A 57,671-nucleotide genomic window follows, 5' to 3' on the forward strand; every position below is an offset into this window, starting at 1 on the left:
CGTATCCAGAATTCTTTGCGGCTCTCCACTACTAAACAATTCTCGCAATCCTGCAACTGCCTCTAAATCATATAGCGGTATTTCCTGATTAACATGCAGCGAATCAACCGTTTTTCTATCATTATTCATAATCACAACACTAGTATTTTCTTCCTTAATCATTGATCCATTTCCCGTTAATAGCCACTCCGAATTTAGGTCTGGATAGTAGTGTAATATTTTACACGCCTTATCTGTTCCCATATTACTACTATTGTCTAAAAATTTATTAGAAAAACCTAAATCATTACAAAACTTATACTTAGTAATCCCTTTATAATCAAGATATTCCCGCACTCTTTCCGTTGATCCCATAAAAAGGTGTATTATTTTACGTTAAAAATTTGTTTTAATGTATTATTTTACATTATATTTGCAAAGTAAAGAAAAATAAAATTGAAAAACAAGGGGTTAACCCAGAAATTATATTAGATATATAAATTCAATAAAAACAAAATAAAAAATAAACAATTGATTTTCAACAAACAAAATAACAAAAACATGAAAAGAAAAAATATTACATCAAAACTCAAAAAGAATGTAAAATACTACGCACACAAAAACAATCCATACTAGGAACCAAAAAACTGTATTAAAAACTTTAAATCAAATTGAATGGGAACAAATCAAATCAAAGAAAAAATTCGGGAACTAGAAAACTGGCTTATTGAAAATCCAAATAGCCCCGAAAGAAGCTTAATCGAATCTGATATCAAAAAATTAAAAAATCAATTAGAGAAAAAATCATGAACAAACTACAAATCGAAGAACGTATTGCAACATTATATCTGGCACTTCAATATTGTTCTGAAAAAAAGAAAACTTTTACTGCCGGAGAAAGAATCTGTATTAATCAAGAACGTTTTCAGTGGATGCATATTCTGGATAACGAAGCTGCTGCTCCTCGTCCTGTTTCTTCCACTATTGAAAACAAACTGAAAGAAGTTTCAAAACTTGCATTTCAGCATAATTTTAAACCCTATTACGGAGATCCTTTTAAAGACGAAATTTTATTAAACGCCTAAAAAACAACTATTATGAACACTTCAACAGCAAACAATTTCAAAACTATGGACTTATCTCAGTTTTCTGCTCAACAATTAAAAGACGCTTTAAATCAAATTGAAAGCAAAAAGTTGGAAGAGAGAGATGCTTACAAAAAATTAGTTGCAGAAACAATTCCGAAAGCACTTTCAAGATTGCACGAAACCTCTGAAATGATGCGAAATGCCAAAACCGAAACTTTCCAATTGTTTGAAACTATTCTGGATTTAAAAAATCAAGTTTATGGTTTTAAAGAGAAACAAATGTCTCATACTTTTTCTAATGATAAAGAAGAAATTACGATTGGCTATCGCATTAACGAAGGCTGGGACGATACTGTAACTATCGGAATTGAGAAAGTACAAAATTACATTTCGTCTCTTTCTACCAGCAAAGAAACAGCTTCATTGGTTAAAATTGTTTTCAATCTTTTAAAAAAAGATGCTAAAGGCAATTTAAAAGGTTCGAGAGTTTTAGAGCTTCAAAAACTAACCAAAGAATTCAATAATGAAGAATTTACAGATGGTGTAGAAATTATCGCTTCTTCTTTTAAACCTGTTCGCTCAAGCTGGTTTATTGAAGCAAGCAGAATTGATGAAAATGGCGTAAGAACCAATATTCCGTTATCGATGTCTTCTGTTGATTTTTTACAAGGATATGCCTTCAATTTCTTTAACCAAAACGAACAAAACCATGCAGCTTAATCACGACATTTATTTATCATTGTTGCTTACGATCTTATTAATTCTAACCAATTTAAAACCCATACTTTTATTTAGAGAATGGTTCTATTTCAAATTAAAAACAACTTTTAAACAATACTTAAATGAGCGTAAAAATAAAGCCAATTACAGATCATGAAAGCTACAAAGTAAATGAACATACGATCTTTAAAGATGCGCTCGGAAACTGGAACTGCAATAATGATTTATCCAGCAAAGAGCGTCGGGCTTTTTATCATTACGAAAGTATTGTGATTAGAAATCCGAGATTTAAAAAACACACTACAGCCACTTTTAAAGGCTAAAAATGACCTTCTCCTTGCAGCCTAAAATTGCAAGTAAAAAAATGGTTCCTGCTTCTTCTTCTTTAGTGAAGAGAACCAGGAACCGGAAAACGGGCGATTTCTGCCCTTAAAACAAACAGCCAAAAACTCATTCTTTCTATTGGAATCCAAACTTAAATTGGTTTGGAAACAGGATTGTCATGCGGGGTTTGCTGACCTAGATTGTTAAATAAAAATCTTTAACAAATACTACCTCAGAACGAGGTTCAATATAAAATGGCATTTGAGGAGTAAAACCATTCATAAAAAATGATCAAATGGTTTTGGCTGTCTTAAATATGATGTCATCGCTTTATTATTCAAGCAATTCACTTTTTTCAAACTTCGTTCTTCTTAAAAACTTTTCTTTTTCTATCATTCAAAATATTATCTCTCATGCCTATATCTTCAAACAGAAGCCTCGGAATTCAAAAAAATAAATTAATGCGTTACAAACTCATTAAAGAACTGTATCAAAAACACAAAACAGAAGATATTCCAACTACTGTGGTGTGGCGCAAATATGTCTATCCAGTTTATCCCATTTCGAGAACTACTTTGTATGAAATTCTTTGTACACCGATCACTTCAGAATTAAAAAAAATCGAAGAACTTATGAGCAATCAGGAAAGGTCTTCTTAATCAACATAAAAGAAAAATTATTCTTTTCTTAATCTTCAAAAACATCCTTTTTGTGATGCAAAGATGAGTCATTTACTTCATCTAAAACGACTTCTGTTCGCTTTCCTTACAACCTTGTAAAGCCCTAGAATACAAATGTTCGCAGACCTTGCATTCATTTTTTTTAGGGCTTTTTTCACCCAATATTTGCAATCTCAAAAGGAGACAACCGCACCCCAAAACCCGAAAAAAAAATCGGATTTCCATTCCATCAAAAGACAACCAAAAGTTGTTGTTTTTCAAAAACATTTTAAAAATCTAACATTCAAAAAAACATTAAATGGAGCAGTTTTTATACCCCACTCTAACCGCATTTTTTGCCGCTTTTATCACCTGGCTTTTCTCAATGCGAAAATCACTGGCAGAAGATCGCGCAGCCGAACTCGACAATGCCGTAAGCGCTGTAAAATATTACCGAGATCTTCTTGACGATATTACGGCACGACTTACAGCCGCTACAGAAACCATCAAAAAAATGGAAATACAACACAAAGAACTAATGTTTATTAATCAGCAATTGGTAGACGAATTGCAAAAATTCAAACAGCTAAACGGAAAAACATCATGACACTTGCTCAAAAAACCTTAGAAATCGCCACCGCTCAAATTGGTGTCGAGGAAATTCCCAGAAACAGCAACTCTGGTCCAGAAGTCGAAATTTATTTAAGAAGCGTTGGACTCGGAAAAGGATACGCTTGGTGCATGGCTTTTATTTATTGGTGTACCCAGAAAGCCGCACTTCAGATTAATGCTAAAAATCCGCTGAAAAAAACCGGAGGAGTTCTAGACCAATACAATTCGAGACCGCTTTTGGTCAAGAAAATACCGCAACCAGGAGATCTGTTTATCATCGATTTTAAAAACGGAACCGGACACGCCGGATTTGTAGAAAAAGTTGCTGGAAACACCATTTATACCATCGAAGGAAACACCAACGATTCTGGTGGTCGAGAAGGTTATAAAGTGGCTCGAAGAAAACGTGACATCAAAAGCATTAAAGGCTTCTTACGCCTTTAAAAACAAACCTTTAAAACGAATACTTATTATGATCAAAAAACTAAAATTCCTGTTTTTTCTATTTGTCACTTTTCTACTTGTGATTTCTTGTCGAAGTCCGAAACCCGTGCAAAACGAAAATAAAATCCAAACCATAACGATTACTGAAACATTACACGATACTGTTTTTAAAATTGCAAAAGACAGCAGTTCTTACAACGCATTACTAGAATGCCTTAACGGAAGAGTAGTACTTAAAAATGTTATCCAAGCCGAACCAGGGCGTACATTAAAAAGCCCAAGGGTTCGACTGGATAACAATACTATTCAGGTGGACTGCAACTTAAAAGAACAGGAACTCTACGCCGCCTGGAAATCGAAACAGGTAAAAGAGGTTCAAGAAAAAACCATCACCATTACCAAGTTTGTCAACTATTTGACTTTCTGGCAAAAAGTACAGATTTGGCTGGGCAGATTGTTGCTTCTTTTATTGCTTTTCTTAATCGGAAGATTTGCCTACAAACTCTACAAGCCTTTATGGTTGAAATAAAAACTTTTAAAATAATACTTAAAATATGTCCGCACAATCTCATTTTTTTATAGAATCGGGAGGATTTACACAAAGTGAACAACAAGCCTTTGGCCCTGTTTCGAACACGGAGTTTAACCTCACTTCCAGATTCTCTGTAAATTCTCCCCAAAAGGCCTATTCCATCTGCAAAGGTGTTGTTTTAATACAACCACAGGAAGATTTGGAGAACGGCAAAGTAAATCTAATTTTACGCCCATACAAACAGCCATTTCCTGGCTTAAACATCAAATATTTTGTTTATAGAGGATTACGAAAGAGTGACTTTTTTACAAAAGACGGCGAATACAAAGTAATTGCCCAAACTACTCAAACTTCAGACTTTATCAAAACAATCAATAGCAATTTTGAGGCTTTTTATCAAGGAAGTACAGCTTTAACCCAACCTGATTTTAAGGCTGCATATATCGGATACGATGAAGAGAATGCTGGCAACAGACTTTTGTCTAGTTTCTTTTTTAAGGAATCTAAATTTGAAACCACAGAAAACACCTTAACAGAAAAAGATCGGTTTGAACTTCCGCTAATTGATAGTGGTAAAACGTTAGGCTATTTTTCAGGAAACGATTGTGGTATTGATGTGGTTCTGAATTACGGAGATTACCAGCATAATTTCGACAACAGCGAGTTTGTTTTTGATTTAAATTATGCCCGTAAAACATTTGCTACTATTGCTGTTACTGGAGATACTCCTTTCAAACAAAAATTACAACGTGAGCAAAGCACCCAATTTATTGATATTGCTGCCTTTTATGGTTTATTTGTTCCCGAATATTCTGTTGATGTCGTTTCTGGTGGTACTAAAACTACTAAAAAAGGAACTGAAATTTTCAGCAACGCTATTGCTAACTTCTATACTAAAAACAAATGGTACGTTTACATTCAAAGTGACCGCACGCGTAGTTATGATTTTTACGAAAATTATAAAATTGGTGAAGGCCCAGAGAACTTAAAAACAGGATTGCTAGAAAATCCCGTTTCTAAAGAAGTTCCTATGACCAATGTCATATATGGCACTTCTGGTTGGCCGGTTTTGGTTAACACACAGCAACAGGCAAATACGATTACTACAAACAATTTGTATCTGCAGTTTCCAACAGACAACAATAACAACACTGCTTTTTACGGGCAGATTGCGAATGTAGCCAATGCTCAAAAAGACACTTTCATAAATGCTGATGGACTAAGATTGCCTCCAGATGAAGAAGGCAATTACACTGATTTTACCTCAACGATTCAACTAACAACTCCCGCTGTAGCAGGAGAAAATATTGCTTCGCTAAGTATTTTACTTTATCAAGGAAAAGTGAATTTGTATACTGCGGGAACTACTCAAGATGAAAACGGAGATCTGGTTATTCTATATAAACAGGCAAACTTTTTTGACAACGTTTTTAATTTAATAAACACCAGCCCTTTATTGAATTTAAGCAGTGATAAAATTTACTCCAGAATGACTTCTGAAAAACTGAATCTTATCAATGAGTTTTATGATAAAAAACAACAAGGAATTTCGATTGTACAGACTCTTACCGTAAATGATATTATTGAAACTGGAGTTGAAGAAACACCAACTGTTAATCGTGTTACTTATATAACAGAAGCTGTAGATGTTATGAATAATGCTGTCTCGGCAACTGGAAGCACAACCTCAACAACTTATACATCTTCTTCAGCAAGCGGTACAGTTGGCAATAGTAAAACGTACCAATTACCCGATCCTTATTATTACAATTTGAAAATGTTTACAGATAGTACTGAGACTATTACAGGACTAGAACTGAAAACATTGGATGGCTCTACTCCTAATAAAATTATTTTGGGATTGACAAAAGATGAAAATGAGGCTATAAAAGCTTTGATTGCGGATGAAACTAAAAATCCCCGTTTGTTTTTAATGGATCTTTTTGAGGATGGAAATGAATTACTTTCTCCTGAAAACATCAAGTACCAGAAATATAAAGTGGCAATTGTAGCTGAAGATTCTGATGGTAATAACAAGTTAGAAGAACCTGTTATTCCTGTTTTTGTTTACTCACTTGATCGTAAGTATCATTTTAGTAAGGGGTATAGTGAGTATATGCCTGATTTAGACATTAGCATTCCATTTTTTAATATTAATACCGTTTTATAAATGACTACTACCGCAATTCTAAAAGATGGAACTCCGGTAAGGATACATCTATTTGAAAAACCAGCTTTTGATGTCGAAGGCTTTTTAGTTGGTTTTACTTTATCCTCATTAAATTCAGAAGAATATAGATATTATCAACAATCAGAATTTAAAAGAGAGGATCGAAAAAAACCAAATCTATCGGGCTATTATGACAAAACAATGTTTTTAAAATACATTCAAAACGTTGAACCTGTTCCCACATTGGATAAATTGGTTAAATATAATTTTGAAAGGGTTCTAGCTACTGAGGGTGAAGAGATAACTGTTACTTCAATTGATTTTGAAGAACCGTATGATTATTTTTATAATGAAAAAAAATACACTTTTAATTTACAGAACACAATTGATAATAGAGGCGTTCGTAACTACTTAAAACCAATAGTCGAAGATTTTAGAACTGTTGACTATAAAATTAATACTGATGGAGCCAATGCTGTCATTGTCCTCAATAATCAATCAGCGTTACCTGGAGGTTATTTCTATAAAAAAAATTTAGGAGATTTTATAAATACATGGTCAATAACTAATACCCAAAAAACTCTGATTAAGAAGACAATGGGCTTGATTATTTTTAAAATTAGAGAAATTAATCGAGATATTATTCCACTTATTGCTTCAAATACTCACTTCTTCGAGAAAGAGCAAGATGTTGCAAATGGAATTATTGATTATAATGATTTTACAGATCTCGAAAAGTTATTATTTAATTTTAAAAGAACTTGGGGATATTACTATGATACACCTCTAAACGGGCTTCCGCGACCATACAAAGATAGTTTTGAGGCTTTATTTTCTAATTCATCTACTTTAGAAGACTATCAATCCTATCTTTCAAGTCTGCAAAATTTTTATCAAATATGTAATAAAACTAAAAATTTGGCATATTATCCTGCTGATGAAAAAGTAGAATATTTATTAAAAATATTATCACCATCTGCTTTAAACGTAATCCCTTATGAGTTGATTATTAAATGTATTAAACAATATTTAAAATTCAATCTATCGCAAGAAGATCAAAGAGTACTTGTAAAACTTGTTATATCTATAAAACTATCTCATGCAAATGACTTTTTAGATTTTTTACTAGAAAAAGAAAATGGTGCTGAGACCAATTTTCAAGTTATCTATGACACTCTTACAGATGCAAGATTAGAAAGATACCCTTTTGTAAACTGGTTTGTTAATGAGCAACCCAACAGAATGTATTTTGCATTTGCTATTTACGAATTATGGAAAATTTCTAAGTATAATTTAGATTACATACGTCCAGGTATTGTTATTCCTCATCCTTGGCCATATTATAAAGGAGTTGATCCCGATAATTATTTTAATGTCAATCCGCAAGAATTTAGTGAAAAAAATTTCTTAACATTTATACTTTCTTCCGACCAACAAATAGTCACATCGCAACAACGTTTTGAATCATCACTTAATGATAAAAAAATTGATATAACAAAAATATCCAAACAAGACACTAATACAGGATATTATAATCAACCTAAAATAGGTCCTGAACATTTTGGATCTTTTCATTTATATCAGCAAATTTCCTTTTGTGGATATGAATCTAATTTAGATTTAAGAATTCCAACATCGGCTACATTACCTGCTTTTCTATTTCATTTTATTGAAGAATATGATCGTTTGGCTGATTTTGATGCCGGAGTTGCATTAGCTGCAAATTTAACAGTTGACGCTTTATTAATTTATTTTACTGGCGGAACAAGTATTCTTAAAGACTTGCAATATTTAAAATATACTACCAAAATAGGAAGAGCATTAGCTGGTGGAATTGAGTCCACTGAAGCGATTGAAATTTGGCAAGGATTCAAAGGGACGGCCGACATTTTCACACTTACAGCTAGTTCTTTAATGCACATTAACCAATATCTCATAACTACTGAAAATAATGAACAAAAAAGAAAAATTTTAGAAGGATGTCAAAAAATATTTCTATCCTTAACTTTTTTAGGAGTTGGTTTATCTGTAGCAGCACAAGCCCATGCTGTGAGTGAGGCAGGAAAAGTTTTAGATTTAATTGAAGCTTTACCCTCGGGTGTTGCTCATGGTCTTGCCCCAGAAATGATTAATTTATTGACAACACTAAAAGGTAATAAAGACGTAACTTTATCTTTATTTGGAAACAAATTAAACACTTTAGATCTTGGGGATGCTACTAATTACATTCTTATAAAATACAATTCTGTTTTTACTGATGCTCAAAGGTTAAAGTTCTTGAAAGATTTTCAAGATATTGATGATCTTGCATTTTGGAGATTACTAAACAATGGTAGAAATGCAAGTGGCATTCGTGATGGCAGTTTTATAGATAATTGGATTAGTTTAAGTGAAAGAGGGTTAGAAGAAGCTAAAATCACTACGTATATTTGTAATCAAAGAAGGACTGATGCGTTAATTCGTTATGTTGACGAGCCAATTACCAAACCGGTAATTAATAATCTTAGCTATGAAAAGAGATTGGCCTTTATCAATAATAATGGGGATGCAGGTTCTTTTGCTGTGTATGCTGAAAATCCTAATTTGATAAAAGAATGGGAAAAATACTCCTTTGTAAGCAAAGGCAATGATTTATCAATATTATCAGCAGAACAGAAATTTAAATTTTTAAAAAGTTATGAGAATAGCACTCAGGCAGTAGTTGATAAAATAAAAAATGGAGGTTTAATCAAGTATTTCAAAATTGTTGATGATAATCCTTTAAATGCTATCGTTCAAAATTCTCATATAAAGAATGTAGATTTCCTTGAGGATGTACGCAATACTTTTACACTAAGAAAACAATACCCTTTTGATCATGTATATCATCCAGGTTTACAGGAAACAATAGCAAATCATATAAAAGGATCTCCTGTAATGCTTAACCATAACGGAAGTGATTACATTATTGGTTTTACAGGTATGCATGCTGATTACGCAGTTACAGAACTTAATCCTATTACTTTAATAGAAGCCACATTACCTGGGGGTAAAAAATACTACCCTAATCCTTTGCCTACTGTAAATGCAAATATACAAACAGCCATAAAAGATGGAACAGAAATTGTGGGTGTAGGAGCAAAAGACTGTGAAGTATGGATGTGGGGTTATGTTACAAAAAAAGTAGATGGCATAGAAAGCCTTTATCTAGATAGTAATGGAAACCCTATAAAAACATGGGTTAAAAAATCTAATTCGAATAAAACAACTATTTTTATGGGGATGAATGAAGATAAGGTTCTTATTGAAATAGCGTATGCAAGACACAATTTAACTGTAGCCGACTGGATACAAATTAGGTCAAACAGAAGTTCTAACACATGGGTAGGAAAAACAAGCGAAGGAGGAAATATACATTTATGCATTGGCACTGAAGTAATGATTAGACCGACAGCAATACCTAGCCGTACATTGCCTTATGGAACTGTGATACCGAAAAGATAAAAAATAGTAAACAATAAAAATATCAAATATGTCATATGAATATCAATTAACAGTAACAAGATATTATACACAAAGATATGTAATGATTGGAGTTGGTGCTTCAGATTTAGATCAAGCATCATCTCTATCTGAAATGTCAATAAACGAGATTACAAAGACACTAGCTGAATTAAATGCGGTTATTTCTGGTGGTCTAGAGTATTTAGATTGGGGTACAGATTTATTTCATGTATTTTCTGAAGCAACAGTATCTCGATATGGAGATTTTGACAAAGTAAAAAGATATGAAGTATCTACGATAGACTTGAGAGATTTTTTAATAGAACTTAAGAAATTCAAAGAACAATGTCTTGCAGGCGATTATTATAAAACCATAGTTGGTGAAGCCTTTGCTGCAATAAAAGCCAATCCATCAAAATACAAAAGATGGTCAACATCAGATATTGATTTTTTAATTACTTTGAATAATATAATTTTTAGTTTAATATTAGAATCTAATGATTTCAATTTAACACAAACTCAATATGTTGCTCAATTAGAAAGAGAATTTTAACCATGAAGATTTTCCTGATCTAATTATTTTAAGAGATAATATTTCTAAAACTCAAATGAATAATTTTATGAAAAACCCGATCGCGCAGATATATCCCCCGCTAGCGCGAGCGTCCCGCTCGTGAACGTAAAGTAAAAAACAACTCAAAGACAAAAATCTTTGAGTTGTTTTAAAAACTAAAAATCTTCTCCAAACAAATCTAAAAATCACATTTTAAAACCCATTCCGGAAACTTAAAATAATAAGTTTCCCTAACATACTATTGGCTTTATTTTAAGCCAGTATACAACCCTTATTTCTTTGTTTTACAACTCTATCTCTGTAAAATAAAACCCTATTGTGACGCCACTAACACAATTTTAAGCATTCAGGTTGCTTGTAAACATCCAAAAATCAAAAACTGTTTGCAAGCACGAATTACCTGAATGATTACGGTAAGCCCCCATAGCCTAATACAAGTCTATAAATATTTTAAACCCGTAAAAATTAATTAAAAATGAGTACAAATCACAACAGAATCAGAGTGGCAGATTTAGAAACAAATGAGCCAAACAAAATTTTAAAAACCAATGAACAAGGTGAACTAGAGTTTACTGACGCTAGCAATCTTCAAGTTGAAACTTACAATGCACTTGACTGTACTGAAGAAGGAAAAGTGCTAGATGCCAGACAAGGAAAGGTTTTAAAGGATATGATGGATAATGAGTATATGAAATTATCTGAAAATCAAACTTTTTCTGGAGTTAAAACTACAACTAATACTTCTTATCCTCAAAATGCAGGATTAGTAATTAGAAATACTTCTACTAATAGTAGTACAAAGAATATAATTTTATCTTCAAGTTCGGGAACTGGATTATTCTGTGACAATTCATCAGGAACAGGTGTTTTCTCCCAAACCTCATCAGGATCTGCAGGACACTTTTATTGTAATGGCAATGGAAAGGCATTAAACATTCAATCTTTAAATTCTTCTGATAAAACGGTAACTATTCTTGCTAATACAAATAATGACAATCTTTACATCACAAATAAGGCAGCTGGAGCTAATATAAAATCAATTTCAACAGGAACAGGTTTGGTATTTGCTGGAAATAATGGATTTGGTAATACCTCTACCATTAGCAAAGATGGAAATATAACAGCAAAATCAATTGAACTTGGTGCAGGTACAATTCAAAATCCAGCGTTAACAATCCCTAGTGGTTCTCTAACTTCTGATCCTAAAGAAGGGGCTATTGAACGCGACGAAAAAGGTCAATTATGGGAAACACATTTTGGAGTAAGATCTAGATTGATTACAACTGCCGATGACCTAATACTAATTGCATATAAGTTTCTTGGTGGTATCGAAGTTTATCATGAAAGCACTATTTCAGACACCAAACAATTTGTGACAGATAGTACTGTAATAGGAAAGATTAGAAACAATTCTGTTCAAAGACTTAATGCTTCCACTTTAACGAATTGTACATCTTGGAATTCAAATTCTAAGAAACCCAATATAGCTAAAATCGAAGTTTTTCTAAGAATTAATAATGGATTATTTGCCACTCATTGGGCTGGTTCTGGTGCAGTCAATCAAGTTAAAATCATGGAATACTCTGGTTTAAACAACTATGGTTATAAAAATTATCAGGAACTTATAATGTTCAACACACAGAATGATGAAGCATCGACATCACAATGGGCCTCAGTTGATTTTCAACAAAAAACTGTAATAGATGGCATTATAACAACCTTAGATAAATCCTACTATCTAAGAGATGCACTAAATACAAGAACATTTGGCCCCTCAGAAGCATCATTTAGTTTTGTTTTTGTTAACACTTTAGGTTTCGAAGATGCAACGAATGTTAATGGTCTTAATTCAAATACTCTTTTAAGAACTAATAACTATGCCCTTTTTTTAGAGACAATTAGAGGATAAATCTAAAAAAATAAAACCATTGGGAGTTTCCCAATCTCCCAATGGTCAATTAAAAACAATTAACTCTAAAAACTAAAATATCAATTAAAATTACCGGCCAAATTTCTTACTCATTAAAAATCCCCCATAGAAACAGATTGAAACCTATTCTACTCAAAATGATTTTCTATCCACTCTCTTTACAACTCTGTAAAGCCTTAGAACATTAATGTTAAACCGCTAAGCAGCTGTTTTTTAAACCCCAATTTTAGGCTCATCTTTACACTATCAAAAGAAAAAAAACATTAAAACCTTATAAAAAAAAAGGCCTTTTGAAGGGATATCGAAGCCTAATCAAATAACAGAAAAGCTTAGACAAACTCCTAAAAAATATGCATTCACAACTCAACGATTGGTTTGATCAAACCTGTATTTAACCATTCAAAACCCGAACAAAAAATTAAAGTCAAAAACAAATTAGAATATGCCAACTAATCCAATTCCTGCGGTTCCAATTCCTACAGCAAGATACTATCCCCGATTATCGGAGATTATTACTGTAGACGATTTACCAGAATTTTTATCGTTTGTCGAAGATGGTATGAATTCCATTTTTGAAAATATTCACTACAAAAACTTACAATATTCAAAAGGATATCGCGGTGATTCTGCCTTTTATAGTCTTGATATCGTATCGAGCAAAAAACTATCGCTGCCACTTCCTTTTGGCTTAGGTCTAGTTCTTAATCCCGACTTAGACAATGACTCTTCTATCTCTTCATTTCCTATTACGCTTGAGTATCAGTGGGAAATTTTAGCTTTCTTAAAAACTTTCCGTTCAAGCAGTTTCTCTTTTTCTATGGAAGATTTTTATAGTGTTGGTCTTCAGGTTTTCCGCATTAGCGAAGAACAGGTTGTGGCTCACATGATGAATATTTTCGTAGAAGCTGAAGAAGGAAAAACAAAATATGAAAAGCTTTTAGAAGATATCAATTTACTGCAAAACGCCGATCTGGAATTTCCAGCTGGCACAGAACAATCTATTAGTGCTATTATTAACCTCATCAATACTAGTACTATAATTACAAAATCGGTTCCGTTGCTTTTATTTGCAGTTTATATTTTTAAAGAAAATAATCTTGCAGAAACAAAAAACAGACTTCAGGAATTCTACAATATTATAGCTCCAGATGGTATCGAGGCTCATATTAAAAGAATTATTACTCCAAAAGCCAAAGCCTCTTTAGCTTTAAGTGCTGGTATTGAGTTTCCTAGAAACATCTTGAAACCAGTGGAATCTGATGGTTCTAATTATGGTAACGGAACCGAAAAATCAATGTTTACATTTGGCCAGGCGCAATTATACGCCGATACCGAAGAAGGCATTGGTTACCAATTAGAATTAGGTGGATCTCTGAAACCTTCTAATTTTGCTATGATCGGTAATACTGGTTTAATTCTTCAATTAGATACATTAAAAGTCGATTTAAGCAAGAAAACCAATATTCCAGAAGCCGATGCAGACGGACGTCCAAATGATTTTGTTGGAGTTTATGCGCGTGCTGTTTCGGTTACTCTACCTTCAAAATGGTTTCATGAAGAAGCCGAAATCCCAGGAAGCATTAACCCAACATTACAAATTGGTGCTTCAGATTTATTAATAGGTTCTGGAGGTCTTTCTGGAGATTTTTATCTGGAAACTGTTCCTAGTAAAAATGGTACATTTAGCTATTTCAATGATAAATTCAATTTTAATTACCCAATTACAATGTTCGAAAAGGACGAAGAAAGTGGGGTATTAAATAAAAAAGAAATCGCTGATTATTCGTCTTTACTTGTCTTTTTACAAGAACAAAACAGCAAAAACATCCCTTATGTTTTTGATTATCCATTATCGTTAACCACTCTTTCGTCATTACAATCATCTACGATCGATGCTTCGACAACTTATATTTTTACTAATGCCAAAGATTATCAAAACTTCTTATTAGAGTTGTATGATAATACACTTTGGAGAACAATTGGCTCAAAAAATAAAGGTTTCAAAGTTGGTTTTAACAAGTTTGATATTTCATTTAAACAGAATAAAGTAATTGGTTCTAATATCAAAGGTGCTTTAGAAATTCCGAAACTTAAAGGAAAAGATAAAAAGCCGTTAAGAGTTGGTATTGAAGGTCATTTAGCAGATGATGGCGATTTCAATCTTACAGCTTCTTTTAATAAAGATAATAAGTTAGAGGCCAATCTTTTTGATTTAGTCAAACTGGATTTTCACAGTTTAGAACTTGGAAAACAAGATGATGACTATTACGTTGGAACATCCTGTTCTGTTTCTTTTCCTGAAGGAACTTTGATCGGAAGCTTACTAAAAGGAAAAGGTTTCGAGGTTGAAAAACTACGTGTTTATAGTGACGGAAACATTGAAGTTGAAGGAGGATCAATTCCAATTCCAATCAGTCTTTCTGTTAATTTGGGGCCAGTTCAAATGGCGGTTACCAATATTAACTTTGGTTCCGTTCAAATCGAGGGACGTAAGTTTAATTTCTGGGGATTTGACGGTGCCATCAGTATCAATCCACTTGGAGTTGATGCCCGTGGTGAAGGGATAAAATACTATTATCCTGTCGATGGTAATTCTTCAGGTTCTTTCATCAGAATTCAAACTATTGAAGTGGATTTAATTATTCCTGGAACTGCAACCGAATCATCTGCAATGGCGGTTATTCATGGTATGATTTCGCTTCCTGAACCAGGAAAATCTAAAGAATTTATTGGTGAGGTTGGCTTAAAACTTCCAAAAGCAAAAATCTCTGGAAGTGTTGGAATGCGTTTTATGCCCAAATATCCAGCCTTTTTAATTGATGCCAGCATCGAACTTCCGGTTCCAATTCCGTTAGGATTTCTCGCCATTAATGCCTTTAGAGGATTATTAGGCTTTAGATATGTTGCCACTAAAGAAGCAGCAGGATTAACTAAAGATGATTCTTGGTATGATTTTTATAAACATCCAAAACCAGGTATTAATATTAGAAAATTCAGCGGGCCACCAGAGTCTATGCAATACAACGCACCGTTTTCTATTGGAGCCGGAGCTACTTTTGGAACAGTTGCAGATGGCGGACATGTACTGTCATTGAGAGCAATGCTATTACTGTCTCTACCTACTCTATTTTATATTGAAGCCGGACTGAATGTTATTGCAGGAAGGTTAGGTCTTATTGAAGATGATCCGAGTAATCCACCATTTTTCGCAATGGTTGCGTTTGGAGATGATTCGTTAGAGTTAGCAGCTGGAGCCGATTTCAGCATTCCAAAAGATAGCGGACAAATTTTCAAACTTCATGCCTTGCTAGAAGCTGGGTTTTTCTTCAAAAATCAGAAACCTTGGTATGTTAATCTTGGTTCCAAAAAAGATCCTATTGAAGCCCGAATCTTAACCTTATTTACAGCTAAGGCATTTATAATGCTTTCTGCTCAAGGAATTGAAGCTGGTGCAAGATTAGATTTCAAATTACAACAGAGTTTTGGTCCAGCCAAGGTAAAATTATGGGCTTATTTGGAAATGGGTGGAAAAATCTCATTCAAACGTCCGCAAATGGGTGGTTACATTTCTGCTGGTGGAGGAATCCAAATTAAGCTCTGGATTATTAATGTCGAAATTGTATTAGATACCATATTCTCAGTAGAATCATTTAAACCATTTTTAATTTATGCCAAATTAGAACTAAGTGTTCGTGTGAAAATTGGTTTTGTAAGAGTCCGTAAAAACTTTAAAGTGGAATTACAATGGGATATCAACAGAGTTATTGATCGTACACCATACAGCCCACTACCAATGGGAACAGTTGGAGATGGTCAGGATGATAGAACATTAGAAAATGTAAAAGGTGTCCATATGCTTACGAATGAAGCATTTGCCCTTGACTTTTTCGGAACTGTTCCAGATGGCAATGATATTAAAGAAATAATTCCTCTAGACACTTATATCGACATTAAAATGGCTAAAGGATTATTGCCTAATCCTGATTTAAAGCAAAAAATTGGAGGGTATACAGCCGAAGCCAAGAACTATACCGATATGATGCCTCCTGTGAGTACTCAGGCGGGAAGAAAATTACGTCAGGTAAAACATGAATACGGAATCAAATCGATTAATATAAAATCATGGAATGGTTCGGGATGGGTAGATTATCATCCTTTTGAAGCTGTTGTTAAAGATCCCGAAAGAACCATTGCATTAAAGGGACTACCTTGGGCACAATGGCAAAAAGCTATTGACCAGTATGATTCTATTCGTGTATTGGCAACAGATCCGTTTTCTTTTTTAAGTGCCGGAGAACCAGGATGGCATGTTCCTGAACAATTAGGAATTACTCCTTCAAAATTATTTTGTGGATCAACTGAAATTGAAAAACACCATACTGATTTCCTTAATAAACAAATTGGATATCGCTATTATGTGCCAATGCAGTATGAAGCAGACAAAATCAATGGATTATTTTTTAAATTAATCGGAGAACTTCCTGAAATCATTGCAAACAATACGATTGTTGGCGGAGACTTTATGAGCATTACCGCAGATAGAAATCCTCATGGTTATAATAAATCGCTATCATTTAGAAACGATAACGAATTAGAAATTATTTTTCCTGAATCGGCAATTGATCCTACGATAACACTTACAACTCAGGCAAAAGAAGTAAAAATTACAGCTTATACTGCTGTGTTTGAATATGGTGATAAATTAGTGTCTTATAAAGCCATTAATTTTAGAAAAGAAAGTGGAACTGATTTCTATACAGAACTGATTTACAATAAATCAGAATTTCTACAACCGATTACTTTAGTAAGCGAAGAAGTTGAAGATCAGAAAATAAAGATTGATAAAATTGTAATTACTCCGATTTCGGCAAAAGCAAAACGTATTAAAGAAATCAGACACGAAATCGCAGTTCTATTTGATGAGACATACAATGATTTAACTGGCGAAACTGAAATTACATTAACCGATCCTGATAAAATTGCAGCGTATAATTCGCTTATGCAAGAATTAGAAAACCTAAAATCGGATGCAGGTAACGAAAATGTAAATTCTGGAGGAAATCCAAATGCGTTGACTTTTACTCATTATTACGGTTATAACGGAAGAACTTTATACGATTTTGATCAAGTAATTAAATTCAATGATTCTTATGTGATCACTTTCCATCCAAAAGAAGATGCGAAAACTACGATTTTGTTACAAGTTGATTCTGATGGAAGTATTCTTAGAGAACGTTTGATTAATGGAATTGTAACTTCTCTACAAGTTGTAAATGGTAATTTGTTAGTTACACAAGCTTTAAAAGCAGAACAATGTAAAGGAATCGGAGAAGCCGTTATCGATCTTGATCTTATCATCGGATGTCAATCTCCTATCTCTGCTTCAGCAATTGTAGAATTGGACGAAGAACTAAATCCGATTTTAGGAACACAATATCCAAACACGTATTCTTTAGGCTTTAACAAAGTACTTCCGCTTGCAAATAATGATTTGCTTTGGGTAAACACATTAAATAACGAAACTGAAATCAGCTGGATTAAAGGAAGCGATCGAACTGTTATTTATCATTCAAAAATAAACGATGAAGTTGTTAAGGTTCTGAAGCAGAGTGATACTGAATTTATTTTGATCACAAAGGATAAAAAGATCATTCTTTTAAATATCAATAACACAACAAAAGTAATCTCTGTCGCTGATACAAAAGTACTTTCTGACACACAAATTGTTGAAATCGTTGATGCTATCAGTGTGAATAACAAAACATGGGTTTCGGTTAAACTTTCAAACAACAAGTTTGGTTTAATTCAAATTAATGGAAACACAGTTAATCTACTGAAAAATGATGCGATTTTTGAATCACCAGTTTATCTATCAAATAACCATTTGAGTACTAATTCTATTATAGCTTACAATACTCAATATTTATTTGTTTTTAATGAGAATCTAGAACTTACACGATTAATTCAAAGAGAAGATGAAGTAAAAGACGCTTCAATCATGAAGGTTCAAAACGAACCATCAGTAAATGAAATTGTGATGCTTTCTAATAAGCCAAATGAAAAAGGGGTTTATTTCTCATTGTTTAGTGATGTCTTCGATAATTGTGCTTTACATCCTGCAGCAACTGTCTCTGTAACATCGTCAACAACTGCTCTAACAAACGGAAGTACAAACCTTATTGTATTAAGCAATAGTACAGGATTAGATTTTACAAGAAACCTTAAAAACTCGAAAATCATCATAACTGATGCTGTTATTTGTTCGAATTTAGAAAATGCTGAAGATCCAGAACTTGATTACACAACTTACATTCAAAGTGTAGATTGGTTGAGTAAAGAAGATTATTACCATAACAAAACGATTTTGGATATTCCGGCTGTAGCCGATCAATTTCAAGCTATGAAAGATGCTGTTCAAACAACAGTACAACCAATCTGGAGACCAAACACAACATATTGTTTAGATTTTACTTTAACTGATACTGTTGATGACAACAAAAAGAACCCAACCGAATTTAAATACTATTACGGATTTAAAACACTTGGACCTATTGGACATTTTCCTGTACCAGATCCTAAAAATCCTGATGACAGACCATCTGTGAAGAATGAAGTAACAGAACTGTCTAAATCGCAATTAACCTCTTTAAGAAGTTATCTGGATTATAATCGTTCTTATCCAAATGCAGATGGAAGTTTACTGCAATCAAAACCATCATTTTATGGTGCTGACCAATGTAAAATTTCTTTATTCTTTGCCAATACCTACACTTCTCATATGTTTAAAAAATGGGATAGCTACGATACTGGAAGACCTGAAATTGATGGTGCATTGAATCTTTACATCAAAGATCCACAGACCGATTTGGTTATTAAATATCCACCAGAAGGAGAACAAGAAATAATTTATCCGAAAGCAGAAGAAATTGACGATGAAAGTGCAAGATGGTCTGATGATAATGATCCAAGGCTTCCAGTAAGTATTAAAATCTTAAACAATTTTATAGAAGATCCTTCTACAATGCGATGCAGTTTATCCTTAGGGGAACCTATAAAACCAAAATCATTAAAATACGAGACAAAATTAGCCAATTTAAAACCTTCTAAACTGTATACCGTTTTAGTCAATAACTATTTTGAAGGTGCACAAATAGGAGTTTCAAGCAAAAGTAAAAACATTTTAGTACACCAATTTGGATTCCAAACTTCCCGTTTCAAAAATTTTGAAGAACAGGTTCAGAGTTATTTTATTAATGAAGAAAAAACAAGCAAAGCCTTGTTTGATGTAAATGTAGATCTGAATCAGGAACGAATTGATGCTTTGTATTATTTGATTGCTCCAAAACAACCAAATGTTACGAATGCTCTAAGCGATTCTATGGCTCCGAAATACCAACATTTATTTGATTGTGCTGTAGAAGGGATTTTAAAATTATCTCCTCTTGATCCAGCTCAAAGTACTGAGGTAAATAGGATTATTGATACGAATACCGGGGCAACGATTGCACTTTTAATTCGTAATCCAGAACCGTTTAATATTCCAAAAATGCCTTTAGGAGAAATTCAGGATACGATTTCAGTTTTAGATGAATCAGAAAATCCAATAGCTGAATACAGCGTATTGCATTCAAAAGATTACTCACAAGCATTGATTATGCACCCGGATAAAACAATTTTAAATCTGGAAGGATTGAAAATCAAGTTTAAATACAAAATGTGGAATACTGAAGGAAGTGGAACTTTAACCAGTACTCTTGACACACAAATATTGCCATTATACAATACAAATCTTTAAAAAATAAGAAAAAAAATGAGTTCTATAAATCTTCAGGAAAACCAACTCTCTGGCTGTGAAACTTATATTGCAATTGTAGTAGACGAATCAGGTTCTATCAATAGTGAAGAAGCACAGCAGATTCGCTCAGGATTGATTTCATTTATCGATTCTCAGGCGAATAGCAAAATCACACTTTCGTTAATCGGAATGTCTAACAGCGATATCGCTGTTAGAACCGATAACGTTATTGAAAAAAGAATTTCCAGTAATGCAAATGATTTTAAACATTGGATTGAGGTATATGGTGATGGAAGGGAAAATATACAATCAGATTATTGGGCTTCTGGTTTAAATGTTGCCAAAAATCTACCTGTTACCCCAGATGTTGTCTTTGTAATTACAGACGGTTTGCAGGTCAATAATTCTGATTTCTTAAAAAGTCTGTTTACTGATTTGAATCTTGTATCAAAAGTTTTTGTTTACGGAGTCACCAGTTCTTTAGATACTATTGAAGAATTGACCACACCTCTTTCTAACTTTTTAGGAAGAGCACCAATTTTAAAAGATAACCAGGCTTCTGTTTTAGATTCAGATTACCTTCGAGCTTCAGATTTCGGTACTTTAGGATTTGAATTAGAGAAACTTGCTTCTGACCTTTCTCGTTTACAAATTGGATGTTTTCCAATTGTAAGTATTATTGCAAATCATTTAAATTATCCTTCCTTAAAAAAAGGCATTAGGGTAAACGCACCATGTGGAACTTTATTACTTAAAAATAAAAGCCGTGTTCCGTTAAATTTAAGTGCTGGAACAAAAATTCATAACGAAAAGAATGTCAACGGACTTGTCTTTAAACTAGATAATTCGGTTACAATTCCTGGAAAATCCGAAATTGAAGTCGTTATTCGAGTTGAAGGAAAACCTTTGGCTTTTGGCCATTCTTCTGCGCTTATTAGTTTAAGTAATGTCGAAAATCCTTCTGGAATCAATATTAATTTTGATATTGGTCGAGGATCATCAATCATCGATATTTCTTCAGAAAAAACAAATTTGCAATCCACTTATTTACAAGTTGCAACAGCCGGTTCACGAGGAATTGACAGTACAAAAGGAATTCATCTTCGTTGGATGCTGGCTGGAAAATTAGGTAAAAACCACCTTCCAAAGGGAGAATTATATAAAGAAGAAAGTTCTAATTTAAGTTTCAACAAACCTGATGACTTTGTTAAAGTCTACAGAGCCCCTTACAACAAAATAAGTCAGGAAATCAGTTTATCACAAAATCCTAATGTTGTTGATAACAAAAAGGCACTTTGGATTTATAAAACAGCAAATCAAAAATCTGTTTATATCAATTTCATCGATACCAAAAAATACAAAGACATTAAACTTGGTATAGATCCGTTAACAAATCCAACTGCTTTTATGCAAGCTTATGGAAATAGTCTGATTGAAATTGAAACCAAAACCGATCTGTTTTTTGCAGCCGAATTAGACTTTTCTTCACCAAGTACTTCAAAAAGTGTAAAACTTGAAACCTTATCTGTTGCCGAAAACAAAATCACGGCAGATAAAAGCGTAAGTAATCGTAAGACATATACTTCAACACAATTAAATAGTCCTATTCGTTTAGTGGCTGAAAATGGAAGAAGCATTCGATTTAAAGCTAGTAATTGTTTTTTTAAATCAATTCATCTCGAATTTTATTCTGATTTTATTACTCAGGCAAATACTAATGGAGATTGGTTTTTAAAAGGCCAATACGGATTAAACACAAATGATTTTAAAGTTTTTGAGCAGCTTGAGCCAAAACTAAATGCAGTTCATGGAAAATGGTTGAAATACAATGATGGCGAATATGTCAACGTTAAAAACTATCAAAATAAATGGAATAGAATCACAGATAAAGACGATATCAGTGATGAAAACATTAAAGATATTGTTACTAAATATATCAGTTTAAGTGAAGTACTTGATAATCCAACAGCAGAAAAAGAGATTTCATTTGGAGATAAAATTCCTGTAAACGAACCAAAAGATGGTGAACCACAAGAGTACGCTGAAAATTTAACCACCATATCTTATCTGGATCTTTTAAATATCGCTGCAAACGATTATCACGTTGCACGTATGCTTGGTTTAGGTTGTTTAGATATTGATGAGGAAGTGTATACTGGTGAATATGTTTATTTAACGGAATATACCACTTTTGGAAGTTTAGAAGATGGTATTGAAGGAACTGAAGTACAGCATCTTTCTATGAGTATTCCAACTTCTGTAAACACAGAACGTAAGCCGCTGCCGATTCAGTTAAGTAAAATTGTTCCTGGATTGAATGTAGATGCAAATGAAAATCCAAACGCAAGAATTACAGATGCAGAAGGATATAGTTTTGATGGGAAGAAAAGATTCGTAAGCTTATTTATGGATGATGTCATGGAATATGATGTTAACGTAGATTTCTTTAAATCTCCTTTAGAATATGATGGAAGTAACTTTACATTCCCAATTTATTTAGGAGTCGATCATAAAATTGCTACAGAAACAATATGGCAAAATCCTGAACTATCGCATGATGTCGAATACAAAAGTGTTGATCAAAATCTAAAGGAATCTAAGTTTGAGACTGTTCCAATTATTATTCCTGAATCTGGTAAATCAATTTTAAATGCCATTCAGGAAAAAACAGGAGAGCATATTTACATCTATCAGGGATACGGAATTAATATTTTCTCTAGAGCAACATCAGGCCGTCAGATTAGTATTAAGTCAGAAATTAAACCTGCAAATAATTTAATCCCGCCAAGCAATATTAATGCTCTTTTGGTTACAGAAGAAAAACCTTTAATGTTTACCTCTCTTTCTGAACAAGAACTATTAGGCAAGATTACTGGAAGCGATAAAACATTAGTTAGAATCTTGTTTGATTATTACTCGGCACAGGAACTAATCAGCTATACTGTACCAAAAGAAATGTCTGCAGAAGACGCAGAAACTGATATAGAATCTATTTTCCCTGATGATAAAGAAATATTTGCCGATCATTTTAAACTGTATTACAAAGATGGACTTCCGGAGGTTGAATATGGTCAAATTGAAAAGATTGAGAATAATTCGACAGATAATCTTACTTCGATTGTTAAGATAAGAGAGTATAAAATTATCAGTAGTGGCCAGGAAGTTAAAATTGGTTTGAACAATACTAATAAAACCCGATTTAATGGGGGAATTTTAACAATTGGAGAGGAGAACTTTTTAATTCAAAACATTGAGGTTGAATCAAAAAGGGATACAAATGGCAATGATGTCTTTGATTATGCTTTAGTAGAAGTATTGAAAAAAGAAGTAACAGACAAACTTCATGCTGATGGAGATGCAACAATAGATTCTGAACAACTTCAGCCTATTAAAATTCCAGAAAACAGTTTATGTACACTAGTGCAAAATATGCAGACTCCCGAAAACTGGCATCAACCTGAAATTGATTTTAAAATTGAATATCCTGAAAGTTTAAAAGCTGTTAACAGAGAAGTTATTGAACATACAACTGAAAATGGAAAAGATTTACAACTAGAAAAAACAAGAGGTGTCTGGGAAAATGCTGTAATCGAAAGAGTTTTGGAAGTTTCTTATGAAATGAATACAGATGGAACTTACAAATTGGATGAAAATGATAATCCGATTAAATTGGAAGTTTATCAAATGAATGAGGACGGTACATATAAATTGGATAAAGATGGTAATCCGATGAAAGTAAATGATGAAAAACATTTAGGATTATACAAAATCACTTTACGAAATTTTAATTTACCTCAGCATCCTCAGTTTCAATCTGAAAATGGAAATTCTGTTGAATGGTCTAATGGTATTGTGCGATTGTTTACAAAAAATGCGATTCCTGTAGAAAATACTGTTCCTGTAAAATCAAGAAAAGAATTTAAAGTTTTTAAAACCGAGAATAATAGTGAAACCGGAGATTTAGTTTTATATATCGACGATCCTGATTTTAAACTTGGTGATTTCGAAACACAAAGCATGGATAAAAACTATGATGAAATTTTAGGTGCAATAAATCCTATTTCAGAAAAAAATGCATCAGATTATTCCAATTTTGTATCTCAGCGTGTCAATTATTATCCAAGTTATAAAGTTTATTTGTACGCAGACCCAGTTTCTGGAATTACGGAACAAAATATTCAACCAAGAGAAAATGAAAGTACACACTACTCTATTTTCGGAATCAGTACACATGCAGTAAAAGAAGAACTTGATTTACATTATAAATCGAAAATTAGTATTCCTACTCCAATGTATGCTGTTAAAGTTGAAAAGTCTGAAAGACCAGAACAAATTACAGGTGGCAGTTTGTATGCAACACGACCAGATTTTTACAATCGTTCGACATTTACTTTCACAACAAAATATAAACAGAATCATACACCTTATGGATTATTGCATTATAGAGCCAATGATGAAGATTTTCTAAATATTTTATACAAACCTGAGACGGTAGTTGTAATTCGTGAAGAGTTAAACAAATTAGGGGGAAATGACGAAATTAGTTTCAAAGAAAGATGGGAAGACTTTTTAGATTTTAACGGTCTTGCTGATAGAGGTCAGTATAAAACTTTACCAGAAAACGAATTAGAAGAAAGCTACCAATTTCCATTACCTGATAATGAAGAATTTATTCAACTCATTAATGATTTTATTGAATGGCATAATGCTGCACAAGGAACACACGAACCGACAATTACAGCAATTACATCATTAAATCAGGTTCTAATTTCACAGCAAGTTCAAAACCCAATGTTGGCGGTTTACTTTATTGAACAAGCTATTCATTCTGCTTTTGTTCCATTAACCGAAGTACCTGTTGTTTATGAATATATTAAAGGAAGTAATTATGTGCCAATTAATAAAAAACAAACCATTAAAGATAAAAACGGAAATTCTTTAAAACCAACAGATAGTGATTTTGATATTGCTCCGATGATGAAACTCATCAGCGAAAGCGAAACTCAGTTTACCGATTTTAACCTTGACGGAAATTCTCAAAATACTTATTTCTATGCTGTTCGCGAAATGGACATCAAAATGAATTTTGGAGCATTTAGTGATCTTTTAGGTCCTGTAAAACTGGTAGCTTCTACTCCACCAAAAACACCCGAAATTAAAAGGATTATGCCAATTCTTGAAAATCAGGTTCTCGGAATTAAGCCTGCAGTTCAGATCGAATTAAATGCTTATCCACAGCAATACAAAATCAAAAAAATCAATATTTATCGTGCTGAAACCATGCTTGATGCACAATCTATCAGAACGATGAAACTGGTTAAGGAAATTTTTATTGATGAAGAAACGTGGTCTGCAGATTTTGAAAATGTCTGGACAGTTTATGATGATTTTGAAGATTTAGAATCTGTTCCTTTTGCAGATGGTCTATTTTATAGAATTACAGTTTCCAAACAAATTGAGTATGCTGATTCAGAATCAACTACTGGCAATCCGGTTATAAATATTGATTATGCTCCATCTCAGCCTTCAAAAATTACAGCAACAACAATTGTCGATACTGTTTCGCCTGAGTCTCCAACTTTAGAAGCTTCAGGAACCCCTACAGGAATAAATGAAGCGATTTTAAAACCTGTCGTTTTCAATTGGGAAAAAACAGTTTATAATGGTAAATATCATTTATACAAAATGAACAATCAAGGTAACTGGGAAAAAATTCAGGAGATTGCTACAAATCTGGACGAGATTACATTGCCTTTACAAGAAACTAATTTAAACACTGATGAACTGCTTATTAAAGATGAAGATGGTCAAAGAATCTATCACCATTTCAAAGTAATCTCTGAAAACTCATCTGGAATGTTAAGCAGTGATGAAAAAATCCTAACTCTTTAAAAAACTGACAGTACCAATGATTTATTTCATTGGTATTGCCTTCAGGTCTTATACAAACATTTAAAAGCAAGAAATAAAACTAAATAAAATGGCAACAAGTAGAAATGACTTTCATAACAAATTCAATAATGGGGATATTCCATCGCACTTTGACTTTGTTGAAATTTTTGACAATTTCGTTCACAGAGACGACGACAAGGCCAATTTTCAAATGGTCGAAACAGGAACAGATAACGCACATTATATAACTCCCGCACTTTTAAAAGCAGCTTTCCAAAATGCTGGAATTATTGCCGGAAATTGTTATGTTCCAATCAAAATTTTTCAGGATAATTTTCTTGAATCAGATATCCAGCTAGATCCAGCTCCTATTATGGATAGCGTTAAAGTTTACAAAAACGGACAATTATTAAAGGAAATTAATGATTATGAAATAAACTATGATAGTGGTGCACTTCACTTTTTAGATCCAATAAACAATCGAAACATTGAAATAAATTACTGGGCAAAAAATCTTGATGCAGAACCAAATGATCCTAATGTTGATCCAATTCTTGGAAGTTTATCTATACCATTTAAAGAAAACTTTGAGGAAGATGTCTTTAATGATGATAAAATTACTTTAAAAGAAATTCCAGTTAAAGATAGTGTTCGAATCTATAAAAATGGTCAGCTCCTTAGAGAAGGAACTGGCAAAGATTACACAGTAAACTATGACAACGGAATTATTACATTTTCTGCCGTAATAAGCAATCGCAATCTTGAAGTTGATTATTGGTATAAAAGTACTGTTTCTTTATCAGATTTGGAATTAAACAACAAATACGTCGATTTAACAACAGCGCAAACTATTGGAGGCAATAAAACTTTTACAGAAACAATTGAAGCTAAAAGTTTTATTAAAACTGGAGGTACCTCCAATCAGTTTTTAATGGCAGATGGTTCTGTATCTACTTCTCCTGGCTCTGATTATGATGCAGGGCATTCTATTGGCGTAATTCCTTTTTCGGGAGGATACCAAAAATTCAGTAATGGATTGATATTACAGTGGGCTTTTTTAAGGAGTAATACAGCAACTTACAGCTTCCCTTTAACGTGGCCTACAGGTGCTCTAAGCGTCATGGTATCTACTGTAAGAACAAGTTCGGGAAGCAGAGGATTTAATCATGTTGCAAACGTCACAGCAAACAGTTATTACGCCGTAATTGATGGGAATAGCGGGTACATGTTTGCAATTGGGTATTAATCATAAACTAAAAATTTAAAAATTATGTATAAAGGAACATATAACGAAAAAGGAGAATACACTGGTTTTTATGTGGAAGGAATTCATGAAAATATTCCTCAACCGTATATCGAATTAACCGAAGAACAATGGCAACAAGCATTATCAAAAAACTATAAAATAATTGACGGTCAACATACTTACTCTCTCTTTGTGCAAGATAAAGAAGAGCTTCTAGAAAACGTAAGAGCTACCAGAAACGCACTTTTAACAGATAGCGACTGGACACAAGTAGAAGATTCTCCTCTTTCTGAAGAAAAAAAAACAGCCTGGAAAAATTATAGACAAGAGCTAAGAGATTTAACAGATACGGTAGATACGGCATCAATTGTTTGGCCTGTAAAGCCCATCTAAAATGATGATTTATAACTCTCAAATGATTATACAATCCAATAACTATTCTTTATTAAAATAAATATGGAAGAAAATATAACATACAAACCTTTTGCTTATACAGATCAATATAATCCAGTAGAAGGAACATCAGTTTATTATAATACTGAAAAGACTTTAGCCGTAAAAAAGAACGATTGTACGTATGGAACAGCTGGGAATCTAGTTACTTTAATTGCTCCTGCTAATAAATTTATTTCTACAGAAAGCGTTGCAGACGCAAATGAACAAGCTGAATCTTGGCTAAATGCAAATGCTCAAGCTTATGCCAATAATACTGGTATTTGCAGTATTAGACCTACTGCATGGCGAGGATCTAATCCATCTTGTGTATTAGAGCCTTCAAGAACATTATTACCATTTGATTATATGATTATTAAATACAAATGGGCATTAGGCGCAGGTCAAGACTTAGATACTTTTACTGGTATTATTAATACTGGTATTAGCACTTTAGACAATAAATGGGTCGGATTCGGACTTAATAGCGAAGTTCCACCAAGTAATTCTGCACAAAACACTTACGTTATGTGGGGTGGAGACGTAATGGATGTGACTGGTACTGAAACTTGTCTTGTAAATTTCAAAAAATTAAAAGAAGATTATTCTAGTTTAAATGATATTCAGGTAAGAATGGCCGGAGTATGGTGGAGCTCAAAAAATACAGGAAATATTGATGTAGAAATAACAACATATCTGGGTGGCACTATGACGAAAGTAGACAAAGACATTGTAAACAGTAATGGACAACAGGTTCAGCAACTAAATTTTTCAAAAAATGTTTCAGTACAAGGAACTCGCTTAACTATAGACCAAGTTACCAATATTGGTTACATTAATTATTCAAACAACCTCTCGACTGCAAATGTTGTAATAAATTATTAAAAATATGGGAAATACAGGATATAAATTTTTTGATTCACTAGAACAATATTACACCGACGATGATACTTCAACAGGAGAAACAAAGTCAAATGTAAAGACAGATGCAGATTACATTGCACCTTTCAAAGATGAAGTTGATTGTCCGCCAGCGATACGTTTCTACAATACATTGCAAACTAAAACTGTTACTAAAAACAATTGCGGACCTGGCCATTTAGGAAGTGCCGTAACATTAACCGCTTATGTAAACCAATTTGTTTCAAATGAAAGTGTAGCAGATGCAAATAATCAAGCCATTGCTTGGCTGGATGCTAATGCTCAGATATATGCTAATAATATGGGAACTTGTACACCTAATAGTGTAAATCCAACAGTACCAACATTACAATATGCCTATTATGGGGGTGAAAACATGACACTACAATGGCCTAATAATATTGATTCGGGGCCTATAAATTATGAGCTGTACCGCAGTATTAATGGTGGTGGCCCTACGCTTATACAATCATCAACAGATACCTTTTTTTATGACATTTTATCAAACGGAATAGAATATTCATACCAAATTAGAATTAATTCCAATGGATATACGTCTCCTTACAGCAACACTGTCAAAGTAACAGGTAACTTGTTCATCTAAAAAAACATAATTTATAATCTTTTGGAGCAAAAAAACTCCAAAAGATTACTTGTTTATTCAAAAAAACTTTAAAATACCACACAAAATGAGTACAAACCATAACAGAATAAAAGTCTCTGATTTAGAGACAAATGAACCTGATAAAATTTTAAAAACTAATAAATATGGAGAATTAGAATTTAGTGAAGCTTCTGCAAACGCCGATTCTCTTTTTGAAACGGGACCAGGTCTAAATTCGATACAATCTAAAAACAATGGAAATACGGCTTCAGGAATTTTTTCGATAGCCACTGGAAACAATACACAAGCTAATGGAAATTTCTCATCGGCAGAAAATTTTGGGACTATAGCAAATGGTACTTTTTCACATGCAAAAGGATACGGAACCTTAGCAGACAATGACTTTGCGTATGCAGAAGGAGATCATACTTCTGCAAAAGGAAATACCTCACATGCGGAAGGAAAAGAGACTATAGCTATTGCCGATTATAGTCATGCGCAAGGTTACAAATGCCAATCTGCTGGGTACTTTTCACATGCAGGAGGCAATAATACTAAAGCTAATGGAGAAAGTTCTTTTGTACATGGAACCAACAGTATTGCTAATGGAGCCAATTCTGTTGTTTTCGGAAACTCAAGTAAGTCAGATGCAAATAATGTTGTCGTTCTTGGAAGGGATATATATGGTAATCAAGCTGATACTACCTACGTAAGCAAACTTAACATAAAATATCTTAATAGTGGAACAACTACAGTCGGTTTAGGATTAGATTCTAATGGCAATGTAATCGGTAATCCTCCACAAAATCTGCAATCTGTTTTAGATACTGGCAGTGGAGCCAATACAAACAATGAAATGACAATTGTCTCTCCTCATTTTAGATTTTTGAGCTCTAAAAGTAAAGGTGCCATAATAACTGATGGACGAGGAATGACAATTCAGGGACAAGAAGGAGGTCTCTATTTAGAAGGAAATTCAGGAGGCCTACATTTGGGAAATACGACAGTTATTGATTTTAGTGCTCCTGCAGAATTTTTATCGGAGACCAGATTTAAATCACCAACTCGAGTTAAAAACGGGAATAATTTAATTTTTGAGGGGTTAGGAAATAACGCAGTCATCAATAAAGGTCAATACAATGGAGATCCTTTACTAATAAATTGTGATGATGGTATTCTAGTAAACTACAAAAATATTGCCACTGCTGTAAATGGTGTTACAGCAGATCGCTCTGGTATGATCGTAACTATGGCAGTAAACAATACAACTACACCGCTTACTTTGTCAGATTTAAACTCAACTTATCCAAATGTTTTGCCGGCTTACAGAGTACAATGTTTTAATATCGATAGTGGAGGAATTATTTATGAAAAAAGTAATATATCCAGTAATGGTATTCCGCAATGGTTTAAATATAATGCAACAAGAGTTTTATAAAACATTAAAGTCCCCGAAAATAATTTAAGGGTTAAGATTAGATAATAAATAGATTGATCAACTTTAAAATTAAAACAAAAAATGCATACAAACCACAACAGAATAAAAGTGGCTGATTTAGAAAATAATGAGCCAAATAAAATTTTAAAAACAAATAGAGATGGAGAATTAGAATTTACTGATCTAACCGCCTCATTAGATTTTAAAACAATTAATGGGGAATCTATTATTGGGAATGGAGATATTGATTTTTCAAATAAACAGGATATTTCAAATCAGATTGAAATAAGTACAAGTCAAACCATTCCTTCCAATTGGCATGGTAAAACTGTACTTTTTACTACAAATTGTACAATTACAGTTCCTAGCTTATTACCTGATAGTTTTGTTTTTAACGGAATTACATTACTTGGAGTAAGTGTAACTTGGGCGATCACTCAACCGTACACATGGTTATTCGGAACTCCTTCTGTAACCGCAGAAAAACAGATTTTCACTTTTACAAAAAGAGGAAATACAAATAGTGTTTTATTATTAGGTGTATAAATATGGGAAGCTTATTACAAAATACAGTTTTTGGAAAATCTAATTACAAAGTAAATACTTACATAGGAGGAATTGGTCCCTCTATAAATAACCCAGTATTACTTGCCAATAAATTAGGAATTGCAGTTAACCGAATTAAGCTTTTCCGAGTTATAGATAATGATATAGAATGCGCGATAATTGGTGGAATGTATGAAGTCAAAGGTTTTAATCACACTGATGTAAGTCAAATTACTTATTATAGAGATCCAACTGGAATTGTTTCAGGAATTGGTCCTCAAGGGTTTTATAATACTGGATTGATCGAAGGTTATTTTCCAAACGCTACCTACATTTCAGTAGCTGCTTTTGATCAAAATCTTTATCCTAGCGGAAAGCCTAAAAATCTTTTAAAAAAATTATATATTCCTTCAGTAACAAAAATCGGTAATACAACTTTAAACGAAAGTGTTTTTAGATCTGGAAATCTAAATGCAGGCAAAATATGGGCAAATCCAATATTACAAACAATAAATTCAGGAGGAGTTGAAGGAGATCTAGCATTTTTAGCAACCGGAAACACTATTGTATATGTTAATGACTTTACAAAGCCAGACAACATTACAAATTTATCTGCAACATCTATTTATAATACAGGAATCCAGCTCAGTTTCACACCTCCAAATTCAATTAACGGAATAGATTGGTATGAAGTATATGTAAATGGCATCTATAAGCAAGACATAAAAAATAGTGGAGATATAATTTCGGGATTAACTAAAAATACGAACTATAATATCAATTTAATTGCTGTTGATAATTTGCATAACAAGTCCGTTTCAAGTGCTACCTTAAATTTTACAACTGGTAATATAAATTTAGATGTAGATGCCGAAAATTTCATAACCTCCTCTCAAAATCATAAGTATATAGATATAATAAACAATTTAGTAGTTTCATTAAAAACAAATAATCTTTGGAATAAAATACAGGCTGCTTATCCATTTGTAGGTAGTACGCAAGTTAATCACAAATTTAACCTAAAGAATCCGTTAGATACAAATAGTGCTTTTAGACTAGTGTTTAATGGTGGAGGTACCCACTCCGTTAACGGATACCAAACTAATGGCAGTAATGCTTATGCAAACACTTTTCTAAATGTAAACACTTATCATACATTTTCAAATGCTGGTTTAACAATTGTTTGTGGAACAAATAATGTACCAACTACTACAAATTCTTTTGATTTTGGGGCGCAAAAATCCAGTTCTCCATGGGAATGTTACCAAATACATTTAAATCATGGAGCATCAAAAAACAACAACGTATTTGTTGTTGGAACAGTTGGTTTGTCAAAAACTGCAGTAAATAATGCAAAAGGGATTCATACCATAAGTAAGACCACAAATACGGAAGCAAGTTATTCTAAAAATGGAAATTTTGACACTACGATAGCAGGTACACAAACTGGAATAGTACCTGCATTACCATATTTTATTGGTTGCTTAAATAATGGAGGATCTCCTTATGGTTATTCAAATCAAAGAATACAGTTTATTATAATTCATGAAGGATTATCCAATGAGGAAGTTAAAACTTTACACACTATCATTGATGCTTTCGAAAATAGCTTGGGCCGAAAAACCTGGTAGCTATACAAAATCTAAAAGAGAAATTTATATGAAGTAAAATCCATAATAAACAAAATACAAATGAACACAAACCACAATAGAATAAAAGTATCTGATCTAGAAACAAATACTTCAGGTAAAATTTTAGTAACCAATCAAGATGGAGAATTAGAATTTAATGAATTATCATCGACTTTAGATTTTAAAACAATTAATGGCGAATCAATTCTGGGAGACGGAAATATCGATTTATCCAATAAACAAGATATTTCAAATCAAATTGAAGTAAGCTCAAGTCAAACCATTTCCCCAAATTGGCACGGCAAAACAATAATTTTTACCACTAACTGTACCATTACAGTTCCGCCAACATTACCCGAAAGTTTTATTTTTAACGGAATTACTTTAACCGGAGTAACTGTTACATGGGCAATAACAGCTCCTCATACCTGGTTGTTTGGAACTCCATCACCAACAACTGAAAAGCAAATTTTTACTTTTACGAAAAGAGGAAATACCAATAGTGTTTTATTGTTAGGAGTGTAATTATGGGAGCTCTAATACAAAACACTATTTTTGGTAGAACGAAAAAATCGTTCGTTTCTACCTGGAGAACTTCTAATATTTCTAATGGATCTAGCGCTGCTGCCCAAATAAAACTTCCTCTAGTTTCATCAGGCACTTACAACTTCATAATAGATTGGGGCGATGGGACTTCTGATACTATAACTAAATGGAATCAAACCCAAGTAACGCATAATTATGCATCTGCAGGAGATTATACAATAAAAATAAGTGGCTTATTAAATGGTTGGGCGTTTAACAATAGTGGCGATAGACTAAAAATTACATCAGTAAGTTCATGGGGAAACTTTATATTAGGTTCAGGTGCTTTTCATGGGTGTGCTAATTTAGTTCTTAATGCAGTATCAGATATTCCAAATGTTAATGGATTAGTATTTAGTTTTTTTGGGTGTAGTTCACTAACCACAATAAACAAACTTGAACAGTGGAATTTAAGCGTGATTAATTCGTTAAACGCAACTTTTTCGGGCTGTACAAATTTTAATCAAAATATTGGTTCGTGGAATGTTACGAATGTTGTAAATCTTTCCGCTTTATTTCAAAATTGTACAAATTTCAACAATGGCGGAAGTAACACGATTAATAATTGGAATGTAAGTAATGTGAGTTTATTTACTAGTGTTTTTCAAAATTGCACAAATTTCAATCAGCCATTAAATTTATGGAGTACAGGAAACGGAACAGGATTTAATTTAATGTTTTCAGGTTGTACAAATTTTAATCAAAACATTGGTTCGTGGAATGTTACAAAAGGAACTAATTTTATTTCAATGTTTCAGAATTCTACAGCTTTTAATAATGGAGGTTCTGGAACAATAGGAGGATGGATTTTAAACACAACTTCGAATGTTGATTTATCTAGTATTTTTTCAGGCTGTAAAAATTTTAATCAAAATTTAGGGGCTTGGAACGTTAGCAAAGTTGTGAGTTTTAATTCAATGTTTCTAGGGTGTACAATTTTCAACAATGGTGGCAGCAACACTATTAATAATTGGGTATTAAACACTACAGCAAATGTTACAATGCAGTCGGTTTTTTATCAATGTTCTGCATTTAATCAGCCATTAGACAATTGGAACACTAGCAGAGTTATTAATTTACAGCAAATGTTTTTTGAAGCCCTTATTTTTAATCAGCCTTTAAATACTTGGAATACATCTAATGTAACCAATATGATAGGAACTTTTTATAGAGCTGAAGTCTTTAACCAGCCATTAAACAATTGGAATACAACAAATGTTACAACTATGAATGCAATGTTTCAAAGAGCGTATTTGTTTAATCAAAACATAGGAAATTGGGACACACAAAACGTAACAACTATGCAGAGAATGTTTTTTTTCGGGTTCGCATTTGATCAAAACATTGGTTCGTGGAATGTTTCTAAAGTAATTGATTTTTCTGAAATGTTTGTTCAAGCAAATGTTTTTAATAATGGTGGTAGTAATTCAATTAACAACTGGGTTATTAATAGTTCTACATCTTCTAATATTTCTATGTTTTCAATGTTTAAACAAGCGAGATTATTCAATCAGCCATTAGGAAATTGGAATACGAGCAGAGTTGTTGATATGAATAGTATGTTTTGGTCTGCTTCTGCATTTAATCAAGACATAGGGAGTTGGAATGTTTCTTTAGTAACAAATTTCGGAGATATGTTTCAAAGTGCTGTATTATTTGATCAAAACTTAGGCTCATGGAACACTGTATCTGTAACTAATATGTCAAATATGTTCGCAGCAGCATTAGTTTTCAATAACGGAGGTAGCAACACGATTAATAATTGGAATGTTTCGAATGTTACAACAATGCAGAATATGTTTTATACAGCTCCCACATTTAATCAACCATTAGGGAATTGGAATGTTTCAAATGTTATAAATTTTCATGGGTTTCTGTTTGGAAAAATAGCAGCTACTTATTCATCAACAAATTTAGATGCAATTTATAATGGTTGGAGCAGTAGACCTGTTAAACCAAATATTTATTTAACATTTGGAACAGCTAAACACACATCTTCATCAATTGCAGGAAAAGCAATTTTGACTGGTTCTCCTAATAATTGGACTATTACTGATGGAGGGATATAAACCTCTTCTACAATTTTGTTTTTTTAAGACATTTAAAACAATAAATAAAAAATACCACAACAAATGCATACAAACCACAACAGAATAAAAGTTTCCGATCTGGAAACAAATACTTCGGGTAAAATTTTAGTAACCAATCAAAATGGAGAATTAGAATTTAATGAATTATCATCGACTTTAGATTTTAAAACAATTAATGGCGAATCAATTCTGGGAGACGGAAATATTGATTTATCCAATAAACAAGATATTTCAAATCAAATTGAAGTAAGTTCAAATCAAACCATTTCTCCAAATTGGCACGGTAAAACGATAATCTTCAACACTAACTGCACCATTACAGTTCCGCCAACACTACCTGAAAGTTTTATTTTTAACGGAATTACTTTAACTGGAGTAACTGTTACATGGGTAATAACAGTTCCTCATAATTGGTTCTTTGGAACTCCATCACCAACAACTGAAAAGCAAATTTTTACTTTTACAAAAAGAGGAAATACCAATAGTGTTTTATTATTAGGAGTGTAATTATGGGAACTCTAATACAAAACACTATTTTTGGTAAAACGAAAAAATCGTTCGTTTCTACCTGGCGTACTTCTAATATTTCTACCGGATCTAGCGCTGCTACCCAAATAAAACTTCCTTTAGTTTCATTGGGAACTTACAGCTTCATAGTAGATTGGGGCGATGGGAGTTCTGATACTATAACTAAATGGAATCAAGCTGAAACAACTCACACTTATTCAGTTGAAGGAGATTATGTAATTAAAATTACAGGAATCTGTAATGGATGGCAATTTAACAATACAGGAGACCGATTAAAGATCTTATCTGTTTTGAATTGGGGAAAATTAAAACTAAATCCTGCTATAGGTTCTTATTTTCGTGGATGTGAAAATTTAAATTTATCAACTGTAGCAGATGTTCCTGATTTAAAAGGAGTAACAAGTCTTGCATTTGCATTTAGCGCTTGTACATCTTTAAATGCGATTAATAAAATAAATGAATGGGATGTATCAAACATTACAACATTTGAATCAATGTTTTACGCGACTCCATTTAATCAAAATATAGGTGCATGGAATGTTTCTAATTCTACAAATTTCGCTAATATGTTTTTTCATAATTCAAAGTTTAATAATGGAGGAAGTCCTGATATTAACAATTGGGTATTTAGAACAACTGGAACAATAACTCTTAGCGGAATGTTTAGTAATGCTACATCATTTAATCAGCCGCTAAATAATTGGAATACTGAATTCTGCGGTTTTTTTCAAAATATATTTCGAAATGCGGCATCTTTTAATCAGGATTTAAGCTCATGGAACGTTTCAAATGGTGCAATTTTTACAGAGATGTTTGCAGGAGCGACTTCTTTTGATCAAAATATTGGCTCTTGGAATGTCTCAAAAGTAATAACTTTCACTAATATGTTTTCAGGAGCAACCTCATTTAATAATGGAGGAAGTTCCGACATAAATAATTGGGCATTAAATACAAGTTCTCCAATTACTATGTTTGGAATGTTTTCAGGAGCGACTAAATTTAATCAACCTATAGGAAACTGGAATACTGAAAAAAACATTAGCTGTGCTCAAATGTTTTTGAATGCTACAGCATTTAATCAAAATATTGGTTCTTGGAATATGAGCAATGTTACTACGTGCGAATCTATGTTCACAAGTTATACCAACAATGCTTTTAATAATGGAGGTAGTGATTCAATAAATTCATGGAATGTAGCAAATGTAACTAATATGCGATTAATGTTTATGAGAGCGAGATCTTTTAATCAAAATATTGGTTCTTGGAATGTTTCTAACGTAAGTTATTTTCAAAGTATGTTTCAAGATGCTAATGCATTTAATAATGGAGAAAGTAATACAATTAATAATTGGACCTTAAATACTTCATCTGATGTAAATATGGCAAGTATGTTTTATGGTGCATCTTCATTTAATCAGCCAATTAATTCGTGGAATACTTCTAAAGTTATAACAATGGCGTCTATGTTTACTGGAGCATCAGTATTTAATCAATCACTTGATTCATGGAATGTTTCCAATGTAAATAATATGTCTCAAATGTTCAACGGAGCTCCATTATTTAATCAAAACTTAGGCTCTTGGAATGTATCTAGTGTAACAAATTTCGCTGCTATGTTTGACAATGCGATAGCGTTTAACAACGGTGGAAGCGATACAATCAATAATTGGGTATTAAATACGACATCTCTGATTGCTAGTAGTATGTTTGCTAATGCATCTTCATTCAATCAGCCTTTAAATAATTGGAACACTTCTGCTATCATAACAATGCAAAATATGTTTTACTCGTGCAATAACTTTAATCAAAATATAGGTTCATGGAATGTATCTAATGTTACAAATTTTCAATCAATGTTTGAATATTCTCCATTATTCAATAATGGTGAAAGTTCTGACATTAATAATTGGGTTATTAATACAACATCAAACGTAACAATGTTCGGAATGTTTAAAAGGGCAATAGCATTTAACCAACCAATTAATTCGTGGAATGTTTTAAACGTTACAAATATGTCTCAAATGTTTTATCAAAGTATTGCATTCAATCAGCCTTTAAATTCTTGGAATGTTACAAATGTTGCGAATATGAACAGTATGTTTTATTCTATTGGCACACCAACCGTATTCAATCAAGATATTGGCCCCTGGAATGTTTCCAATGTGACAGATTTTGGGAACTTTATGCTAGGTAAATCAGTAAATAATTTTGCAACAGCTAACTTAGATGCAATTTATAAAGGTTGGAGCAGTAGACCCGTTAAACCCAATGTTAATTTAACATTTGGAACTGCTAAATACACATCTTCATCAATTGCAGGAAAAGCAATTTTGACTGGTTCTCCTAATAATTGGACTATTACTGATGGAGGGATATAAACCTCTTCTACAATTTTGTTTTTTTAAGACATTTAAAACAATAAATAAAAAATACCACAACAAAATGCATACAAACCACAACAGAATAAAAGTTTCCGATCTAGAAACAAATACTTCGGGTAAAATTTTAGTAACCAATCAAAATGGAGAATTAGAATTTAATGAATTATCATCGACTTTAGATTTTAAAACAATTAATGGCGAATCAATTCTGGGAGACGGAAATATTGATTTATCCAATAAACAAGATATTTCAAATCAAATTGAAGTAAGTTCAAGTCAAACCATTTCTACCAATTGGCACGGTAAAACGATAATTTTCAACACTAACTGTACCATTACGGTTCCGCCAACATTACCCGAAAGTTTTATTTTTAACGGAATTACTTTAACTGGAATAACTGTTACATGGGCGATAACAGCTCCTCATACTTGGTTGTTTGGAAATCCATCAGCAACAACCGAAAAGCAAATTTTTACTTTTACAAAAAGAGGAAATACCAATAGTGTTTTATTATTAGGGGTGTAATTATGGGAGCTCTAATACAAAACACTATTTTTGGTAGGACGAAAAAATCGTTCGTTTCTACCTGGAGAACTTCTAATATTTCTACAGGATCTAGCGCTACCACACAAATAAAACTTCCTCTAGTTTCATCAGGCACTTACAACTTCATAATAGATTGGGGCGATGGGAGTTCTGATACTATAACTAAATGGAATCAAGCTGAAACAACTCACACTTATTCAGTTGAAGGAGATTATCTAATTAAAATTACAGGAATCTGTAATGGATGGCAATTTAACAATGCAGGAGACCGATTAAAGATCTTATCTGTTTTGAATTGGGGAAAATTAATGCTCGGAAATACAGGTAGTTATTTTTATGGATGCAGCAATTTAAATTTAGCAAGAGTATTAGATGTTTTAGATTTAGCAGGAACAACAGATTTAACAAACTGTTTTGTATCATGTACCTCATTAACAAGTATAGGTAAAATCGATGAGTGGAACACAAGTAGTGTTACTGTTATGGCAACAATGTTTAATAATTGTACAAATTTCAATCAAAACATTGGTTCTTGGAATCTTTCAAATGTAACAAATATATCAGGTATGTTTCAAGGAGCAACATTGTTTAACAATGGCGGAAGTAATACAATAAACAACTGGAATACTTCTCTTGTTACGACTATGAATTCTACTTTTAGTCTTGCAAGATCATTTAATCAATCAATCGGAAATTGGAATGTTTCAAACGTGACAAATTTTGGATTTATGTTTCATAATGCTATAAGTTTTAATAATGGTGGGAATTCGAATATTAATAATTGGGTTATTAATACGACAAATTCAGTTGTAATGAGTAGCATGTTTCAAAGCTCTACGGTTTTTAATCAACCAATAGGAAATTGGAATATGTCCAAGGTTACACTTACAAATGCAATGTTTTTTGGTACAGGCGCATTTAATCAAAATATAGGAGCTTGGGATATGTCATCGGTTACTAATACAGATAAAATGTTTCAATCATCTCCGTTTTTCAACAATGGTGGCAGTAGTTCAATAAACAACTGGAATGTTTCAAACGTCACAAGTATGGGACTTATGTTTGCTTTTGCTTATACTTTTAATCAAGACATTAGTTCTTGGAATGTTTCAAAAGTTAAAGGCATGACTCAAATGTTTCAAGAAACTATATTTAATAAGCCAATTGGGATTTGGGACGTATCAAGTGTGACTCAAATGAATGGTATGTTTATTAATGCAAAAGCTTTCAATCAAAATATTGATGCATGGAATGTTTCTAATGTTACAGATTTCACAAGCATGTTTCAAGGCGCAACCTCATTCAACCAAAATATTGGTTCTTGGGATGTTTCTAACTCGGGAGGTTTTTCAAAGATGTTTCAAGGTGCGACTGCATTTAATAATGGAGGTAGCAACACTATTGATAATTGGAAAATAAATACAAATCCTAACCTTTCAATTGAATCAATGTTTAGATCAGCAGTCGCATTTAATCAACCAATTGGTTCGTGGAACGTTTCAAGGATAACGAGTTTCTCAAATATGTTTTATGAAGCAACTACATTCAATCAAAATATAGGTATGTGGAACGTTTCAACTTGTGTAAATTTCTCGGGAATGTTTCAAGGTGCAATTGCATTCAATCAAGACATTGGCTCTTGGAATGTTGTAAACTCGAAAAATTTTGCAAATATGTTTTATGGAGCAAATGCATTTAACAACGGAGGCAGTAACGCTATTAGTAATTGGATGATAAATACAACAAGTTCTGTTGATATGTCTGGTATGTTTAGTTACGCAACCGCATTCAATCAACCAATTGGACTATGGAATGTTTCCAATGTTACTAGCATGGGAGGTATGTTTTCAGGAGCTACCACATTTAATCAGAATATTGGCTCTTGGCATGTTTCTAATGTTACAAATTTTACAAATTTTATGTCTGGAAAACTATCACAAAACTACTCTGCTACTAATTTAGATTCTATTTACAATGGTTGGAGTTCAAGACCTGTTAAAACAGCTATAAATATAAATTTCTATACCATAAAGAGAACTTCTGCAAGTGATGCTGGAAAAGCTAAATTAACTTCTCAACCAAACAATTGGATCATAACAGATGGAGGAATATAAGAGGTTTTAAAATCACTAAACACATTTCAAATAAAAAAGATACTTAAATGAGTATAACTTATTCGAAAAATAAACATTTAAATTTCATCTAAAACTACGATGAACATTCAATAATGATTTTAGGACTATAATTATGGGGAATCTTTTAAAATGAATGCAAATTTGAAAATAATCTATATTCATAATTTTTCTTTTCAAAAAACATTTTTTCAAATAGTTGACAAAAGCAACTAATTTTATATATTTGTATTTCAGAAATACAATATCATAAAATCATGAATACTACAACTTCAAAAATTAGAAGTTTCAATCGCTTTTATACTGCCCATTTAGACATCTTAAGTCAACATTATTTGGATAGCGAATATTCTTTAACAGAAATACGAATCCTTTATGAGATCAGCGAAGGCAAAATCATAACAGCACAAAAAATCACTGAAATATTAAATCTAGATAAAGGTTATTTAAGTCGGATTTTAAAACGCTTTCTAAAAGAAAATCTGATTGTGAAAATTGCATCAGATGAAGATAAACGTGCTTTTAATATCAAACTTACCGATTCAGGAAATGAATTATTAAGCATTTTGAATACAAAATCTGAAAATAAGATTGATGGTAAAATTGAAAAGCTAAACAGTTCTGAAAAGGAAATCTTAGTCAATTCGATGCATACCGTTAGAAATTTGTTGACGGATAATAAAATAGCACGAGAAGATATCAAATACCGTCACGAAATTACTCCAGGAGATATTGGATATATTATTCATCTACACGGTACGATTTACAGCAAAGAATATAATTTTTCGACTGATTTTGAAAAATATGTAATCAAGACTTTTTATACTTTTTTAGAAAATTATTCTCCCGAAAACGACCGGGTTTGGATGGCAGAATACAATAACAAAATTGTAGGTTGTGTAGCCATCGTTCATCAACCTAATGATGAAGCACAATTGAGATGGTTTCTTCTAGATCCTGCTTTTAGAGGATTGGGAATTGGAAAAAAACTTCTTACCGATGCTGTAAATTTTTGTAAAGAAAAACAATATAAAAATGTCTTTTTGCTCACCACAAATCTCCAAAACAAAGCCTTAGAAATGTATAAACTAGCAGGCTTTGAACTTACTCAATCTGAAGAAGTTCAAGAATGGGGATTAACCTTTAATGAAGAACGTTACGACCTTAAATTAAGTTAAAAACAAACCTCCAAAGTCAAATTGATTTTGGAGGTTTTCTTTTTTTTTTATGATTTATAATACAAATCATTCTTTTTGCATCTCTTTTAATAGCTTCTCTACTGAAAAGATTATATGGATAAGCTTTCTTTCAGTTTTCAATACAAAACCACTTCTCCAATAATATTACAAATATAAGGTACTCCTTACCTAACCTGACATTCAATTTCTCTATCAAATACATTCATATCATTATATTTTTTTGACTAGAGGGCTTTATAAAAGCTTTTTTTCTCAAAAAGCTATTCTTATGTTACAAAACAAAAAAATCGAAAAATACCGTTACTAACATCAATAAAACTAGTGTAAATTTAAAAATCAGACATCTTTAAGCACAACACTTAAAGTTACTAAATCTTTCAAAAATTTTTCTTTTACTTTCTTTTTCTTTCTTTTATTTTTGTTTTAATTATTTTTTATTACATTTGACTTATGTTTAATTCGTTTTCACTTTGTGTTTACTCTTAATTTATTTTGCTTTTGTCTATATTTGTTATTCAAATTATAAAAAACTAATAAGATGTTAGCCAATCAAAGAAGAGAAAAAATACTAGACCTTTTGAAAGAAGATGGTTTTGCTAAAGTGAACAATTTAGCTCGTTTATTCAAAGTCACAGAAGTAACGATTCGTCAAGATCTAGAAAAACTAGATAGCGAAGGATTAATTCTGAAAGAACACGGAGGAGCAAGCATAAAAAATGTAGAAGATCAAGTACGTAGTTTTTCGTTGCAACGTCAGGAAAATCTTGAAAAGAAATCGGCAATTGCTGAAAAGTGCATTGAATTTATTGACAATGGAGATACTATCATTTTAGATTCCGGATCGACAACAACAGAAATTGCAAAAAGATTAAAAGGAATAAAACAGCTAACTGTAATTACCAATGCATTAAACATTGCATTATTGTTAGGAACAGATCCAGATATTGAGGTTATCATGACTGGTGGAGAATTCAAACCACCTACATTATCACTGACAGGACAGAAAGCTGCTGACTTTTTTAAGGGATTGAATGTTCAGAAATTGTTTTTAGCCACAGCAGGAATATCATTAAAAGCAGGACTTACGTATCCTAGTATTAGTGATTTGGTTGTAAAAAAAGCAATGATAGAAGCCGCAGAAGTGACGTATCTAGTAGCAGATAGCACAAAAATTGGCAAAAGTGCACTCGCCAGTTTAGGAGCACTTTCGCTAATTGATTATATAATAACTGACAACAATATTGAAGAAAAACACAAACAAGTCTTTAGAGACAACGAAATTGAAGTAATAGTAGCATAAGATACAAAACCCTTTTAATAAAAAGTAATGGCAATATCAACATTAGGAGTAATAATTGGAAACAGAGATTTTTTTCCAGACAGTTTAGTAGAAAAGGCAAGATTTGAAATTATTGAAGTTTTTACCAAATTAAATATCAAACCCATTTTATTAGACAGCACGGATACTAAACTGGGTGGCGTAGAAACCTATAAAGAAGCCCAAAAATGTGCCGAACTATTCAAAAAACATCAGGATGAAATTATGGGAGTACTTGTTTTACTGCCTAATTTTGGAGATGAAAAAGGTGTAGCCGACACCCTAAAACTTGCTAATTTAAACGTTCCTGTGTTGATACAGGCCTATCCCGACGAATTAACCAAACTAAACGTAGCTAACAGACGTGATTCGTGGTGTGGTAAAATCTCAGTCTGCAACAATCTATACCAATATGGTATAAAATATTCTTTGACAAGTCAGCACGTTATGAGTCCATCTGATCCAATTTTTCAAAAAGACTTACTGGACTTTACAGCTGTTTGCAGAGTGGTTAAAGGAATGCGAAATGTACGCATTGGGGCTATTGGAGCCAGACCAGGCGCCTTTAATACCGTTCGCTATTCTGAAAAAATATTACAAAGAAATGGCATAACAGTAACTACAGCCGATTTATCTGAAATTTTAGGAAAAGCAAATAAATTAACTGCAGAAGATGCTTCAGTCAAACAACATTTAGAATCTATAAATGCGTATGTTGCCCAAGGTAAAACGCCTAATGAAGCAATGCTTCAAATTGCAAAGTTAGATGTTGTCCTGAAAGATTTTATGGAAGAACATGCTTTAGACGCTACAGCTATTCAATGTTGGACTTCACTGCAACAAAACTATGGTTGCAATGTGTGCACAAGTATGAGTATCATGAGTGAAAATATGCTTCCAAGTGCTTGTGAGGTAGATGTCACAGGAACTTTGAGCATGTATGCTATGCAATTGGCTTCAGGATCACCAAGTGCACTAGTAGATTGGAATAACAACTACGCCGATGATCCTGAGAAATGTGTACTATTTCATTGTGGAAATTGGGCGAAATCATTCATTCCAGACATCCAATTAAGTACTGCTCCTATTTTAGGAACTACTGTTGGAGTTGAAAATACCTACGGTGCCTTAGACGGAAGAACACCAGCAATGCCACTTACTTATGGAAGAATTAGCACGGATGATCCTAAAGGAATCATTAAAGTTTATATTGGCGAAGGCGAACTTACTGATGACTCATTAAATACTTTTGGCAATAGAGCTGTAGCGCAAATACCTAATCTACAAGAGTTAATGAAATACATCTGTAAAAACGGATTTGAACACCATGTAGTAATGAATGCCTCAAAAACTGCAGCAATCTTAGAAGAAGCCCTAGGAAATTATATGGGCTGGGAAGTTTACAAACACTAAATGAATTAAGATGCATATTTCCGAATTAAAACGAAAATCGATAGAGAGTAGAAAAAAAATACTCAAATATATCTACAATGCCAAAGCGGGTCATACTGGAGGAAGTCTATCTATTGTGGATATTCTAAATGTATTGTACAATAATGTCATGAACATTTCTCCTCAGAATTTTAATTCTAATACCAGAGATAGGTTTATTCAGAGCAAAGGACATTGTGTTGAAGCTTTGTATGTAGTTCTAGCCGACAAAGGCTTTTTTCCTGAAGAAGATTTATTGTCCCTGTGTCAATACAAATCTCCATATATAGGACATCCTACTAAATCTATTCCTGGTATTGAGCAAAATACAGGCGGATTAGGACATGGTTTATCGATTTGTTCGGGAGTAGCTTTAGCAGCAAAAATAGACCATTCAGACGTAAAAGTATTTACCATTCTAGGCGATGGTGAAATGGCGGAAGGTTCAAATTGGGAAGCTATGATGTTTGCTGCGCATTACAAATTAGATAATCTAGCAGCCATTCTAGATTACAATAAACTTCAAATTACGGCTTCAAACGCCGATGTGATGGGATTAGAACCTATTGATAAAAAATTAGAAGCTTTTGGCTGGGCAGTAACTCATGTTGATGGTCATAATTTAGAAGAGCTTTCACAAACGCTTAATAATTTACCCTTAGAAAGCGGAAAACCGAGTTTTATCATCGCGCATACAACTAAGGGAAAAGGAGTCAGTTATATGGAAAACGTTTTGAAATGGCATCATGGCGTTCCTTCAGAGGAACAATATGATTTAGCTATAAAAGAATTAGACATTCAATTACAAGAACTTGAAACTATCTAAAAAATGGTAGAAATAAATACAATTAACACTGCTAATCTCGAAGTTTTTTCTGAAATTCTTCAATCCTTAGCCGCCAATGATAGAGATATCATAGTTGTTACGAGTGATTCTCGAGGTTCGGGAAAACTGGTGCCGTTTGGCCAGAAATACCCTGAACAAATAGTTGAAGTTGGTATTGCCGAACAAAATCTTGTTGGCGTTGCCACAGGATTGGCTAGTATGGGCAAAAAGGCATTTGCTGTATCTCCAGCCTGTTTTCTTACGGCACGCGCATTGGAACAAATTAAAAATGATGTTGCTTACTCTGATAATGCGGTAAAATTAATCGGTATCAGTGCGGGAGTAAGTTATGGTGCTTTAGGAACTACGCATCATAGTTTACATGATTTTGCAGTGTTGAGAGCTATTAATAATATTACCATTGTAGCACCTGCAGACAATTATGAAACTGCAGAAGCCATCAAACAGGCAGCCGAAATGAAAAGCCCTATCTACCTTCGTTTTGGAAAAAAAGCGATGCCTGCAAACCTCAACCCAGATAAAACTGATTTCAAAATAGGTAAAGGACGCATCATTCAGGAAGGAAATGATTTGAGTTTTATTGCCACGGGCGAAGCGGTACTTCCTTGTGTAGAAGCGGCTAAACTTCTAGAAAAAGAATATAATATTAGTTGCAAAATAATAAGTCTTCATACCATTAAACCTTTGGATACCGAATTATTATTGGCTACAGCTGGAAATAATAAACCTATTATTACTGTTGAAGAACATTCCGTAAATGGAGGATTAGGCGAAGCGGTAACTTCTTTATTATTTCAAAACGGATGTTCTAATAAATTCAAAATTGTAGGATTACCGGATGACCATACAGTATCTGGTTCGCAAACCGAAATTTTCAATCATTATGGCATATCTGCTAATGGACTAAAAAATACGGCCTTAAATCTATTAAGCTTATGAAAATAAGACACCTTTCCTTAATAATCGTACTGATGGTCTTAATTTTAGGCTGTTCTTCAAAAGAAAAAGCTGAAAAACCTAAAATTGCAGTTGTGGTTTCCACATTAAACAACCCGTGGTTTGTAATGTTGGCAGAATCAGCGGCTGCTGATGCCCGTAAATTAGGTTATGAAGCCAAAATATTTGATTCTCAAAACAATCCAGCTATTGAATCGGATAATTTTGAAAACCTTATTTCTTCTGGTTATGATGCTATTCTTTTAAACCCAACAGATTCTGACGGTTCTATTTCGAGTATTTTAAAGGCTAAAACTGCAGGAATACCTGTTTTTTGCATGGACAGAGAAGTTAATGTTGATGATGCCGCTACAAGTCAAATTCTTTCAGACAACTATTCAGGTTGCGTTTCTATCGGAATCGAATTTGTAAAAGAATTAAAAGAAAAAGGAAAGTATGTCGAAATCTTAGGACTTGTAGGTGATAACAACACTTGGGCAAGATCAGGAGGATTTCATTCGGTTGTAGATCATTTTCCGAATCTAAAAATGGTGGCTCAGCAAAGCGGTAATTTCGACCGTACCAAAGCTATGGAAGTTTTAGAAACAATCATGCAGGCTAATCCTGATATCGATGCTGTTTTTTGCGGCAATGATGCCATGGCAATGGGAGCTTTTCAAGCCTTGCAGGCAACAGGAAAACAATATAAAGTCAAAATTTTTGGATTTGACGGAGCTGGAGATGTAATTGAAAAAATCAGAGAAAAGAAAATCGCAGCGACAGGCATGCAATTTCCTAAAGTAATGGCGCAAACAGCAGTAGCATTTGCAGATGAATATTTTAAAGGAAGAAAAGTATTTCCTCAAAGGGTTCCTGTAGAAGTTGAACTAGTCAATGCATCAAATATAAAAGACTATTAGCGATGAAAAAAAAGCATCTTTATATTTTAGCCTTTCTTGCAGCCGCTTTTTTAGCGTATCATTCTGTTTATTTCAAGAAACTGAGTGATGTGAAAAAAGCGCAAAAGGAATCTTTTGATTTTAAAGCTTATGCCGATTCCATTTATTATAAAGGCATTTTGAAAAGCAAAAAAACGATTAGTTTGAGCAGTTTAAGCTCTTCCTTAAAATTAGACAAAAATGCTACTTTTAAAAATTTTGGAAATAGACTAGGAATAGGAAATTCAGCCTATTTTATGATTAAAAGCACGGGTAAAATCATCGACTTCAAAGATGGCATTTACACTGTTGCTGACGAACATAATGGTGTTGTATTTATTGATACTAAATACATTTTCGGGAATGATTTACGAGACGCTTCAGGCTTAGTAAAACTGACTGATTTTAAAACCAATGCCCAATTCAACAAAGTATCTGAAAACTTAAATGAGATTGTTCGAAATGAGGTCATCCCAAAACAAATTAAAAATCTAAAAGTGGGAGACAGTATTTCATTTTCGGGAGCAATTAAACTAAGTAAAAAACAGGCTTTGTTTACTGACCTTTTAATTATTCCATCACAAATTAAACTTCAGTAATTTGTTACAAGCAATAAACATATCAAAAGAATTTCCAGGGGTAAAAGCACTTAATCAGGTAAATTTTAAATTTTATCCTGGAAAAGTCAATGCCATATTGGGAGAAAATGGCGCAGGAAAATCTACGCTTTTAAAAATTTTGACAGGCGTTTATACCGAATATGATGGCGAAATTCATTTAAATGGAGAGAAAGTCTCATTTTCGAATATAAAAGACGCACAAAATGCAGGTATTGCCATTATCCATCAGGAATTAAATCTAATTCCCGAACTCAGTGTAACCCAAAATTTATTTTTAGGAAGAGAAATTCTAACCCCACTTGGAATTTTAGATGCTGCAAAAATGGAAACAGAAGCCAAGCGTATTTTTGAAAAAATTCAATTAAACGTTTCTCCAAAAACCTTGGTTCAACAGCTGAAAGTAGGAGAACAACAATTAATTGAAATCGCAAAAGCACTTCTCTGCAATGCTGATGTCATTTTAATGGACGAACCTACTTCTGCCCTAAGCGACAAAGAAATAGACAATCTCCACCGCATTATTTATGAGTTAAAAAAAGAAAACAAAACGATTGTCTACATTTCTCATAAAATGGATGAATTGTTCAAAATTGCTGAAAACTACACTGTTTTAAGAGACGGAAACAGCATAGATGAGGGAGAAATAAAGGATACTACCGAGAACGAATTAATTCGGAAAATGGTGGGCCGTGATGTTCTTATCGATAAAAAATGCGTCCAGAATCAATTTCAAAATACCATTTTAAAAGTCGATAACCTCAACCTCATTCATCCTAATGATAAAAAAAGAAAACTTCTTCATGATATTTCTTTTGAACTAAAAAAAGGAGAAGTGTTGGGGATATTTGGTTTGATGGGAGCTGGAAGAACCGAACTTTTGGAAACTTTGTTTGGCATGTACCCAGCAAGCAGCACTTATGCTTTAGAAATTGATCAAAAAAAAGCGTTTCATAAAAAACCAAAAGAAGCCATTGAAAATGGATTAGCTTTTGTAACCGAAGACCGTAAAACTGAAGGACTGATTTTAGGAATGGACATTTCGTCTAATATCAGTTTGACAAACCTGCCTGTTTCTGGTTTTTTGGATCAGCTGAAAGAAAAAAACTCTTCGAAAAATTATATTGAAAAGTTACGCATCAAGACGCCGTCTGAAATGCAGTTATGCCAAAATTTAAGCGGCGGTAACCAACAAAAAGTAGTTCTTGCAAAATGGCTCTCGACCAATCCTCAAATTCTAATGATGGATGAGCCTACCCGCGGAATTGATATTAACGCCAAAAGCGAAATTTACAACCTGATAAAAGAACTAGCAGCTGACCACATGAGTATTTTATTAGTTTCGTCTGAAATTCCCGAAATACTTGCTCTTTCGGATCGGATTTTAGTAATGGCAGAAGGGAAAATCAAAGCTTCCTATTTAGCGGCCGAAGCTACTGAAGATAAGTTACTCAAATCGGCCTTACCAGACTAACACTTACTATTACTATGACTATCTCCTTAAACCACACTCTTATCAAAAAATCGCAATCCTTGATTGCGCTATTTCTTTTATGTTTGCTTTTCAGCTTACTGTCGGACAAATTCATGACCAGCGCCAATCTTTGGAATGTATTACGACAAATTTCTGTGAATGTCTGTATTTCTGTCGGAATGACTTTAGTAGTTTTAATGGCTGGAATTGACCTTTCTGTAGGCTCTGTCTTAGGTTTCACTGCAGCAGTATGTGCTGGTTTGTTGAAAAACGGACTCTCGTTTGAGTCTATGGATTTATTTGTCGGCTTTTCCGTTTTAGGAGCGATTTTAGTATCCATTCTTATAGGTTTAGCCTTGGGGCTTTTCAATGGTTGGGTAATTACCAAATTTTCCATTCCTCCTTTTGTAGCTACATTGGCAATGTTAACTATAGCTCGCGGACTAACAATGCTTTATACAGAAGGAATTCCTATTTCTAATTTAGGTACTGAATTTGAATTTATTGGTTCCGGATGGATTTTAGGAATTCCAGCACCAGTATGGATTTCCATATTTATGGTACTGATTGTACTCTTTTTAACTAAAAAAACAACTTTTGGAAGATACATTTATGCTATTGGCGGTAATGAAAGAGCCGCATTTTTAGCAGGTATAGACATCAATAAAGTTAAACTGACGGTTTACGGAATTGCTGGAATGATGGCTGCTGTAGGAGGTGTTTTAGTTACTTCAAGACTGAATTCAGCACAGCCAAATGCTGGTACAAGTTACGAATTGGATTCAATTGCAGCCGTAGTTATTGGAGGAACATCACTTTCGGGCGGTATTGGTACTGTTGCTGGAACTGTAATAGGCGCCATAATTATTGGTGTTTTAAACAATGGATTGGTTTTACTTGATGTATCGCCTTTTTGGCAACAAGTCGTAAAAGGATTTGTGATTTTATTAGCTGTTATCATTGACAAAATGAATCAGAAAAAATAATGTATCGCCGACCTCTTCTCTATTAAACCACTTACCAAAATAAAAATTAAAAAATGAACAAGCTTATTTTCACCATTCTATTTTGTGCTGTTTTTACAGTTTCGATAGCACAAAAACCAGTACCTGTTAAACCTCGAGTCTTAGTAAGCACAGATATCGGAGGCACCGATCCCGATGACAACCAATCGATGATCCATCTGCTGATGTACAGTGAGAAATTTGATTTTGAAGGATTGGTTTCTTCTCCTTCGTACGGTGATGGCAATAAGGCAGAAATACTGCGAACTATAGATTTATACGAAAAAGATCTTCCAAAACTGGAAAAGCATGTTAAAGGCTTAGCTTCACCAAAGTATCTGCGTTCGATAACAAAACAAGGAAGAAAAGGCGCTGCACCTTATGACGGATTCAAAACTTCAACAGAAGGTTCTGACTGGATTATCAAATGTGCACTAAAAAAGAGCAAACAACCTCTTTGGATATTGGTTTGGGGAGGCCTTGAAGATTTAGCACAGGCATTGCACGATAAACCAGAAATTCAGAAAAACATCAAAGTATTCTTTATAGGCGGACCAAACAAAAAATGGAGTGCAAACAGTTATGCTTACATAGCTGAAAATTTTCCAAATCTTTGGTTTATAGAATCGAATTCATCTTATTATGGTTTTTTCTCAGATAATGTTGCCGAAAACTTAAACGGAAAAAATTACTATAAAAACTATATCAAACAAGCCGGCTTTTTAGGTAAAGACTATGAAAACAATCGCTACGAAGGAAGACTGAAAATGGGCGATACTCCGTCACTTCTATATATGATGGACGGAGATCCTAACGATCCTACTAAAGAAAGCTGGGGCGGTAGTTACGTAAAGTTTCAACATAGCCCAAGAATAGTATTTAAAAGAAATACCACAGCTCAAGACACTGTACCTGTTTTTTCTGTAATGGAATTTCATTTTAAAGGTCCAATCGTAAACAATATCCCTAAAGATTCAGCTTGTATCACAATGGCTGTAAAAGCAAAGATTGGAGAACAGAAATGGGACGGATTTTATCTTGGCGATGGGAATTATGTTATCAGATATTCGCCAAAACAAACTGAAACAGTAAACTACACCGTAACTTCGAACATTCCAGGCTTTGAAACCCAAACTGGAACATTTTTCGTAAGCAATCTTTGGCCAGGAAAACACAATACTACAGACTATAATTTAGGCAATAATTGGTATACAGATCGACCAAATCCTGAACTTTATGACGGTATTTGGCAAGGTGGCAAAACAGTTTTAAAATGGAGAAGCGATGTCCTTTTAGATTGGGCTAAACGCTGGGAGTGGCTTCAATAATATTTTTATCTCCTTCTAAACGATCTTATATCTTAGATTGTCAAAAATCAATTTTTACTGCAAAAGATAAATGAAAAAATATATTCTAGCTATTGACCAAGGTACGAGCAGTACCAAAACCATACTTTTTGACGAATTAGGACAAGCTGTTTCTAAAGGCAGTGTGGATCTAAAAACAAACTATTTTGATAATGGTTTTGTAGAACAAAATCCAGAAGATATTTATCAAAATGTTCTTGATTCTATTAGACTTTGCTTGGTAAATTTTACCAGTCAGGGTTTTGAATTAAAAGATATTGTTTCGTGTGGCATCAGCAATCAAAGAGAAACATTTGTTCTTTGGGATAAAAACGGAAAAGCATTGAGTCCAGCAGTAGTTTGGGCCTGTAAGCGTTCCATTAACATCTGTACTGATTTAATTGAAAAGGGTCAAAACGATTTTATCAAACAAAAAACAGGATTATTATTAGACCCTTATTTTTCAGGAACTAAATTACTTTGGCTGCTACAAAATGATGCTGTATTAAAAGAAAAAGTTGAAAATGGAGAAGTGTATTTTGGAACAGTCGATTGCTGGCTTTTGTATAAATTGACTAATGGAATTCATTTCAAAACCGATTATACCAATGCTTCAAGAACCTTGCTTTTCAATATTCATACCCTAAAATGGGATACTGAAATTCTTAAAAAATGGGGATTAAGCAACTTAAATCTTCCTCTTGCCTGTCCTTCATCACATGATTTTGGAAAATTTGATTTGAAACAGGTTTTAAACGATAATCATCCTATTTCAATTCCAATTACGGCCTTAATTGGAGATTCGCATGCGGCTACTTTTGGAGAAGGATGTTTTGAAAAAGGCACTGCAAAAGTCACACTTGGAACAGGAAGCTCCATTATGATGAATATTGGTAATGAAGCTGTTTTATCCAATTCAGGAATGCTTACCACTATTTGCTGGAGCACAGAAGACCGAGTTGATTATGGCCTAGAAGGCGCAATAGTTTCTTGTGGTTCTACAATTGAATGGCTGAGAAACGAATTGCAATTATTCGCTCACGTCAGTGAAACATCAACAATGGCAACAGCAATTGCTGACAATGCGGGAGTTTATTTAATCCCTGCTTTTAGCGGATTAGGTGCTCCACATTGGCAAATGAGTCGGAAAGCCTCTATTGAAGGCATGACATTTGGAACAACTAAAAATCACATTGTAAGAGCAGCTCTAGAAAGCATTCCTTATCAAATAAAAGATGTGACAGAAGCTATGGCAAAAGATATGAAAGCACCATTAAAATCTATTTCTGTAAACGGAGGAATGACTCAAAATGAATTTGTCATTCATTATCTAGCTGATTTATTGGGCATTTCCTTAAATAAACAGCGAAATTCAGATGTGTCTGCTTTGGGCGCCGCATATTTATCTGGTTTAAAAAGCAATGTTTTCAGCAGTATTGAGCAGCTCAAAACCCTTGTTAAAAACCATACCGAAACCGTTTCAGCCAATCTTGAAAATCAATTGCCTGAAAATGGATATTTGGGCTGGAAAGAAAAAATAAAAAAGGAAATAGTTTAAATTAAAATCTTCTATTAGCTAAAAAAGCTTCAGTGACATCTGAAGCTTTTTAGTTTATTATTAAATCAATTATTAAAGACCTAAATTAGGCAGCACAAAAGATTTAGTATTTGGATGCAATCTTATCCATAACCCTGGATTTACATTTAATTGTTGTAATAATTGATCTGTATCTGAACTCAACTGTGTATTAATTACGTTTGCGTAAGTTTGAACTTTAGCAGGAGCAGAATCAGCATCTACTACAGACTGAACGACCTTCTTGGCTTGTAATATGGCTGCTGGACCTAAAGTGAGAATATATTTAGCAGATCGACATTCTTTTTCATCACTTTCATTTATAAGACTTCCACCTGCTTTAAATTTACTAATGTGATGCTCCAAAATGCTATTAGAGATTGGAATTATCCCAGCAATGTGTTCGCTTTTTGCTCCAGAAAAAGGTTTAATGTAAGCCAAATGTGATGCATGGTTTTCTTCAGGACCATGACCTATAAAAAATATATCCAAACCTCCCAATTCTTCCAATTTATTCAAATACTGTACAAGTGCGGACTCTAAATCTTCGGTATCTGTTTGAATTGGTGTAAAACTTTTGATCTTTTTGAAAAAGGCATCTCCTAAAATACGCTCAAAATCTCTAACAAAACTTAAACCATTATTCATACTCAATGGAGCAAGCGCATCCTGAGTAAACACATTCAGTCTTGCAAGTAAACGGTCTTGCTCTGTCGATTTAGCTAATTCTCCAAGCAAACGGTGTAACTCCTGAGCCCCTCTTCCACCAAGAAGAGCAATATTAATATCACCCTCTTTTGAGGCTGCAGTATTGTAAAGTTCATTTAACATTGCCTGACCTACGGCTGCTTCACTTCCAAGAACAGTAGGAACTATGCCATAATCAGTAAAATTAAATTCCTCGCCGCTCTTTTGAGACAACCACACATTATTATTCTCTTCGTATCTTGTAAATTGTGAATTAGACATATTCATTATGATTATTTATTTTAATTAGTTAGCATTATCTCGTATCCTTGATAAGAACTTTTTTATCTGAGCAGTTTATCTAAAATCAGGTTACTTTTAAAATTTTAAAAGTAAAAAAACATTCTGTCTAAACAAAATGAGCCCCAATATAGGGCTCATTTCAATCAAACTAATTACAAACCAAATGCAAACTTTTGAAATCGTGGCCTACCCCAACTAAACAAGCAAGGAGTCCACACTTTTATCAAACGAGCATTAATCTTAAACAATCATCTTATTTGTAAGCCTCATTTTGAGTAATAACACCAGGATTTTGATTAATTACCAAAAATGGAATAGGCAATAATAATTTCGATTCTGTAGTCGTGATATTTTTACTGCTGTTTTTAATTACCGGAATCGCTCTTCCTGTTCTAATTAAATCAAACCAACGATGGAATTCGCATGCAAATTCTACCTGAGATTCATGTTCCAGTGCAAGAGCCACTGTATTGTACTGAGTTGGATAACCTGCTGTTCCGTACGCTGGTAATCCAACACGGGCACGAACTTCATTCAGGTATTTTGGATCTGAAGTTGCTTCTGTCAACATGAGAAGAACGTCTGCGTAACGAAGAATGATAAAGTTGTTATCCGAAGCTTCTCTTAAACCATTAACAGGAGCTTTTGCATCTTTCCACTTAATTGTAAATTTCACATTAACAGTTGAACCATTAGACGTTTTATATCCATTTTGAATAGAAATATCTCTTCTAGGATCATTTGTTTCATAGGCATTCCATAAATCATCAGCAACCTGATTAAATCCTCCTCCCCAAGCTGTAATCACACGATTATCAACTGGAGTAAACATCGCCCAATACAAACTGTATGGAGTAGATATTCCTCCTTTATATTGAATCTCAAAGATAGACGATGCACCGTTTTTCTTGGTTAAATCCCATAAATCGGCATAAGGTACCAGACTAAATTTGCCATACACTTTCAATAAAGTTTCAGCTGCTTTCGGTTTATCGCCTATAGTTAAATAAACCTTTCCTAACAAAGTATTGGCTGCATCCTGACTTGCAGCTCCTACAAAACGCTGACTTGTTTTTATTGGCAATTTAGCTGCTGCAAAATCAAGATCTTTAATAATTTGATCGTATACTTGATCCTTTGGTGTGCGCGCTTGTGCATAAGCTTGAGCAATACTGATTGGAGTTGTAACCAACGGTACATCGCCCCAAGCACGAACCATATCAAAATAGTATAAGGAACGTAAAAACTTTGCTTCTCCAATTAAAGCATCTCGATTGGGAAAATCAAGTCTTTCGGCACTGGCAATAATATTATTTACAATATAGATTGACTTATAATAATTATTCCAAAAATTAAATACCAGCTCATTATCGATTTTCATCGTGTGTAATTCGAAACTTTCGTAATCTTGTACTCTTCCAGAAGCGCTATCGTTATAGGCATTATCAGACATTAACTCGCCATAGAACGACGGAAGACTTTCTGGACCATACAAAAGATAAAGCGAATTATAAGCAGACCATAATGCTGTTTCAATATCTTTCTGAGATTTATAGAAATTATCTTCGTTAGCATTTGAAATAGGAGTTTTATCTAAAAAATCTGAACTACATCCGAATAGGAATAAGCTACAAAAAAGCGTTGCTATTATTTTTTTCATTTTCTTAAGTTTTAAATGATTTTCTTCGATTTTTAAAAACTAACATTTAGTCCCATAGTACCCGTAAAAGGATTTGGATAAGCTCCATAATCAAATCCTACCATTGATCCCGATTGATACGTACTGCCTTCTGGATCATATCCTAAATATTTCGAGAACACATGTACATTTTCCATATTTACATATAACTTAATGTTGCTGATCTTCAATTTTTCAACTAAGCTTTTTGGCAAGTTATATCCTAAACGAATATTTTGGATACGAACAAATGATCCATCTTCAACCCAGTAACTTGAACCAAAATCTTGAACCGTGTTTGGCGTCATACGAGGTTTAGGAATCATTCCGTTTCCTGGATCAGCATCAGATTTCCAGTAATTGTTTACTACAGAATACATATTACGATTCCCTCCTCCTACACCTGATTTCAAATATCTGGCACTATGATTCAGGATTTCTCCTCCTTGTGAACCGCGTAATAAGACAGAAAGTTCAAATCCTGAATAAGAAAAATTATTAGTCAAGCCCCATTGAAAATCTGGCTGATAGTTACCTAAATAAGTTCGGTCGTCAGAATTAATTTTGCCATCGTTATTGACATCTCTTACTCTTGGATCACCCGCTTCACTGCCTGGCCAAACCGGATAAGCTTTGCTGTCCAACTCTGCTTGTGACATAATCACACCATCAATAACATACCCATAATACATTCCTACCGGCTGTCCTACAGCTGTTCTCGAGGTCATACTGCTGACATTGACATCTATTGGAGCATCATTTGCGCCAAGTTTTAAGACTTTATTTCGGTTGGCAAAAATGTTAAAATCAGTACTCCATTTGAATTTTCGATCTATATTAATGGTACTAAGACTTACTTCAAATCCTCTGTTTTCCAGCTGTCCTATATTGGTTAAAGTAGAAGAAAAACCAGAAATAATTGGGATAGGCACATTGAGCAACAAATCTTTTGTTTTTGAATAATAAATATCACCCGTAAATTTTACTCGTCCATTAAAAACACTTACATCAATCCCAAAGTTGGTTTGACCTGT

At 33.3% G+C, this 57,671-nt stretch carries 42 protein-coding genes (2 of these 42 only partly in view); 38 read left to right on the plus strand and 4 right to left on the minus strand.

The annotated features are described in order from the left end of the window. Positions 1–354 carry the 5' portion of a S24 family peptidase gene (locus tag NQQ59_RS07600; RefSeq protein ID WP_257698163.1) on the minus strand. It extends 330 nt beyond the left edge of the window, so only the first 354 of its 684 coding nucleotides appear in the window; the start codon lies at positions 352–354; its stop codon lies beyond the left edge, outside the window. A 300-nt stretch (positions 355–654) separates the two neighbouring features. Between NQQ59_RS07600 and NQQ59_RS07605 the strand changes: the two genes are divergently transcribed. The 38 genes from NQQ59_RS07605 to NQQ59_RS07790 all read left to right on the plus strand — a co-directional run bounded on the left by NQQ59_RS07605 (position 655) and on the right by NQQ59_RS07790 (position 53,951). After that, a complete protein-coding gene (locus tag NQQ59_RS07605; RefSeq protein WP_257698164.1) occupies positions 655–789 on the plus strand; it encodes a hypothetical protein in 135 nt (44 codons plus the stop codon). After that, positions 786–1,064, plus strand: a complete 279-nt coding sequence (locus tag NQQ59_RS07610; protein ID WP_144215051.1) for a hypothetical protein — start codon at positions 786–788, stop codon at positions 1,062–1,064. The genes NQQ59_RS07605 and NQQ59_RS07610 overlap by 4 nt, the downstream gene beginning before the upstream one ends. 12 nt (positions 1,065–1,076) lie before the next feature. Further along, positions 1,077–1,787, plus strand: a complete 711-nt coding sequence (locus NQQ59_RS07615) for a DUF3164 family protein (protein WP_144215052.1) — start codon at positions 1,077–1,079, stop codon at positions 1,785–1,787. Between the two features lie 122 nt (positions 1,788–1,909). Next, entirely contained in the window at positions 1,910–2,110 is a 201-nt protein-coding gene (locus tag NQQ59_RS07620) for a hypothetical protein (protein ID WP_144215053.1), read from the plus strand. 414 nt (positions 2,111–2,524) lie between these two features. After that, a complete protein-coding gene (locus tag NQQ59_RS07625) occupies positions 2,525–2,770 on the plus strand; it encodes a hypothetical protein (RefSeq protein WP_057119678.1) in 246 nt (81 codons plus the stop codon). Between the two features lie 319 nt (positions 2,771–3,089). Further along, positions 3,090–3,377 (plus strand): methyl-accepting chemotaxis protein, encoded by a 288-nt coding sequence (locus NQQ59_RS07630; protein ID WP_144215054.1) that lies wholly within the window; start codon positions 3,090–3,092, stop codon positions 3,375–3,377. Then, on the plus strand, positions 3,374–3,826 hold the full coding sequence (locus NQQ59_RS07635) for a CHAP domain-containing protein (RefSeq protein WP_144215055.1): 453 nt from the start codon (positions 3,374–3,376) through the stop codon (positions 3,824–3,826). The genes NQQ59_RS07630 and NQQ59_RS07635 overlap by 4 nt, the downstream gene beginning before the upstream one ends. A 28-nt stretch (positions 3,827–3,854) precedes the next feature. Then, a complete protein-coding gene (locus NQQ59_RS07640) occupies positions 3,855–4,355 on the plus strand; it encodes a hypothetical protein (RefSeq protein WP_144215056.1) in 501 nt (166 codons plus the stop codon). A gap of 25 nt (positions 4,356–4,380) precedes the next feature. Further along, positions 4,381–6,528, plus strand: coding sequence for a hypothetical protein (locus NQQ59_RS07645; RefSeq protein ID WP_144215057.1), 2,148 nt, complete (start codon positions 4,381–4,383; stop codon positions 6,526–6,528). Beyond that, complete coding sequence (locus NQQ59_RS07650) at positions 6,529–10,011, plus strand: hypothetical protein (protein WP_144215058.1); 3,483 nt, start codon at positions 6,529–6,531, stop codon at positions 10,009–10,011. A 28-nt stretch (positions 10,012–10,039) separates the two neighbouring features. Continuing rightward, positions 10,040–10,564, plus strand: coding sequence for a hypothetical protein (locus tag NQQ59_RS07655; protein WP_144215059.1), 525 nt, complete (start codon positions 10,040–10,042; stop codon positions 10,562–10,564). A gap of 496 nt (positions 10,565–11,060) precedes the next feature. Continuing rightward, positions 11,061–12,494, plus strand: coding sequence for a hypothetical protein (locus NQQ59_RS07660; RefSeq protein ID WP_144215060.1), 1,434 nt, complete (start codon positions 11,061–11,063; stop codon positions 12,492–12,494). Between the two features lie 463 nt (positions 12,495–12,957). Further along, entirely contained in the window at positions 12,958–20,310 is a 7,353-nt protein-coding gene (locus NQQ59_RS07665; protein WP_144215061.1) for a hypothetical protein, read from the plus strand. A gap of 15 nt (positions 20,311–20,325) precedes the next feature. Further along, positions 20,326–26,202: a VWA domain-containing protein gene (locus tag NQQ59_RS07670; protein ID WP_144215062.1), complete on the plus strand. Its 5,877-nt coding sequence runs from the start codon at positions 20,326–20,328 to the stop codon at positions 26,200–26,202. 88 nt (positions 26,203–26,290) lie between these two features. Beyond that, positions 26,291–27,448, plus strand: coding sequence for a gp53-like domain-containing protein (locus NQQ59_RS07675; protein ID WP_144215063.1), 1,158 nt, complete (start codon positions 26,291–26,293; stop codon positions 27,446–27,448). A 24-nt stretch (positions 27,449–27,472) separates the two neighbouring features. After that, entirely contained in the window at positions 27,473–27,841 is a 369-nt protein-coding gene (locus tag NQQ59_RS07680) for a tail fiber assembly protein (RefSeq protein ID WP_144215064.1), read from the plus strand. A 63-nt stretch (positions 27,842–27,904) separates the two neighbouring features. Further along, entirely contained in the window at positions 27,905–28,765 is an 861-nt protein-coding gene (locus NQQ59_RS07685) for a DUF5977 domain-containing protein (protein ID WP_144215065.1), read from the plus strand. A gap of 4 nt (positions 28,766–28,769) precedes the next feature. After that, entirely contained in the window at positions 28,770–29,405 is a 636-nt protein-coding gene (locus tag NQQ59_RS07690) for a DUF5977 domain-containing protein (RefSeq protein WP_144215066.1), read from the plus strand. Between the two features lie 85 nt (positions 29,406–29,490). Then, positions 29,491–30,843 (plus strand): hypothetical protein, encoded by a 1,353-nt coding sequence (locus tag NQQ59_RS07695; RefSeq protein ID WP_144215067.1) that lies wholly within the window; start codon positions 29,491–29,493, stop codon positions 30,841–30,843. Positions 30,844–30,924: 81 nt separating this feature from the next. After that, a complete protein-coding gene (locus NQQ59_RS07700; protein ID WP_144215068.1) occupies positions 30,925–31,389 on the plus strand; it encodes a hypothetical protein in 465 nt (154 codons plus the stop codon). Between the two features lie 2 nt (positions 31,390–31,391). Beyond that, entirely contained in the window at positions 31,392–33,020 is a 1,629-nt protein-coding gene (locus NQQ59_RS07705) for a fibronectin type III domain-containing protein (protein ID WP_144215069.1), read from the plus strand. 60 nt (positions 33,021–33,080) lie between these two features. Beyond that, positions 33,081–33,545, plus strand: a complete 465-nt coding sequence (locus NQQ59_RS07710; RefSeq protein WP_144215070.1) for a hypothetical protein — start codon at positions 33,081–33,083, stop codon at positions 33,543–33,545. A 2-nt stretch (positions 33,546–33,547) separates the two neighbouring features. Continuing rightward, positions 33,548–35,674 carry a BspA family leucine-rich repeat surface protein gene (locus NQQ59_RS07715; RefSeq protein ID WP_257698165.1) on the plus strand — a complete coding sequence of 709 codons (2,127 nt, stop codon included), beginning with the start codon at positions 33,548–33,550 and terminating at the stop codon, positions 35,672–35,674. Between the two features lie 63 nt (positions 35,675–35,737). Next, a complete protein-coding gene (locus NQQ59_RS07720) occupies positions 35,738–36,202 on the plus strand; it encodes a hypothetical protein (RefSeq protein WP_144215072.1) in 465 nt (154 codons plus the stop codon). A 2-nt stretch (positions 36,203–36,204) separates the two neighbouring features. Further along, complete coding sequence (locus tag NQQ59_RS07725) at positions 36,205–38,601, plus strand: BspA family leucine-rich repeat surface protein (protein ID WP_144215073.1); 2,397 nt, start codon at positions 36,205–36,207, stop codon at positions 38,599–38,601. Positions 38,602–38,665: 64 nt separating this feature from the next. Next, the gene (locus NQQ59_RS07730; RefSeq protein ID WP_144215074.1) at positions 38,666–39,130 is read left to right on the plus strand and encodes a hypothetical protein; all 465 of its coding nucleotides are present in this window, start codon (positions 38,666–38,668) and stop codon (positions 39,128–39,130) included. Between the two features lie 2 nt (positions 39,131–39,132). Further along, positions 39,133–41,265 carry a BspA family leucine-rich repeat surface protein gene (locus NQQ59_RS07735; protein WP_144215075.1) on the plus strand — a complete coding sequence of 711 codons (2,133 nt, stop codon included), beginning with the start codon at positions 39,133–39,135 and terminating at the stop codon, positions 41,263–41,265. Between the two features lie 275 nt (positions 41,266–41,540). Next, on the plus strand, positions 41,541–42,461 hold the full coding sequence (locus NQQ59_RS07740; protein WP_144215076.1) for a bifunctional helix-turn-helix transcriptional regulator/GNAT family N-acetyltransferase: 921 nt from the start codon (positions 41,541–41,543) through the stop codon (positions 42,459–42,461). A gap of 559 nt (positions 42,462–43,020) precedes the next feature. Continuing rightward, complete coding sequence (locus NQQ59_RS07745) at positions 43,021–43,782, plus strand: DeoR/GlpR family DNA-binding transcription regulator (protein WP_144215077.1); 762 nt, start codon at positions 43,021–43,023, stop codon at positions 43,780–43,782. Positions 43,783–43,809: 27 nt separating this feature from the next. Further along, positions 43,810–45,213 carry an L-fucose/L-arabinose isomerase family protein gene (locus tag NQQ59_RS07750; RefSeq protein ID WP_144215078.1) on the plus strand — a complete coding sequence of 468 codons (1,404 nt, stop codon included), beginning with the start codon at positions 43,810–43,812 and terminating at the stop codon, positions 45,211–45,213. A 10-nt stretch (positions 45,214–45,223) separates the two neighbouring features. Next, entirely contained in the window at positions 45,224–46,057 is an 834-nt protein-coding gene (locus tag NQQ59_RS07755) for a transketolase (protein WP_144215079.1), read from the plus strand. Positions 46,058–46,060: 3 nt separating this feature from the next. Then, complete coding sequence (locus NQQ59_RS07760) at positions 46,061–47,017, plus strand: transketolase family protein (protein WP_144215080.1); 957 nt, start codon at positions 46,061–46,063, stop codon at positions 47,015–47,017. Beyond that, on the plus strand, positions 47,014–47,934 hold the full coding sequence (locus NQQ59_RS07765; RefSeq protein WP_257698166.1) for a D-ribose ABC transporter substrate-binding protein: 921 nt from the start codon (positions 47,014–47,016) through the stop codon (positions 47,932–47,934). Before NQQ59_RS07760 ends, NQQ59_RS07765 begins: the two co-directional genes overlap by 4 nt. Before the next feature lie 2 nt (positions 47,935–47,936). Continuing rightward, on the plus strand, positions 47,937–48,551 hold the full coding sequence (locus NQQ59_RS07770) for a DUF2291 family protein (protein WP_144215082.1): 615 nt from the start codon (positions 47,937–47,939) through the stop codon (positions 48,549–48,551). Position 48,552: 1 nt separating this feature from the next. Further along, positions 48,553–50,043 carry a sugar ABC transporter ATP-binding protein gene (locus tag NQQ59_RS07775; protein ID WP_144215083.1) on the plus strand — a complete coding sequence of 497 codons (1,491 nt, stop codon included), beginning with the start codon at positions 48,553–48,555 and terminating at the stop codon, positions 50,041–50,043. Positions 50,044–50,057: 14 nt separating this feature from the next. Next, positions 50,058–51,029: an ABC transporter permease gene (locus NQQ59_RS07780; RefSeq protein WP_144215084.1), complete on the plus strand. Its 972-nt coding sequence runs from the start codon at positions 50,058–50,060 to the stop codon at positions 51,027–51,029. 53 nt (positions 51,030–51,082) lie between these two features. Beyond that, entirely contained in the window at positions 51,083–52,375 is a 1,293-nt protein-coding gene (locus tag NQQ59_RS07785) for a nucleoside hydrolase-like domain-containing protein (RefSeq protein WP_144215085.1), read from the plus strand. Positions 52,376–52,445: 70 nt separating this feature from the next. Then, positions 52,446–53,951, plus strand: coding sequence for an FGGY family carbohydrate kinase (locus NQQ59_RS07790; RefSeq protein ID WP_144215086.1), 1,506 nt, complete (start codon positions 52,446–52,448; stop codon positions 53,949–53,951). 72 nt (positions 53,952–54,023) lie between these two features. Here NQQ59_RS07790 and NQQ59_RS07795 read toward each other — a convergent pair whose 3' ends face one another. From NQQ59_RS07795 to NQQ59_RS07805, 3 genes are all read right to left on the minus strand, one after another. Next, positions 54,024–54,938 carry a hypothetical protein gene (locus NQQ59_RS07795; protein ID WP_222104880.1) on the minus strand — a complete coding sequence of 305 codons (915 nt, stop codon included), beginning with the start codon at positions 54,936–54,938 and terminating at the stop codon, positions 54,024–54,026. Positions 54,939–55,212: 274 nt separating this feature from the next. Beyond that, positions 55,213–56,619, minus strand: a complete 1,407-nt coding sequence (locus NQQ59_RS07800) for a RagB/SusD family nutrient uptake outer membrane protein (protein ID WP_144215088.1) — start codon at positions 56,617–56,619, stop codon at positions 55,213–55,215. A gap of 32 nt (positions 56,620–56,651) precedes the next feature. After that, on the minus strand, positions 56,652–57,671 hold the end of the coding sequence (locus NQQ59_RS07805) for a SusC/RagA family TonB-linked outer membrane protein (protein WP_222104881.1). 2,130 nt of this gene lie beyond the right edge of the window; only the last 1,020 of its 3,150 coding nucleotides appear in the window; its start codon lies beyond the right edge, outside the window — the gene reads right to left on this strand; the stop codon is at positions 56,652–56,654.

The organism is Flavobacterium panacis, assembly GCF_024649945.1.
Classification (GTDB): Bacteria; Bacteroidota; Bacteroidia; order Flavobacteriales; family Flavobacteriaceae; genus Flavobacterium; species Flavobacterium panacis.

Bases quoted from the DNA above. Each gene is read 5' to 3' on its own strand.
- NQQ59_RS07615 (WP_144215052.1), top strand. From the start codon at position 1,077: ATGAACACTTCAACAGCAAACAATTTCAAAACTATGGACTTATCTCAG.
- NQQ59_RS07630 (WP_144215054.1), top strand. From the start codon at position 3,090: ATGGAGCAGTTTTTATACCCCACTCTAACCGCATTTTTTGCCGCTTTT.
- NQQ59_RS07785 (WP_144215085.1), top strand. From the start codon at position 51,083: ATGAACAAGCTTATTTTCACCATTCTATTTTGTGCTGTTTTTACAGTT.
- NQQ59_RS07730 (WP_144215074.1), top strand. From the start codon at position 38,666: ATGCATACAAACCACAACAGAATAAAAGTTTCCGATCTAGAAACAAAT.
- NQQ59_RS07760 (WP_144215080.1), top strand. From the start codon at position 46,061: ATGGTAGAAATAAATACAATTAACACTGCTAATCTCGAAGTTTTTTCT.
- NQQ59_RS07755 (WP_144215079.1), top strand. From the start codon at position 45,224: ATGCATATTTCCGAATTAAAACGAAAATCGATAGAGAGTAGAAAAAAA.
- NQQ59_RS07765 (WP_257698166.1), top strand. From the start codon at position 47,014: ATGAAAATAAGACACCTTTCCTTAATAATCGTACTGATGGTCTTAATT.
- NQQ59_RS07790 (WP_144215086.1), top strand. From the start codon at position 52,446: ATGAAAAAATATATTCTAGCTATTGACCAAGGTACGAGCAGTACCAAA.
- NQQ59_RS07745 (WP_144215077.1), top strand. From the start codon at position 43,021: ATGTTAGCCAATCAAAGAAGAGAAAAAATACTAGACCTTTTGAAAGAA.
- NQQ59_RS07605 (WP_257698164.1), top strand. From the start codon at position 655: ATGGGAACAAATCAAATCAAAGAAAAAATTCGGGAACTAGAAAACTGG.
- NQQ59_RS07685 (WP_144215065.1), top strand. From the start codon at position 27,905: ATGGAAGAAAATATAACATACAAACCTTTTGCTTATACAGATCAATAT.
- NQQ59_RS07645 (WP_144215057.1), top strand. From the start codon at position 4,381: ATGTCCGCACAATCTCATTTTTTTATAGAATCGGGAGGATTTACACAA.
- NQQ59_RS07655 (WP_144215059.1), top strand. From the start codon at position 10,040: ATGTCATATGAATATCAATTAACAGTAACAAGATATTATACACAAAGA.
- NQQ59_RS07705 (WP_144215069.1), top strand. From the start codon at position 31,392: ATGGGAAGCTTATTACAAAATACAGTTTTTGGAAAATCTAATTACAAA.
- NQQ59_RS07640 (WP_144215056.1), top strand. From the start codon at position 3,855: ATGATCAAAAAACTAAAATTCCTGTTTTTTCTATTTGTCACTTTTCTA.
- NQQ59_RS07750 (WP_144215078.1), top strand. From the start codon at position 43,810: ATGGCAATATCAACATTAGGAGTAATAATTGGAAACAGAGATTTTTTT.
- NQQ59_RS07650 (WP_144215058.1), top strand. From the start codon at position 6,529: ATGACTACTACCGCAATTCTAAAAGATGGAACTCCGGTAAGGATACAT.
- NQQ59_RS07725 (WP_144215073.1), top strand. From the start codon at position 36,205: ATGGGAACTCTAATACAAAACACTATTTTTGGTAAAACGAAAAAATCG.
- NQQ59_RS07780 (WP_144215084.1), top strand. From the start codon at position 50,058: ATGACTATCTCCTTAAACCACACTCTTATCAAAAAATCGCAATCCTTG.
- NQQ59_RS07610 (WP_144215051.1), top strand. From the start codon at position 786: ATGAACAAACTACAAATCGAAGAACGTATTGCAACATTATATCTGGCA.
- NQQ59_RS07695 (WP_144215067.1), top strand. From the start codon at position 29,491: ATGAGTACAAACCATAACAGAATAAAAGTCTCTGATTTAGAGACAAAT.
- NQQ59_RS07660 (WP_144215060.1), top strand. From the start codon at position 11,061: ATGAGTACAAATCACAACAGAATCAGAGTGGCAGATTTAGAAACAAAT.
- NQQ59_RS07710 (WP_144215070.1), top strand. From the start codon at position 33,081: ATGAACACAAACCACAATAGAATAAAAGTATCTGATCTAGAAACAAAT.
- NQQ59_RS07675 (WP_144215063.1), top strand. From the start codon at position 26,291: ATGGCAACAAGTAGAAATGACTTTCATAACAAATTCAATAATGGGGAT.
- NQQ59_RS07740 (WP_144215076.1), top strand. From the start codon at position 41,541: ATGAATACTACAACTTCAAAAATTAGAAGTTTCAATCGCTTTTATACT.
- NQQ59_RS07715 (WP_257698165.1), top strand. From the start codon at position 33,548: ATGGGAGCTCTAATACAAAACACTATTTTTGGTAGAACGAAAAAATCG.
- NQQ59_RS07665 (WP_144215061.1), top strand. From the start codon at position 12,958: ATGCCAACTAATCCAATTCCTGCGGTTCCAATTCCTACAGCAAGATAC.
- NQQ59_RS07795 (WP_222104880.1), bottom strand. From the start codon at position 54,938: ATGTCTAATTCACAATTTACAAGATACGAAGAGAATAATAATGTGTGG.
- NQQ59_RS07720 (WP_144215072.1), top strand. From the start codon at position 35,738: ATGCATACAAACCACAACAGAATAAAAGTTTCCGATCTGGAAACAAAT.
- NQQ59_RS07620 (WP_144215053.1), top strand. From the start codon at position 1,910: ATGAGCGTAAAAATAAAGCCAATTACAGATCATGAAAGCTACAAAGTA.
- NQQ59_RS07670 (WP_144215062.1), top strand. From the start codon at position 20,326: ATGAGTTCTATAAATCTTCAGGAAAACCAACTCTCTGGCTGTGAAACT.
- NQQ59_RS07800 (WP_144215088.1), bottom strand. From the start codon at position 56,619: ATGAAAAAAATAATAGCAACGCTTTTTTGTAGCTTATTCCTATTCGGA.
- NQQ59_RS07735 (WP_144215075.1), top strand. From the start codon at position 39,133: ATGGGAGCTCTAATACAAAACACTATTTTTGGTAGGACGAAAAAATCG.
- NQQ59_RS07635 (WP_144215055.1), top strand. From the start codon at position 3,374: ATGACACTTGCTCAAAAAACCTTAGAAATCGCCACCGCTCAAATTGGT.
- NQQ59_RS07700 (WP_144215068.1), top strand. From the start codon at position 30,925: ATGCATACAAACCACAACAGAATAAAAGTGGCTGATTTAGAAAATAAT.
- NQQ59_RS07770 (WP_144215082.1), top strand. From the start codon at position 47,937: ATGAAAAAAAAGCATCTTTATATTTTAGCCTTTCTTGCAGCCGCTTTT.
- NQQ59_RS07625 (WP_057119678.1), top strand. From the start codon at position 2,525: ATGCCTATATCTTCAAACAGAAGCCTCGGAATTCAAAAAAATAAATTA.
- NQQ59_RS07680 (WP_144215064.1), top strand. From the start codon at position 27,473: ATGTATAAAGGAACATATAACGAAAAAGGAGAATACACTGGTTTTTAT.
- NQQ59_RS07690 (WP_144215066.1), top strand. From the start codon at position 28,770: ATGGGAAATACAGGATATAAATTTTTTGATTCACTAGAACAATATTAC.